Source organism: Vreelandella mediterranea (assembly GCF_970647075.1).
In genome coordinates, this window is sequence record NZ_OZ310198.1 from 2896348 (window position 1) to 2954018 (window position 57671).

General features: G+C 59.5%; 46 protein-coding genes and 1 pseudogene (2 of these 47 only partly in view). 16 read left to right on the forward strand and 31 right to left on the reverse strand.

The genetic code is table 11. The annotated features are described in order from the left end of the window. The 3 genes in view from ACWFVE_RS13260 to ACWFVE_RS13270 are tightly spaced (at most 58 nt apart) and all read right to left on the reverse strand, a layout consistent with a single transcriptional unit that may run on beyond the window. Window positions 1-456 carry the 5' portion of an L-threonylcarbamoyladenylate synthase gene (locus ACWFVE_RS13260; protein ID WP_447529737.1) on the reverse strand. 102 nt of this gene lie to the left of the window's left edge, so 456 of the gene's 558 nt are visible here — the first part of the coding sequence; its start codon is at window positions 454-456; its stop codon lies beyond the left edge, outside the window. 58 nt (window positions 457-514) lie between these two features. Further along, window positions 515-1636, reverse strand: coding sequence for a DNA-processing protein DprA (gene dprA, locus ACWFVE_RS13265; protein WP_447529738.1), 1122 nt, complete (start codon window positions 1634-1636; stop codon window positions 515-517). A gap of 38 nt (window positions 1637-1674) precedes the next feature. Then, window positions 1675-2724, reverse strand: coding sequence for a LysM peptidoglycan-binding domain-containing protein (locus ACWFVE_RS13270; protein WP_447529739.1), 1050 nt, complete (start codon window positions 2722-2724; stop codon window positions 1675-1677). A 242-nt stretch (window positions 2725-2966) separates the two neighbouring features. On the opposite strand from ACWFVE_RS13270, the gene def reads away from it, so the two are divergent. The 8 genes from def to ACWFVE_RS13310 all read left to right on the forward strand — a co-directional run bounded on the left by def (window position 2967) and on the right by ACWFVE_RS13310 (window position 11270). Further along, window positions 2967-3476: a peptide deformylase gene (def, locus tag ACWFVE_RS13275; protein ID WP_447529740.1), complete on the forward strand. Its 510-nt coding sequence runs from the start codon at window positions 2967-2969 to the stop codon at window positions 3474-3476. Between the two features lie 78 nt (window positions 3477-3554). Next, window positions 3555-4550 (forward strand): methionyl-tRNA formyltransferase, encoded by a 996-nt coding sequence (gene fmt, locus ACWFVE_RS13280; protein ID WP_447529741.1) that lies wholly within the window; start codon window positions 3555-3557, stop codon window positions 4548-4550. Next, the gene (gene rsmB / locus ACWFVE_RS13285; RefSeq protein ID WP_447529742.1) at window positions 4547-5878 is read left to right on the forward strand and encodes a 16S rRNA (cytosine(967)-C(5))-methyltransferase RsmB; all 1332 of its coding nucleotides are present in this window, start codon (window positions 4547-4549) and stop codon (window positions 5876-5878) included. Before fmt ends, rsmB begins: the two co-directional genes overlap by 4 nt. 45 nt (window positions 5879-5923) lie before the next feature. Further along, window positions 5924-6130: a dodecin gene (locus tag ACWFVE_RS13290; RefSeq protein WP_447529743.1), complete on the forward strand. Its 207-nt coding sequence runs from the start codon at window positions 5924-5926 to the stop codon at window positions 6128-6130. A 114-nt stretch (window positions 6131-6244) separates the two neighbouring features. Beyond that, the gene (trkA, locus tag ACWFVE_RS13295) at window positions 6245-7618 is read left to right on the forward strand and encodes a Trk system potassium transporter TrkA (protein WP_447529744.1); all 1374 of its coding nucleotides are present in this window, start codon (window positions 6245-6247) and stop codon (window positions 7616-7618) included. 26 nt (window positions 7619-7644) lie between these two features. Then, on the forward strand, window positions 7645-9093 hold the full coding sequence (locus tag ACWFVE_RS13300; protein ID WP_447529745.1) for a TrkH family potassium uptake protein: 1449 nt from the start codon (window positions 7645-7647) through the stop codon (window positions 9091-9093). 33 nt (window positions 9094-9126) lie between these two features. After that, window positions 9127-10377: a TraB/GumN family protein gene (locus tag ACWFVE_RS13305; RefSeq protein ID WP_447529746.1), complete on the forward strand. Its 1251-nt coding sequence runs from the start codon at window positions 9127-9129 to the stop codon at window positions 10375-10377. After that, the gene (locus ACWFVE_RS13310) at window positions 10374-11270 is read left to right on the forward strand and encodes a DMT family transporter (RefSeq protein WP_447529747.1); all 897 of its coding nucleotides are present in this window, start codon (window positions 10374-10376) and stop codon (window positions 11268-11270) included. The genes ACWFVE_RS13305 and ACWFVE_RS13310 overlap by 4 nt, the downstream gene beginning before the upstream one ends. On the opposite strand, the gene ACWFVE_RS13315 is transcribed toward ACWFVE_RS13310, so the two are convergent. The 5 genes from ACWFVE_RS13315 to ACWFVE_RS13335 all read right to left on the reverse strand — a co-directional run bounded on the left by ACWFVE_RS13315 (window position 11267) and on the right by ACWFVE_RS13335 (window position 18251). Further along, window positions 11267-12013, reverse strand: a complete 747-nt coding sequence (locus ACWFVE_RS13315) for a tRNA-uridine aminocarboxypropyltransferase (RefSeq protein ID WP_447529748.1) — start codon at window positions 12011-12013, stop codon at window positions 11267-11269. The genes ACWFVE_RS13310 and ACWFVE_RS13315 overlap by 4 nt on opposite strands. A gap of 125 nt (window positions 12014-12138) precedes the next feature. Beyond that, window positions 12139-12888 (reverse strand): SIR2 family NAD-dependent protein deacylase, encoded by a 750-nt coding sequence (locus ACWFVE_RS13320; protein WP_447529749.1) that lies wholly within the window; start codon window positions 12886-12888, stop codon window positions 12139-12141. A 95-nt stretch (window positions 12889-12983) separates the two neighbouring features. Beyond that, window positions 12984-13841 (reverse strand): ethanolamine ammonia-lyase subunit EutC, encoded by an 858-nt coding sequence (gene eutC, locus ACWFVE_RS13325; protein ID WP_447529750.1) that lies wholly within the window; start codon window positions 13839-13841, stop codon window positions 12984-12986. Next, the gene (locus ACWFVE_RS13330; protein WP_447529751.1) at window positions 13831-15246 is read right to left on the reverse strand and encodes an ethanolamine ammonia-lyase subunit EutB; all 1416 of its coding nucleotides are present in this window, start codon (window positions 15244-15246) and stop codon (window positions 13831-13833) included. The genes eutC and ACWFVE_RS13330 overlap by 11 nt, the downstream gene beginning before the upstream one ends. Window positions 15247-15434: 188 nt before the next feature. Continuing rightward, on the reverse strand, window positions 15435-18251 hold the full coding sequence (locus ACWFVE_RS13335; protein ID WP_447529752.1) for a bifunctional diguanylate cyclase/phosphodiesterase: 2817 nt from the start codon (window positions 18249-18251) through the stop codon (window positions 15435-15437). A gap of 397 nt (window positions 18252-18648) precedes the next feature. On the opposite strand from ACWFVE_RS13335, the gene zigA reads away from it, so the two are divergent. After that, window positions 18649-19875, forward strand: coding sequence for a zinc metallochaperone GTPase ZigA (zigA, locus tag ACWFVE_RS13340; RefSeq protein WP_447529753.1), 1227 nt, complete (start codon window positions 18649-18651; stop codon window positions 19873-19875). A 295-nt stretch (window positions 19876-20170) separates the two neighbouring features. Beyond that, window positions 20171-21286, forward strand: coding sequence for a metallophosphoesterase (locus ACWFVE_RS13345; protein WP_447529754.1), 1116 nt, complete (start codon window positions 20171-20173; stop codon window positions 21284-21286). A gap of 5 nt (window positions 21287-21291) precedes the next feature. On the opposite strand, the gene ACWFVE_RS13350 is transcribed toward ACWFVE_RS13345, so the two are convergent. Together ACWFVE_RS13350 and ACWFVE_RS13355 are read right to left on the reverse strand one after the other, a co-directional pair. Further along, the gene (locus tag ACWFVE_RS13350; RefSeq protein ID WP_447529755.1) at window positions 21292-22473 is read right to left on the reverse strand and encodes a quercetin 2,3-dioxygenase; all 1182 of its coding nucleotides are present in this window, start codon (window positions 22471-22473) and stop codon (window positions 21292-21294) included. A gap of 16 nt (window positions 22474-22489) precedes the next feature. Continuing rightward, complete coding sequence (locus tag ACWFVE_RS13355; RefSeq protein WP_447529756.1) at window positions 22490-24007, reverse strand: carboxylesterase/lipase family protein; 1518 nt, start codon at window positions 24005-24007, stop codon at window positions 22490-22492. Between the two features lie 95 nt (window positions 24008-24102). Here ACWFVE_RS13355 and ACWFVE_RS13360 point away from each other — a divergent pair, with 95 nt between their 5' ends. After that, the gene (locus tag ACWFVE_RS13360; protein ID WP_447529757.1) at window positions 24103-24990 is read left to right on the forward strand and encodes a LysR family transcriptional regulator; all 888 of its coding nucleotides are present in this window, start codon (window positions 24103-24105) and stop codon (window positions 24988-24990) included. Between the two features lie 95 nt (window positions 24991-25085). Here the strand turns inward: ACWFVE_RS13360 and ACWFVE_RS13365 are convergent, their stop codons facing one another. From ACWFVE_RS13365 to ACWFVE_RS13435, 15 genes and pseudogenes are all read right to left on the reverse strand, one after another. Continuing rightward, window positions 25086-25997, reverse strand: a complete 912-nt coding sequence (locus ACWFVE_RS13365) for a hypothetical protein (RefSeq protein ID WP_447529758.1) — start codon at window positions 25995-25997, stop codon at window positions 25086-25088. Window positions 25998-26439: 442 nt separating this feature from the next. Next, window positions 26440-27552, reverse strand: a complete 1113-nt coding sequence (locus tag ACWFVE_RS13370; RefSeq protein WP_447529759.1) for a hypothetical protein — start codon at window positions 27550-27552, stop codon at window positions 26440-26442. A gap of 496 nt (window positions 27553-28048) precedes the next feature. Continuing rightward, a complete protein-coding gene (locus ACWFVE_RS13375) occupies window positions 28049-29044 on the reverse strand; it encodes a tetratricopeptide repeat protein (RefSeq protein WP_447529760.1) in 996 nt (331 codons plus the stop codon). Then, a complete protein-coding gene (locus ACWFVE_RS13380; RefSeq protein ID WP_447529761.1) occupies window positions 29044-30060 on the reverse strand; it encodes a tetratricopeptide repeat protein in 1017 nt (338 codons plus the stop codon). The genes ACWFVE_RS13375 and ACWFVE_RS13380 overlap by 1 nt, the downstream gene beginning before the upstream one ends. Continuing rightward, complete coding sequence (locus tag ACWFVE_RS13385; RefSeq protein ID WP_447529762.1) at window positions 30060-30935, reverse strand: tetratricopeptide repeat protein; 876 nt, start codon at window positions 30933-30935, stop codon at window positions 30060-30062. The genes ACWFVE_RS13380 and ACWFVE_RS13385 overlap by 1 nt, the downstream gene beginning before the upstream one ends. 113 nt (window positions 30936-31048) lie before the next feature. Next, a complete protein-coding gene (locus tag ACWFVE_RS13390) occupies window positions 31049-32071 on the reverse strand; it encodes a tetratricopeptide repeat protein (protein ID WP_447529763.1) in 1023 nt (340 codons plus the stop codon). 7 nt (window positions 32072-32078) lie between these two features. Then, the gene (locus ACWFVE_RS13395; protein WP_447529764.1) at window positions 32079-35399 is read right to left on the reverse strand and encodes a hypothetical protein; all 3321 of its coding nucleotides are present in this window, start codon (window positions 35397-35399) and stop codon (window positions 32079-32081) included. Further along, window positions 35396-36208, reverse strand: coding sequence for a DUF4123 domain-containing protein (locus ACWFVE_RS13400; RefSeq protein WP_447529765.1), 813 nt, complete (start codon window positions 36206-36208; stop codon window positions 35396-35398). The genes ACWFVE_RS13395 and ACWFVE_RS13400 overlap by 4 nt, the downstream gene beginning before the upstream one ends. Beyond that, window positions 36193-37275: pseudogene (locus ACWFVE_RS13405) on the reverse strand (type VI secretion system Vgr family protein); the annotation flags it as partial. The gene ACWFVE_RS13400 and the pseudogene ACWFVE_RS13405, both read right to left, overlap by 16 nt. 58 nt (window positions 37276-37333) lie before the next feature. Further along, the gene (locus ACWFVE_RS13410; protein ID WP_447529766.1) at window positions 37334-38329 is read right to left on the reverse strand and encodes a hypothetical protein; all 996 of its coding nucleotides are present in this window, start codon (window positions 38327-38329) and stop codon (window positions 37334-37336) included. Further along, complete coding sequence (locus tag ACWFVE_RS13415; RefSeq protein ID WP_447529767.1) at window positions 38322-41867, reverse strand: hypothetical protein; 3546 nt, start codon at window positions 41865-41867, stop codon at window positions 38322-38324. Before ACWFVE_RS13415 ends, ACWFVE_RS13410 begins: the two co-directional genes overlap by 8 nt. Further along, the gene (locus tag ACWFVE_RS13420; RefSeq protein ID WP_447529768.1) at window positions 41864-42658 is read right to left on the reverse strand and encodes a DUF4123 domain-containing protein; all 795 of its coding nucleotides are present in this window, start codon (window positions 42656-42658) and stop codon (window positions 41864-41866) included. Before ACWFVE_RS13420 ends, ACWFVE_RS13415 begins: the two co-directional genes overlap by 4 nt. Beyond that, window positions 42634-44733 carry a type VI secretion system Vgr family protein gene (locus ACWFVE_RS13425; protein ID WP_447529769.1) on the reverse strand — a complete coding sequence of 700 codons (2100 nt, stop codon included), beginning with the start codon at window positions 44731-44733 and terminating at the stop codon, window positions 42634-42636. Before ACWFVE_RS13425 ends, ACWFVE_RS13420 begins: the two co-directional genes overlap by 25 nt. 142 nt (window positions 44734-44875) lie before the next feature. Continuing rightward, complete coding sequence (locus tag ACWFVE_RS13430) at window positions 44876-45094, reverse strand: DUF1653 domain-containing protein (protein ID WP_447529770.1); 219 nt, start codon at window positions 45092-45094, stop codon at window positions 44876-44878. Window positions 45095-45118: 24 nt separating this feature from the next. Then, window positions 45119-46075 carry a LysR substrate-binding domain-containing protein gene (locus ACWFVE_RS13435; protein ID WP_447529771.1) on the reverse strand — a complete coding sequence of 319 codons (957 nt, stop codon included), beginning with the start codon at window positions 46073-46075 and terminating at the stop codon, window positions 45119-45121. 141 nt (window positions 46076-46216) lie between these two features. Here ACWFVE_RS13435 and ACWFVE_RS13440 point away from each other — a divergent pair, with 141 nt between their 5' ends. Both ACWFVE_RS13440 and ACWFVE_RS13445 read left to right on the forward strand, forming a co-directional pair. After that, window positions 46217-47398, forward strand: coding sequence for a M20 aminoacylase family protein (locus tag ACWFVE_RS13440; protein ID WP_447529772.1), 1182 nt, complete (start codon window positions 46217-46219; stop codon window positions 47396-47398). A 22-nt stretch (window positions 47399-47420) separates the two neighbouring features. Then, complete coding sequence (locus ACWFVE_RS13445; protein ID WP_447529773.1) at window positions 47421-48941, forward strand: AbgT family transporter; 1521 nt, start codon at window positions 47421-47423, stop codon at window positions 48939-48941. Window positions 48942-49036: 95 nt separating this feature from the next. On the opposite strand, the gene tcdA is transcribed toward ACWFVE_RS13445, so the two are convergent. Continuing rightward, window positions 49037-49846: a tRNA cyclic N6-threonylcarbamoyladenosine(37) synthase TcdA gene (gene tcdA, locus ACWFVE_RS13450; RefSeq protein WP_447529774.1), complete on the reverse strand. Its 810-nt coding sequence runs from the start codon at window positions 49844-49846 to the stop codon at window positions 49037-49039. 41 nt (window positions 49847-49887) lie between these two features. Beyond that, window positions 49888-50664, reverse strand: coding sequence for a pseudouridine synthase (locus tag ACWFVE_RS13455; protein WP_447529775.1), 777 nt, complete (start codon window positions 50662-50664; stop codon window positions 49888-49890). A 162-nt stretch (window positions 50665-50826) separates the two neighbouring features. On the opposite strand from ACWFVE_RS13455, the gene sodC reads away from it, so the two are divergent. The 3 genes from sodC to ACWFVE_RS13470 all read left to right on the forward strand — a co-directional run bounded on the left by sodC (window position 50827) and on the right by ACWFVE_RS13470 (window position 54445). Next, on the forward strand, window positions 50827-51375 hold the full coding sequence (gene sodC, locus ACWFVE_RS13460; RefSeq protein WP_447529776.1) for a superoxide dismutase [Cu-Zn] SodC: 549 nt from the start codon (window positions 50827-50829) through the stop codon (window positions 51373-51375). A 207-nt stretch (window positions 51376-51582) separates the two neighbouring features. Beyond that, window positions 51583-53049 (forward strand): carbon starvation CstA family protein, encoded by a 1467-nt coding sequence (locus ACWFVE_RS13465; RefSeq protein ID WP_447529777.1) that lies wholly within the window; start codon window positions 51583-51585, stop codon window positions 53047-53049. A gap of 559 nt (window positions 53050-53608) precedes the next feature. Next, window positions 53609-54445 (forward strand): manganese catalase family protein, encoded by an 837-nt coding sequence (locus ACWFVE_RS13470; protein WP_447529778.1) that lies wholly within the window; start codon window positions 53609-53611, stop codon window positions 54443-54445. Window positions 54446-54505: 60 nt separating this feature from the next. On the opposite strand, the gene bfr is transcribed toward ACWFVE_RS13470, so the two are convergent. The 4 genes from bfr to lptF all read right to left on the reverse strand — a co-directional run. After that, window positions 54506-54991 carry a bacterioferritin gene (bfr, locus tag ACWFVE_RS13475; RefSeq protein ID WP_447529779.1) on the reverse strand — a complete coding sequence of 162 codons (486 nt, stop codon included), beginning with the start codon at window positions 54989-54991 and terminating at the stop codon, window positions 54506-54508. Between the two features lie 189 nt (window positions 54992-55180). Further along, window positions 55181-55387, reverse strand: coding sequence for a bacterioferritin-associated ferredoxin (locus ACWFVE_RS13480; RefSeq protein ID WP_447529780.1), 207 nt, complete (start codon window positions 55385-55387; stop codon window positions 55181-55183). Window positions 55388-55598: 211 nt separating this feature from the next. After that, window positions 55599-56678 (reverse strand): LPS export ABC transporter permease LptG, encoded by a 1080-nt coding sequence (lptG, locus tag ACWFVE_RS13485; protein ID WP_447529781.1) that lies wholly within the window; start codon window positions 56676-56678, stop codon window positions 55599-55601. Further along, on the reverse strand, window positions 56678-57671 hold the 3' portion of the coding sequence (gene lptF, locus ACWFVE_RS13490; RefSeq protein ID WP_447529782.1) for an LPS export ABC transporter permease LptF. It continues 86 nt past the right edge of the window; the window shows 994 of its 1080 coding nt (coding positions 87-1080); its start codon lies off the right edge, out of view — the gene reads right to left on this strand; it ends in the stop codon at window positions 56678-56680. The genes lptG and lptF overlap by 1 nt, the downstream gene beginning before the upstream one ends.

A 57671-nucleotide genomic window follows, 5' to 3' on the forward strand; every position in this document is an offset into this window, starting at 1 on the left:
CAGCGTCTGCACCTCTTGCTCGGTCATGGCCGGTGGCTCGCCCGCGCGGTTGGCCGAGGTGGACACCAGCGGCCCGCCAAAGGCGTCGCACAGCGCTTTCAAACCAGGATGATTGGTGACGCGCAGCGCCACGCTTTGGTGGGCACCGCGCACCAAAGCGTGGCTGCGCCCGTTGTCCGGCACAAGCCAGGTATTGGGGCCGGGCCAGCTCGCCGCAAGCGGGGCGTGCAGCGCAAGCGGAAGCCCGGCAAGCCAGGGGCCGAACTGCTCGATGCTGGCCGCCACCAAAATGACGCCCTTGGCCGGGTCGCGCTCTTTCATGCGCATCAAGTGGGTGAGCGCCTGCTCGTTGTCCGGGTCGCAGCCAAGCCCCCACACCGCCTCGGTCGGGCACGCGACGACGCCGCCTTCGCGAAGCGCCTGGGTCGCGCGTTGAAGTTCCACCGTCGATGTCATCAAGGCCTCCTTTGAGTATTCGGCGTAGCCAGCCAACGTGGGTTTATCCTACCACGGCCTAGCCAAGGCGCACCCAGCCGCCCGCCTGCTGGGCCACAAGGCCATCGAGCTCCAGCATCAAAAGGCGCTGCTGGCATTCGCCCACGCTTTGCGCGGTATGTTGCACCAGCAGGTCGATGGGGGTCGGGGCCGACGAAAGCGCGGCAAGCAGCGCATCCGGCGGCGGGCTTTCAGCCGAGTGACTCATGGCCGGCAAAGATTCGGTTGGGGGTTGTGCCGGCGTCTGGGCTGCGGGCATGTACGCCGGCGCCCAGTGGCCAAGCTCATCGAGCATATCGTCGACGTGGCGCGCCAGGGTCGCGCCGCTTTTTAAAAGCGCCAGACTGCCCTGGGCCTGGACGTTATGAATCGAGCCCGGCACGGCGAAGAGCTCGCGGCCCTGCTCCAGGGCAAGCCTTGCACTCACCAGGCTACCGCTTTTCTCGGTGGCCTCGACCACCAGCGTGCCCAGCGAAAGCCCGGTGACGATACGATTGCGCCGCGGGAAAAAAGCGGGCCGCGCTTTGGTGCCGGGCGGGTGCTCGGCCAGCACCAAAGCGCCGGGGGTTTGGCTTAGCTGCTCATAAAGCGCGCGGTGGCTCGCCGGATAGATGATATCCACGCCACCGCCCAGCACCGCCACGGTGGCGCCCCCTTCGTCGAGGGCGGCTTGCTGGGCCAGCCCGTCTACGCCCAGCGCCATGCCGCTCACCACGCACCAGCCGCGCCGGGCCAGTTCCCGGGCGAAGTGCCGAGCGTTTCGGGCGCCTTCGCCGGTCGGCTTGCGGGTACCGACCATGGCGATACCCGGCCCTTTGAGCGCGTCGAGATCGCCCAGCGCCCAAAGCACCGGCGGCGGGTCGGGTAGCTCATCGAGTAAAGCAGGCCAGTGGGGATGGCCCGGATGAAGCACGTGGCGCCGCGGCCCACCGGCGAGCCAGTCGAGCGTGGCGTTCACCCGCGCCTGCAGCGGGCTTTTAGATGGATGATCGAGCCAGAGCCTTAGCGCACTTGCCGCCGGGCCCGGCAGCGCGGCAAGCCACCCCTGGGGCCAGCTGGGCTGGCGTTGGGCCAGCGCCTTGATGCGATGGGCGCCCATCCCCGGTAGCGCTTCCACGGCCAGCCATGCGTTCGTATCCATTCCCGCCCCCTTTTGTTAATCCTGACGACCGGTTTTTTTTAATTCGGGCGACTGGGTGAGCGCACCTCGTCGCCTATCGCCAATACGTTGGACGCCTGCATGACCAGCGCATAGCTCATGCGGTTATAGGGCTTGAATACCATGACCAGCCCGCTTTGCGTATTGGGCAGTTGAAAAAGCTCCCCGGTGCGCGGGTCGTTGATGAGCTCGCCCTGCTGGTCCACGCGCAGTACGTGGCCCGGCTGTAGGCCGTCCTCGGTCCCCAGGTCCAGCGCCACGATTTGCAGCCTGCCGATAAAACGCACCCCGCCGGGGGCGGCGATAATGTGCCCGGCCACGTCATTGAGCGGCGCGCGCGGCTGAAAATCCGCCTCGAAGGTATCGTCCAGCGTGAGCAGGATATCGTTGTTGCGCACCTCCTGCTGGGCGCTCAGCACTTTGACGCTTGCGATCTCGCCCTGCTGGCTGGCCCGTTGCGCTTCGCCGATATAGACGAGCTCGCGCCCCAGGGTTTCGCCCTCGCCAGACAAGTAGGGCTCGCCGGGGCGATAAAAACCCATGCGCGTGTCCGCTGGGAGCTCGCCGCGCACGTAAAGCGTGTCGCCGGCGCCGCTGATGAAGCGCTCGTTCTCGCCGCCCACCACGTAGCCAAGCTCGCGAAGCGGCTCATTGGCCTGTTGAACGCGGTGCTGGCGTAAAAATACATCGACCACCTCGCGGGGCAGCGCCGTTACGGCCTCGCGGGGCTCGACCCGGCGCACCTGGGGCGAAAGCTTCACCACTGGGCGCCCGGGCTCGAAATCAAAACAAGGGGCGCCGGCGCAGTCGCCAAGCACGAGGGTATCGCCTGGGTAGATACGATGAGGGTTTCGAATCTGCGGATTGGCCTGCCAAAGCGTGGGCCACTGCCAAGGGGCACGTAGAAAGCGCGCCGAGATATCCCAAAGCGTGTCGCCCTGTACGACGGTGTAGCGCTCGGGAGCGTCGTCGCGGATACGCTCCCAAGCCATTGCGGCACTGGCGGCAAGCGAGCCCCCCAGCAAAAGCGCGACGAAGGCGCTATAACGAAGGGATTTTTTAACGGCCATGGCGATTCCCTGAAAGGGGTGAGAGCGGTAGAAGACACGCCTGCGCGCATGCCCAGAAATACCGCCAGCATGATATAGTGGCCTATAGTAAAACACATAGACGCGCTAACCCAATTGAGGCAGGGGCGCGGGCGACTTTCAAGCGCGGTCATTGACCCGCCGCCGGAACCTGTCGCGGTTTTTAACCTCTATTCTAGCCCCTGTTTTGAAACCACAGATTGAATAACGGTGATAGTAACGCCATGGCTACACGTCCCATTCTCGAATTTCCCGATGAGCGCCTGAGAACCAAGGCGAAACCGGTTGAGACCGTTGATGACAGCGTCCGCCAGCTCGTCGACGATATGCTGGAAACCATGTACGACGCGCGCGGCATCGGGCTTGCCGCCACCCAGGTCGACGTTCACCAGCGCGTGGTGGTGATGGACGTCTCTGAAAACGGTGACGCGCCGCTGGTGTTGATCAACCCGCGCTACGAGCCGATCGGCGAAGAGCAAGAGCCGCTCTCCGAAGGGTGTTTGTCGATCCCCGAGCACTACGCCGAGGTACCGCGTTTTCTCAAGGTCAAACTCAATGCCCAGGATCGCAACGGCGAGGCCTACGAGCTCGAAGCCGATGGCCTGCTCGCCCACTGTATCCAGCACGAGTACGACCACCTTGAAGGGGTACTTTTCGTCGACTACCTCTCGGCGTTGAAGCGCGACCGCATCATGAAAAAGATGCAAAAGCGCCACAAGCTGCAGGACGCCTAAGCGATCAAAAAGCCGCCCACCGGGCGGCTTTTACGCCCCTCTCGCTATTTTCTGAAAAAAGCCCGAACAGGTAGACCCATGCCCCCACTGCGCGTCGTCTTTGCAGGCACCCCGGATTTTGCCGAATCACACCTTGCCGCCCTGCTCGAAAGCGGCCACCAGGTGGTAGGCGTTTATACGCAGCCCGACCGGCCCGCTGGGCGTGGGCGAAAGCTTACCCCTGGCCCGGTCAAGCGTCTGGCCCTCGAGCATGAACTGCCGGTCTATCAGCCGATGAGCCTGAAAGGCCCCGCCGCCCAGGCCGAGCTCGCCGCCCTCGAGGCCGATATCATGGTGGTCGTGGCCTACGGGCTTTTGCTCCCCCAGGCCGTCCTCGACACCCCGCGTCTTGGCTGTATCAACGTTCACGCCTCGCTGCTGCCCCGCTGGCGCGGCGCCGCGCCCATTCAGCGCGCCATCGAAGCCGGCGACGCGGCCTCCGGCGTAACCATCATGCAGATGGATGCAGGCCTGGACACCGGCGCGATGCTCAGTGAAATACGCACGCCGATCACAGAGCACACCACCGGCGGGGCGCTTCACGACCAGCTCGCCGAGGACGGCGCCAGGGCGCTGATCGAAACGCTCAACGCTTTGCGCCAGGCGAGCGCCACGGCCACGCCCCAGCCGCTGGAGGGCGTCACCTACGCGGCCAAGTTGAGCAAGGCGGAAGCCGAGCTCGACTTCACACAAAGCGCCGATGTGCTGGCGCGCAAAATCCGCGCCTTCAACCCCTGGCCGGTCGCCTGGTGCGCGCTGGGCGATGAGCGCCTGCGCCTTTACATGGCCCGCGCCGAAGGCCCGGCCCCGCATTCATCCGCCCCGGGCACGCTGCTGGCCCACGGCGACGATCATCTGCGCATCGCCTGCGGCGAGCACGGCCACCAGGTGCTGTGCGTTAGCCACGTGCAGCTCCCCGGCGCCAAAATGCTGCCGGTCAGCGCACTACTCAACGCCCCACAGCCCCGGCTTGCCCCGGGCAGCCAGCTGGGCACGCCAACGATCGAACAGACGCATCACGGAGAGAACTCATGAGCGCCAAGCGCCCCCAGGAAGGCAGTGGCCAGGAGGTGCGCGCCGCCGCCGCGCGCGCGCTGACGCCAGTCCTCAACGAACAAGGGTCGCTGGCCGGCCTTGACGAGCACAGCGTGATCGCCCGGGACCGGGGCCTTTTGAAAGAGCTCTGCTTTGGCAGTTGCCGCCGCCTGCCGCGCCTTGAAGCGCTGGCCGCGAAACTGCTCAAGCAGCCGTTCAAAAAGCGCGATCAGGATATTCACGCGCTGTTATTGATCGGCATCTACCAGCTTTTGTACATGCGTATTCCCGCCCACGCCGCGGTGGGTGAAACCGCCGGCGCGGCGCGGCTTTTGAAAAAAGAGTGGGCCACCCGGGTATTGAACGGCTGCCTGCGCCGGCTTCAGCGCGAAAGCGAGGCACTGCAAGCCGAGGTGGACCGCGACGAAAGCGTGGCGCTGGAACACCCGCCCTGGCTTTTGAAAGTGCTGCGCGAGGCCTGGCCCGAGCAGTGGCGCGAAGTGGTAGAGGCCAATAACCACCCCGGCCCCATGACCCTGCGCGTCAATCAGCGCCAGCTCGACCGCGAGGCGTACCTTGGCAAGCTGGTCGATCAAGGGCTCGACGCGCACCTGTGCGCCCACGCCCCGGACGGCATCACGCTGGAAACGCCCTGCGACGTCTCGATACTGCCAGGCTTCAAGGAGGGCTGGGTCAGTGTTCAGGACGAGGCGGCCCAGTTGAGTGCGGCACTTCTGGGCCCGGCGCTTGCGCCCCGCCCCGGCGCCCAGGTGCTCGATGCCTGCGCCGCCCCCGGCGGCAAAACCGCCCACCTGCTCGAGCAGTTCGATATCGCGCTGACCGCTATCGACATGGATAACCAGCGCCTGGCCCGGGTCGACGATACGCTCAGCCGGCTCAAGCTCAGCGCCGATTTGCGCCATGCCGACGCCGCCGAGCGCGACTGGTGGAGCGGCACGCACTTCGATGCTATTTTACTCGATGCGCCCTGTTCGGGCACCGGCGTGATTCGCCGCCACCCGGATATCAAAAAGCTGCGCCGTCAAAGCGATATTGGCCAACTGGCCAAGCTCCAGGCCTCGCTTTTGGATAACCTGTGGGGCCTTTTGCGCCCGGGCGGCACGCTTTTGTACGCGACCTGCTCGGTGCTGCCCCAGGAGAACGCCCAACAAATCGAGGCGTTCATCAGCCGCACCCCGGATGCGCGGGCCACCACCCCGTCGGACGTGGCCTGGGGCGAGACGAGCGGCCACGGCCGCCAGCTCTTTTCGCAACAAAGCAGTCACGATGGCTTTTTTTATGCCAGGCTGGAAAAGCGTTTGGCGTAACCAAACGCTCGAAGCCGTTTATTCACCACAAGGATGAAAAATCGTATGAGTAATCATATCTACAAGCACGTAGAAATCACCGGCTCTTCTGAAACCAGCATCGAAGACGCCGTGCAAAACGCCCTCGCCAAGGCGTCCGAGTCGATCGATCATATGCGCTGGCTGGATGTCATCGACACCCGCGGGCATATCGAAAACGGCCGGGTGGCTCATTGGCAGGTGACAGTGAAGGTCGGCTTCACGCTGGATTAATTTCCTCACTGCTTTTCGACGGCGGCTGGTTTACACTGGCCGCCGTCTTTATTTGCGGCGCCCTTTCGCTCTTTTCATCAAAACGCCGGCGCTTTCAATGGAACCGATTCAGCCATGAAAATCATCATTCTTGGCGCCGGCCAGGTCGGCGGGGCGCTGGCCGAACACCTCGCGCGCGAAGAGAACGATATCACCGTGGTCGACACGGACACGGCCAAGCTTCGTGAGCTTCACACCAAGCTCGATATCCGCACCGTGACCGGCGCCGGTTCCTACCCGATCATCCTGCGTCAGGCGGGCTGCGAAGACGCCGACATGCTGATCGCGGTGACCAACTCCGACGAAGTCAACATGATCGCCTGCCAGGTCGCGCACACGCTTTTTCGCACGCCGACCAAGATCGCGCGGGTACGCGCCACGCCCTATCTTACTCGCAAGGGGCTATTCGCCCACGAAGCCATCCCCATCGATGTATTGATCAGCCCCGAACAGGTGGTGACCGACCACGTGCGCCGCTTGATCGAACACCCCGGCGCCCTTCAGGTGCTGGAGTTCGCCGGCGGGCTGGTTCAACTGGTGGCGGTGAAGGCGTTTTACGGTGGCCCGCTGGTGGGCCAGGACCTGGCGTTTTTGGGGCGCCACATGCCCAACGTGGACACCCGTGTCGCGGCCATTTACCGGCGCAACCGGCCGATCATTCCGCGGGGCGATACGATCATCGAAGCCGACGACGAAGTGTTCTTCCTCGCCGCCCGGCGTGATATTCGCGCGGTGATGAGCGAGCTTAGACGGGTCGAGCGCGGTTTTCGCCGAGTGGTCATCGCCGGCGGCGGCAACATCGGCGAGCGCCTGGCCGAGCACCTGGAACACAGCCACCAGGTCAAGATCATCGAGCACAGTCTCGAGCGCTGCACGAACCTTTCCGAGCGCCTCGACCGCACCGTGGTGCTGCACGGCAGCGCCACCAGCAAGCGGCTTTTGGAAGAGGAGAATATCGAGGATTGCGATATCTTCTGCGCGTTGACCAACGACGACGAGGTCAACATCATGTCGTCGCTTTTGGCCAAACGGCTGGGGGCGAAAAAGGTGCTGACGCTGATCAACAACGCCGCCTACGTGGATCTGGTCCAGGGCGGCGAGATCGACATCGCGATCTCGCCCCAGCAGGCGACCATCGGGAGCCTTTTGACCCACGTGCGCCGGGGCGACATCGTCAACGTGCACTCCCTGCGCCGGGGTGCGGCCGAGGCAATCGAAGCGATCGCCCACGGTGACAAGCAGTCTTCCAAAGTGGTCGGCCGGGCGGTGCGCGATATCGGCCTGCCCGAGGGCACCACCATCGGGGCGATGGTGCGCGGCAAGGAAGTCATCATCGCCCACGGTGACGCCGTGGTGGAAAGCGGGGATCACGTGATTTTGTTCGTGATCGACAAGCGCCGGATTCGCGACGTCGAACGGCTTTTTCAAGTCGGCCTTACGTTCTTTTAAACACTGTCCAGGAGCCGTTCGATTCCATGAGCCTGCGGGTCATTCTACGCATTTTAGGGCTGTTGCTGATGCTCTTCAGCCTTACCATGTTGCCGCCCACGCTGATGTCGCTATGGTTTCGCGATGGCGTCTGGTACGCCTTTATTAGCGGCATCGCGATTACCGTGGCCACGGGCCTGCTGCTATATCTGCCCAACCGGCGCGCGCACAAGGAGCTTCGCATTCGCGATGGGTTCATCATCGCGGCGATGTTCTGGACGGTGCTGGCGTTTTTCGGCTCGATCCCGTTGATGCTGTTCGGCGACGCCGCCCTCGATTTCACTGACGCGGTGTTCGAGTCGTTCTCGGGGCTCACCACGACCGGGGCCACGGTGATTACCGGCATCGACTTTTTGCCCGAATCGATTCGCTACTACCGCCAGCAGCTTCAGTGGCTGGGTGGCATGGGGATCGTGGTGCTGGCAGTGGCCATTTTGCCGACGCTGGGCGTGGGCGGCATGGCGCTTTACCGCACCGAGATTCCAGGCCCGCTCAAGGACTCCAAGCTCACCCCCCGCATCACCGAAACCGCCAAGGCGCTCTGGTACATTTACGCCACGCTGACCATGGCGTGCCTGGTGGCCTATATGCTGGCGGGCATGAACTGGTTCGACGCGCTCGGCCACAGCTTTTCGACCGTGGCCATCGGCGGCTTCTCCACCCACGATGCCAGCATCGGCTACTTCAACAACGCCGCCATCGAGTTGATTTGCGTCTCCTTCATGCTGATTTCGGCGTTCAGCTTCAGCCTGCATTTCATCGCCTGGCGGGAGAAGCGCCTGCTGCACTACTTCGAAGACCCGGAAGCGCGCTTTCTGATGCTGTTTCTTGCGGGTCTGGTCACCATCGCGACCTTCACGCTTTGGTTTACCGGCACCTACGACACCCTTCACGGCCTGCGCCATGCGCTTTTTGAAGTGGTCTCGGTAGCCACGACCGCCGGCTTTGCGGTGGCGGATTTTTCCGGCTGGCCCGGGGCGCTGCCCTTCATGCTGTTCGTGGCCGCGTTCATCGGTGGCTGCTCCGGCTCGACCGCTGGCGGCATGAAGGTGATTCGTATCATTTTGATTTTAAAACAGGGCATGCGTGAGGTAATGCGCCTGATCCACCCCAACGCGGTCATCGCGGTCAAGGTGGGCAAGGTGAGCGTGCCCGACAGCATCGCCCAGGCCGTTTGGGGCTTTTTCTCCGCCTACGTGATGCTGTTCTTTTTGATGCTGGTCGGCGTCATGGCGACCGGCGTGGATCAAATCACCGCCTGGTCCACCGTTGGCTCGGCGCTCAACAACCTAGGCCCGGCGCTTGGCGAGGCAAGCGAACACTACGGCGACATGCCGGACCTGGCCAAGTGGATTCTGGTGCTGGCGATGCTTTTAGGCCGCCTCGAGATCTTTACCGTACTGGTTCTGTTCACCCCCGCGTTCTGGCGCCGCTAAGCCGCGAGGCCCCCTTTTTTTAGTGAGACAACCATGATTGATGACGACGCACCCTCCTCCACCGAGCCGGCCCAGGCGCTTCCGGCGACCAGCGGGCCCTTGAACACCGTTGACATAGGCGCGACCCGCTACACCCTGCTGGGCACCGCCCACGTATCGGCCCAAAGCGCCGAGGACGTCACGCGCCTGCTCGATAGCGGCGCCTTCGATGCCGTGGCCATCGAGCTTTGCGAGGCCCGCCACCACAGCATGACCAACCCGGACGCGATGGGCGAGCAAGACCTTTTCCAGGTGTTCAAGCAGGGTAAGGCGGGCATGGTAGCGGCCAGTCTCGCCCTGGGCGCGTTTCAGCAGCGCATCGCCGACCAGTCCGGCATTCAGCCAGGTGCCGAGATGCGCGCGGCGGTCGAGGCGAGCCAGAACCACGGCTTGTCGCTTTTAATGATCGACCGCGACGTGGGCGTGACGCTAAAGCGTATCTACAGCAACGTCCCCTGGTGGCAACGCTTTTCGCTGTTCAGCGGGCTGCTCGGCAGCGTCATGTCCCGCCAGGACGTGTCCAAGGAAGAGATCGAAAAGCTCAAGGAGGGCGACATGCTGGAGGCCACCTTCAGCGAATTCGCCGCCGAGTCGGAAAACCTCTATACCCCTTTGATTCGCGAGCGCGACCGTTACATGGCGCTACGCCTGGCCGAGCAAGCCCCACCCGGGCGCTACAAGAACGTGCTGGTGGTGCTGGGCGCCGGCCACTTGAAAGGCACCACGGAGCACCTGAGCGCGCCGCTGCCCGAGACCCCCAAAACCGAGCGCGAAGCGCTGGAGACCACGCCGCCGCCTTCCAAAATATGGAAGGCGCTGCCCTGGATCATCACTGCCCTGGTGATTACCGGCTTCGCGATCGGCTTTTCGCGCAATACCGAGCTTGGCTGGCAGTTGGTGCTGGAGTGGTTCTTGATCAACGGTATTCTCTCCGGCGGGGCGACCATTATTGCGCTGGCCCACCCGGTCACGGTGATCACTACCTTCTTCGCCGCCCCGCTCACCTCGCTCAACCCAACGATTGGCGCCGGGTTCGTGGCCGCCGGGGTCGAGCTTTACATGCGCAAGCCCAAGGTGCGCGATTTCTCTTCGTTGCGCCACGACGTGACCCAGTTGAAAGGCTGGTGGAAAAACCGCGTTTCGCGCACGCTGCTGGTATTCATTCTGGCAACGCTGGGCTCGGCGGTGGGCACCTGGGTGGCCGGCTTTAGAATCGCCGGTGCGCTGTTTGGCAGCGCCGTGTGAACAACATCGAGCGCGCGCCCTGGCAAGCGGATGCGCTGCTGCTATTGGTCACGATGGTGGCAGCGGCGGGCTGGATATTTTCCAAGGAGGCGCTAGCGGGTATGCCGCCGCTGCTGTTCATCGGCACCCGCTTTTTGCTTGCCGGGCTGGTGCTGCTCGGCTTTGCCTGGCCATCGCTTGCCAGGCTGCCCGCGCGGCGTATACGCCGCGGCCTGTTCGTGGGGGTGCTGTTTAGTGCCGCCATTGGCTTTTGGATTCTTGGGCTCAGCCACTCCGACCATTTGGGCGAAAGCGCCTTTATCAATAGCCTGGGGATTTTGCTGGTGCCGGTGGTCGCGCGGTTGCTGTTCGGTGACCGCCCGCCCCGCTCGACCTGGGTGGCGCTGCCGGTCGCCCTGACGGGCTTTGCGCTGCTCTCGCTCAACGCAGGCTTTCGGGTAGAAGCCAGCCAGCTCTATATGGTGTGCGCTGCGCTGTGCTTTGCGTTTTTGATCAACGTCAACACCCGTGTGGTGCGCCACGTACCGGCGCTGGCGCTCACTACGCTGCAACTGCTCGCGGTAGGGGTGGTGCTAAGCGTTACGTCGCTGCTGGTGGAGCATCAGCCGGTGGTGCTCAGCACCTCGATTTTGGGCTGGTTCATGGCCAGTGCGCTGCTGGCCAGCGCCCTGCGCTTTTTCCTGCAGATTACCGCCCAGGGCATGACCACCCCAAGCCACGCCTCGGTGATACTCATGCTCGAGGCGGTGTGGACCGCGCTACTCGCCGGCTGGTGGTTTGGCGAAACCATGTCCCTGCTGCAGCTTCTGGGGTGCAGCCTGATTTTCGCCGCGCTGCTTATCAACCGCTGGTTTTGGGTGCGCAAGGTGCTGCTGCGCTGGCTGCCTAACTAGCCCTGCGCCTTGCGTGCCAGCAACCGCCGCATGGCTGGGGTCGGCTCGTCGATCTTGCGATAGAAACGGCTCTCCGCGTAGCTTTCGTTGAACACGTCGAAGTAATCGTCCAGCACGCTCGCCGCGTCCTCGTCGCCGGCCTGGCGCAGAAGCTCGGTGGCCACTTCCGCGGTGCACAGGTGCGCGCGGGAGGCGGGCTTTCTTAGCCGGTAGCGGGTTTCGCGCTCGGTATGTAGCGGCAGCACCGGCAGCGCGTCCAGGTAAGGGCTTTTGCGAAACATGCGCCGCGCCTGGCGCCAGGTACCGTCCAGAATGATAAATACCGGTATGCGCGCCTCCCGCTTGGCGCTGTGCACGGCGTCGATACCCACCACGCGTTCGGCGTAGTCCGGGTGGTCATCCGGAAAGATCACGAAAGCCGCGTAGCGCGGATCCTCGAGCAGCGCGATCAACTCCGGGTCCGGCGCGGTGCGGTACCAGGTAAATACCCGGGTTTGCGCCAGCACATCGCCAATCAACCGCCCGGTATTGGTCGGCTTGTAATGCTCGAGGGAATGGGTGATCAGCCATACCTGGGCGTGGCTTTGCGCCACGGCCTTGTAAGGGCACAGGCAGTTGAGCTTGGGCAGGTTACAGCCTTCACAGCGGATCACGAAACTGCCACGCGCCTTGAACTCGCGCCGCGGCGGTTGAGGATGCTCGGCCGGCGCATCCTGTTCACAGGTAGTATCAGAGGCAGACATCCGCGCACCCAGTTAGTCAAAGGGCGCCGAGTATAAAGCAGCGCCCGGCGTGTGACGAGCCAGACCCGCCTGCCGGGGCCAGTGAAAACGGGCGGGGCGCCATAGATCCAGCGCCCGCCCCCGGATCAGGAGAGCTCGAAACTCCTTTGGCGACGCCACTGGTTGACCAGCGCCGGCACACCCTCCCCGGCGGTGGTGTTGATCGCCAGGACACCGGGCGGGGTCAGGGCATCCGCGTCCGGGTCGATCAGTGCGCAAGGGGTTTCCGCGCCGATATAGGACAAAAGCGAGGCGGCGGGCATGACCGCAAGCGAGGTACCCACCACCAGAAAGAAGTCCGCCTGGCTTGCCAGTTCGCAGGCCTGGTCGAAAAGCGGCACGGATTCGCCGAACCAGACCACATCCGGGCGCAGCTGGCTGCCTTTGTCGCACACCTCGCCCAGGGCGATATTACCGGTGACCGGGTAGCGCAGGCGCGCATCGACGGTGGAGCGCGCCTTTAGAATCTCGCCATGAAGATGCAACACATGAGAAGAGCCTGCGCGCTCGTGCAGGTCGTCGATATTTTGAGTAATGATCGAGACGCTGAAGCCATCCTGCTCGAGGGCGGCCAGCGCCTTGTGCGCCGCGTTGGGTTTGGCTTTACGAATCTGCGCGCGGCGCTGGTCGTAGAAAGCCAGTACGCGCTCGGGGTCATCGCGAAAGCCTTCCGGGGTGGCGACCTTTTCGACCGGGTGTTCCTCCCACAGGCCGTCGCTTGCGCGAAACGTCTTGATGCCGCTTTCCACGCTGATGCCAGAGCCGGTAAACACGACCAGGTGCGGCAACGACACCGCCTGCAAGTGGCTGCCGTCTGCGGGCTCGCTTGTCAACATAACCCCCTCCTTTGCCATTCAAAGGGCCGCTCGAACTAAAGTGAAGGCGGCCGGAAATGCTTGTTAGCCTAGGCGATATGCCGGATAAAAAACAGTCAGTCGGCCACTAGAAAGTTACGTGTCGATCCGATGCCCTCGACCACGTCGTCCTCGCTGCGATCCTTGAGCTTCACACCGGAAAGCTTACGCTCGCGCGCCTCCTTCAACAGCAGCAACAGCTTTCGGGAAGCGCTCTTCATATCGAGCCCTGCCGGGCGCACGTTGGAGATACAGTTGCGCCGGTCATCCTTGAGGCCCACTTCCGGCGCCCAGGTCATGTAGAGGCCCAAGCTATCCGGCGAGCTAAGCCCCGGGCGCTCGCCGATCATGACCAGCACGGCATCGGCGTTCAAAAGCGCGCCGACCTCGTCGCCAATGGCGACCCGCCCCTGCTCGACGATGCTAAGCGGCGCGAGCGTCCAATCGAGCGCGTCTTCCTCGAACGCCTGGTAGAGCGCTTGTAAAAACGGCGCGCTGTTTTGCTGCACGGCCAGCGCCGAGAGACCATCGACGATCACCACGGCCAGGTCGGCGCGCTCGGTGGTGGCGTGCTCCTTGAGCCGCCCGTGGGACTCGTCGTCGAGCCGGCGGCCGTAGTCCGGCCGCTGTAGATACGTGGCCCGGTCCTCGGCGTGACTGTGCAGCGCTATCGGGGCGATTTCGAGGGCGAGCGCCTCGGTCAATGTCTCGCTCAGGGCCTCTAGTGCTAGCGGGCAGTGCACCGCGTCCTGAGCCTGGGCGTGGGCCAGCTGGAATTCCAACAGTTTGCTCGTGGGCAGGCTCACCCCGGCCCGGCCCAAACCAATGCGCGCGTCGGTAAAGGCGCGCAGCGTCTGCCAGGGGTTTTCGACGACGACCGGCTCGTGGCGGTGTGGGCTTTCGGTGGGCGTTCCAGACGTTGGTTTAGTGTTCATGGCGGCCCTTCCCGGGTAGATGGCGCAGGCTATTGGCAAAGGCGGCGGGCAGGCCATCGCTCAGCCGGTGGGCGTCGATATCGCTGAAAATCTGCATGCGCGAAAGCCACTGTTCGAACTCCGGCGCGGCCTTGAGGCCGAGCGCCCGGCGGGCGTAGAGCGCATCGTGAAACGAGGTGGTCTGATAGTTGAGCATGATGTCATCCGAGCCTGGAATGCCCATCACGAAATTGCACCCGGCCACGCCCAGAAGCGTGAGCAGGTTGTCCATGTCGTTCTGGTCGGCCTGGGCGTGGTTGGTGTAGCAGACATCGCACCCCATGGGCACGCCTAAAAGCTTGCCGCAGAAATGATCCTCGAGCCCGGCGCGGGTGATCTCTTTACCATCGAAGAGATACTCCGGGCCGATGAAGCCGACCACGGTATTGACCAGCAGCGGGCTGAACTTGCGCGCCACACCGTAGGCGCGCGCTTCGCAGGTTTGTTGATCCAGCCCATGGTGGGCGTCGGCGGAGAGCGAGCTGCCCTGGCCGGTCTCGAAGTACATGACGTTGCGCCCCACCGTGCCACGATTGAGCGACTGCGCCGCGGCTTCTGCCTCGGCAAGCGTTGCCAGATCGAAGCCGAAACTGCGATTGGTAGCTTCGGTGCCGCCGATGGACTGAAAGACCAGGTCCACTGGGGCGTTTTGCTCGATCGCTTCCAGCGTGTTGGTCACGTGGGTCAGCACGCAGGACTGGGTGGGGATCTCGTACTTTCGAATCACCTCGTCCATCAGGCGCATCAGCTTCACGCTTTGGGCGACGTTGTCGGTGGCCGGGTTGATGCCGATCACCGCGTCGCCACTGCCGTATAAAAGCCCGTCCAGAATACTCGCGGCGATACCGGTCACGTCGTCGGTCGGGTGGTTGGGCTGAAGCCGCGTGGAGAGGCGCCCGGGTAGCCCCAGGGTGTTGCGAAACGCGGTACTCACATGGCACTTCTTGGCCACCAGAATCAGGTCCTGGTTGCGCATTAGCTTGCTCACCGCGGCGGCCATTTCCGGGGTGATCCCGGCGCGCACGCGCTCCAGCACCTCGGGGGTGGCCTGGTCCGACAGCAGCCAGTTGCGAAAATCGCCCACGGTCAGATGCTTGATGGGCGCAAAGGCGCTGGCGTCGTGGTCGTCAATGATCAGCCGGGTGATTTCGTCGTTCTCGTAAGCAATCAACGCCTCACTCAAAAACGTGGTGAGCGGAAGCTCCGCCAGGACCATCTGGGCAACCACGCGCTCCTCGGCGCTTTGTGCCATCACACCGGCCAGCCGGTCGCCGGCGCGCGCCGGGGTGGCCTTCGCCATCAGCTCGGCAAGGCTTTTAAAGCGGTAGCAGCGGCTGCCCACTTGGGTGTGGTAGTTCCCGGCCATGGGGTGTCTCCTTCGCACTAGAAGGTCCTCGATACCTGGCACGCAACGACCAGCGGCCAGCATCGGGACCGTTTATTGGCTTTTCCCCACCTTAGCGCTAACCGCCCGCTTCGCCTATCAAGTTTCGGCAAATCCGGCGCCCTTCCCTGCGCCACGCACCACCCGCGGCGAACCGGCGACAGCCCAACTCACGCCTGGCCCCCGAGCCAACGACGGGCGAAATCCTCCGGGGTCAACGGCTGGTCGAAGTAGTAGCCCTGGCCCTGGATACAGCCCATGTCGATAAGCGGCTTGATCTGCGGCGGGCTCTCGATCCCTTCGGCGATCGTCTCCAGACCCAGGGTGTGGGCCATCGCGATAATGGTGGCAACGATCATTCGATCGTTTTCGCTAGTGAGCATGTCGCGGATGAACGAGATGTCGATCTTGATCTTGTCCACGGCGAAGCGTTTCAAATAGGCAAGCGACGAGTAGCCGGTGCCGAAGTCGTCGATGGCCAGGCCCATGCCCTGCTCCTTGAAGTGGCGGGTCATCGCAACGGCCTCTTCGGGGTTGATCATGATGCCGCTTTCGGTCAGCTCCAGACTCAGCGCGGACGGGGCGATCTGGTAGGCGCTGCAGTTTTCGAGCAGCGCATCGGCCAGGTCGCTGTCGTCGAACTGATCCGCCGCTATGTTGATCGCCAACTGCCCGCGAAACGTGAGCCCCTGCGCCTTCCAGTGGGCAAGATGCTGGCAGGCTTTTTCGATCACGCAGCGCCCCAGCGCTATCATCATGCCGCGCTCTTCGGCCAGCGGAATGAAAACACCCGGCGAGATGCTGCCAAGCACGTCATCCTGCCAGCGGCATAGCGCTTCGGCACCGATCAGCTCGCCGGTTTGCATATCCACCTGCGGCTGAAAGTGCAGGCCGAGGGTTTTATCGGCGATCGCGGCGCTCAACCGTTTGGCCATGTCCAGCTTTTCGCGCATGACCTGCTCCATCCAGGGCTGGAAAAGGCGCGTATTAACCGGCTGCCGCTTGGCCTGATACATGGCGGTATCGGCGTACTTCAGAAGGCCCTGAGCGCTCGTCGCCTGCTCCGGAAACAGCGATATGCCCACGCTTGCGCTGAGCTCCGCCGAGTGCTGTTCGACGACGATCGGAACTTCGAGCGCCTTTTGAAGCGATGCGGCCACGTCGTGGGCCGCCTGCTGGCCGGTGTCACGGCAGATGACGACGAACTCGTCGCTGCCCAGCCGCGCCAGGTAATGTTGATCGCCGAGCACCGCCGCGAAACGCTGGGCCACTTCGCTGAGCACCATATCGCCCCCGTGGTGGCCGGCCGTGTCGTTCACTTCTTTAAACTGATCGAGCCCCAATAGCAGCAGCGCCAGCGGCCGAGGCGGCTTGGCCTCAACGTGGCGTGTCAGTTGGCGAATGAAATCGGCGCGGTTGGGTAGCCGCGTGCCTTCATCCCGGTAGGCCAGCTCGCGGATAAGGCTCTCGTCTTGTTGGCGGGAGAGCTCCGAGGCGACCCGGGCGGCAAATATCTGCAGTACCTCTCGGGCAATGTGGGTGTGCGTCAGCGCCTGCTCGTACATGACGCCAACGATACCGATCGGCTTGCCCTGGGCGTCATCCAGGCGGTGGCCGATATAGCCATTCACCCAGTCGAGCGCGCCGTTGGCCTCGCGGGGCATGCGCACCGAAGCGCCTTCCAGCACCATACACTCGCGGTGCTCGATGACATCCTCACACGGAACCCCCGTCAGGTGGTAGCGAAGCTCGGGCTGCTCCTCGCCATTGACGTGAATCGATACCATCGTGGCGATATGGGGGTCCTCTTTGTCCAGCGTGGCGATAAACCCGACCTCTGCCGAGAGCGCGGTCGCCATGTGCACGGTCAGTTGCGACAAAAAGGCCTTGCCGTGGCCGGCGGACACCGCGGTGGCTACGTGGGTCACCGCGTGCTGAATGCTCTGCTCGTTTTGGCGGCGCAGAAAATTGTCCAGCCCGAACGCGATATCGTTGGCCAGGTCGCCGAGGATCTTGAGCTCTTTTTCGGAAATGGCTGCGTCCTGGGCGTGATAACAACTCAACACGCCCAGCGGAACATCGCGAAACATCAGAGGAAGCGCAATAAACGCTTTGACGCCGAGGGCCAGCAGCCCCTCCTTGAGATTCCCGTTGACCCCGCCGGTGTTCGTAAGCTCACTCACCACCAAGGGGCGGCCCTGCTCGAACGCTTTTTGGGTGACGACGTGGCTATAGCGTTTGATCATGAGTTGGCGTGGGCTGCACCAGGCAACCTCCTCGCCATCCCGGTCCGCCATTGTGGTGACGCTCAGCGAATCCGCGCGCCGCGTGGCGTCGGGCCGGCTGATCCAGGCCGCCGCATAGCCACCGGTGCCCACGGCCACATCGCAACAGCCTTGCATCAGGGCGGCCTCGGTTGGGGCATTGAATACCGTCTCGCCGCCTTCACTCAATAGCCGAAGCGCTCGGCGCTGGCGGTCAATATGCACTTTTGCGCTGGCCCCCGCCAATTGACGCGAAAGCTCGACCCCCGCCAAGGAAGCCGCAATACGCAGCGTATCGATGGCAAAATCCGGCAGGGTCAAAGGGGAAGAGTGAATGAGCGCTATGACGCCGAGCCAGTTGGCGTCGGCATCCAGCATGGGCACCCCCAAAAAGCCTTCGGCAGAGAGCGCCGCAAGATGCGGATCATCAGGAAACTGCTCACAGACGCCCTGGCTTACCATGAATTCGCAACGGGGATTGATTTGGGCACACACGGCCCCTTTGATCGAGTACGGTGCTTCACTTATCCACTGCCCGTTCGAGTAAAACGCCAGCGGCGATACGAAGCTCCCATGAGCATCGATACGGGCAATGAACACATGATCGACATCGAGCAACGATGCTAATGAAAACGTAAGGTGTTGAAAAAATTCTTCCCGGTCACTGCTGATTAAACTTCTTGATAACTGCTTTAGAACATCCGGTGCAGAGTCAGGAAACATGATATGAAGCGCCTTCAAATGGATCAGTTAACGGCATTTAAGCCCATGCCTTAAAACAACATTGTTCGCCTGCTCTATTTCGTCAATGTCGCGCCCCCTGAACGGCGGGTCTTGGGTAACAGTGTAACAACTCCACTAATGTATCGGATTCACCGCCGTTCAAATACCGCCCACCGTTGGATCGCCGCTACTCGGGGTTTTGATGTTTGGACGGTAATGCCCTGTGGCCAATGCCCAACTCGGTGCAGGCGCCTTTAGCGTTGAATTACTTCCAGGCGGTCTCAATCAGCGTTACTCGTCAAACCAGGTGTTGGCTACTCCTCTTGAGTACATGAATGTTTTCATCCTTTCTTTATTGTTATAATATTACATAACACAAAATGGGAGACTAACCGTCATGCCTGAATTCAAGCCACTTCCCGTCACCGTACTTTCGGGCTTTTTAGGCGCGGGCAAAACCACCGTGCTCAATCATATTCTGGCCAACCGTGAAGGTTTGCGGGTGGCCGTCATCGTCAACGACATGAGCGAGATCAATATCGACGCGGCGCTGGTGCGCGGTGGGCCCGACACTTCTTCACCGGGGCATGACATCGGTTTGAACCGGACGCAAGAGCGGCTCGTGGAAATGAGTAATGGCTGCATCTGCTGCACGCTGCGTGAAGACCTTCTTTTAGAGGTCGGCCGACTCGCTAAAGCGGGGCACTTCGATTATCTGGTGATCGAATCGACCGGCATTTCCGAGCCGCTTCCGGTCGCCGAAACCTTCACCTTCGAAGATGACGACGGTCAAAGCCTTTCCCAGGTTGCACGCCTGGATACGCTGGTCACCGTGGTCGATGGCGCTAACTTTTTGCATCAGTACCGCGAGGCTCAAAGCCTTGAAGAGGCCGGCGAAAGCCTGGGCGATGGAGACGAACGCAACGTGGCCGACTTACTGGCCGACCAGATCGAGTTTTGCGATGTGCTGTTGGTTAGCAAAACGGACCTGATGAGCGAAAGCGAGCTCGAGACCTTGAAAGCGGTGCTCGCCTCGCTCAACCCGGAGGCCGAGATAGTGCCGATCCGCCAGGGTAAAATAGCGCTCGATAAGGTGCTCAACACCGGCCGATTCGATTTCGAACGCGCCCAGCAAGCCCCGGGTTGGCTAAAAGAGATGCGCGGCGAGCACGTACCGGAAACCGAGGAGTACGGTATTGGCAGCTTCGCCTACCACGCGCGGCGCCCTTTTCACCCGGAGAAGTTTTTTGAGCTGCTACACGCCGACTGGTTCGGCGAGGGGCTGCTGCGCTCGAAAGGCTTCTTCTGGTTGGCGAGCCGCCCGCACTGGGCAGGCCAGTGGAGCCAGGCCGGCGGTATCGCCCACCACGGCGCGGCGGGCATGTTCTGGAAGGCCGTGCCGCAAGAGCGCTGGCCGGACGACCCGGAGTACCGCGCGTTTATCACGGAAAAATGGCAGGAGCCCTTTGGCGATATGCGCCAGGAACTGGTATTTATCGGCCAGAACCTGAATCAGGAGCGCATGCGCGCCGCCCTCGATGCGTGCCTTTTATCGGAAGACGAACGTCTCGCGGGCGTCGAGGCCTGGACTGCATTACCGGACCCTTTCCCTACCTGGGAGTGAAAATCCCCCACCTACCACGGAGAGGCGCACGCCTCTTTGTTCGCTTATAATCACACCACGGCGGGCCTTCCCGGGTACGCTATCCCCTCAAACGCCTGGCGCCTTGGGTTTTGCGGAAGTGACCAACGCCGACATTGCGCGTGATATCGTGGCCGTCTTTCCATTCTGGCGGGTGATGGCCAATGAGCTGGCCTACGGCGCTAACCGGCCAAGGGGCACGGCGCCTGGCGGCTTTTCCAGCTCAGCCTTTCTCCTGGACCGTGCCTTGCGTTCCTTTACCCAACGAGAGCCTTCGATGTTTCATTTTGCCGTTTCGCTGCCCTGTCTGATCGTGATCATTCGCTTCATTGCCCCCCTTGGCTGGCCGCTGTGGGTCAAGCTGGCGTTGAGCGTGTTGCTGCTGGCGGTGTCGCAGCATCACCTGCTGACCCAACTAGCCTTCGGCAGCATGTTTTCACCGGAAGTGCCGCGCGCGGTCGTACTGGCCGTTAATACGCTGTTCGGCGCGATGATTTTTCTGGCGCTGATGCTGCTGGTCACCGACGCCGTTACCGCGCTGCTGGCGCTGGCTAAAGGACACCTGCTCGCTATCCCCGCCGCGCTTCGCTATACGCTGGCCGCCCTTGCCCTTGGCGTTGCCGCGTTCGGCGTTAGCCAAGCGGCAAGGGTGCCGCCGCTCAAGGATGTCGAGATCGCGATCTCCGGGCTGCCCGAGGCCTTCGAGGGTTACCAGATCGCTCACCTGACCGATCTACACATCAGCCGGCTGTTCGAGCGGCCCTGGGTCGAGGAGGTCGTGGCGCAGACCAACGCCCTGGGCGCCGATGTCGTTTTGATTACCGGGGATTTGATCGATGGCGAGCTGGCGGCGCGCCGCGACGATGTCGCCCCGCTCACCGGGCTTTCGGCGCCGGACGGAGTAATCGTAAGCCCGGGGAACCACGAGTACTATTTCGGCGTCGAGCAGTGGCTTTCGCACTATCAGACGCTGGGTATGCAGATACTCGCCAACCAGCACACCGTTATCGAACGCGACGGGGCCGCACTGGTGATAGCGGGGGTGACGGACGCCGCCGCCACCGGGCGCGGCCGTCCGGGACCGGATTTAGCCCAGGCGCTGGAAGGAGCCCCACCGGAGGCGGCGGTGATTTTGCTCGACCACCAGCCGCGCAACGCCGCCAGGGCCGCCGCGCAAGGCGTTGACCTACAGCTCTCAGGGCACACGCACGGCGGCATGATTGTGGGGCTCGATCGGATCGTCGCCCGCGCCAACAACGGCTTCGTATCCGGGCGTTATGAGGTCGATGGCATGACGCTTTATCTGAATAACGGCACCGCGCTGTGGCCGGGTTTCGCCCTGCGTTTGGGCAAACCTTCCGAGCTTACGCGGATTACGCTGCGAGCACGCTGACCATATCAGTGGCCGCCGGCTTCCTTGGCCTGCATCTGCTCTTCGACCACCACCAGATCCAGGCTTTCGAGTTCCTTGATCACCCGGTCAAAGCGTAGCTGGCGCGGCTCGCTGGGGTAAACGTTGGCCTCGTAGCCCGCCTCGCCCAGGGTTTCAAAGAAATTCTGGAAAAGCCCCGGGGTCAAAAAACCCATGAAGCGGTTAAACGGCCTGGTCATCTGGTAGGCGTGAATAGTCCCGGCGGGGATGGAGGCGAAATCTCCGGGCGCCAGGCTAAGCGTGGAATGATTGACGATCATGTCCAGCCCACCATCCACGCAGAAGAAGTTCTCCGTATGCAGGTTATGGTAGTGCCTGGGAATCATGGGCGTTTGCGGCCCCTGGCTCATTACCACGAAGAACTTGCCGCCGGTATTTTGCTGGGTCGCCAGCAGAGCAAAATACTCGGGGCCGCCGGCGAACTTCTGGCCCTCGTCCGCCGCCAGGGTGTAGGCCACGGTCTGCTCAGGCACCGAGGTTCGGGTGATGGGCAACAACGGCCGCTCGGGGAACGGGTCGGGGGCAAAGGTAATATCGCCGGCGTGCTCGGCCGCCGCGATGCGTTCGGGCTGCCAGTCGAGCGGCGCGTTTTCGGGCTGAATATAGAGCGCGGTGGGCTCGCCCAGCGCCTGGAGCACCGCTTGAATTCCCTCACCGGCATACCACACCAGCATTTTGGTACGGTGCGCGCCAAAGCGGAAAGCGTAGTCGACGCCTTCCGGAACGCTGGCAAAATCGCCCTTTTTCATCTGGTAGCGCTCCTCGTCGAGCCAAAGCTCCGCCTCGCCATCCAGCAAATAGAGCGCCACATGGTGCTCGCGGTGATGGTGCACTGGCTGGCCAGCGCCCTTGCCGCCGGTCACCGTGCACATCTCGAACATATTGCCGGAATCCGCCGCGCGGGCGATGACGCTTACGACCGTACCGGCGATCAGGTAGCGCTCGCCCATATCCGCGCGAATGCAGTAGGGGATTTTTTTGCCCGGCAGGCGCTCTTCGGGCACCACTTGCTGAATGCGCGCGGTAATCGTGCGGCCCTTGGCCAGCAGCTCTTCGGGTGTTTCCGGGTGGGGCACTACCTTCTTGTAGACCGCATCAGAAAGCGTCGTATCGGCCGCGAAATCGGGCCAGGGCTGATCGTTTGTCATGAAGTGTCTCACCGTATTAATTGATTTGCAGGCTGTCCAGCGACTCCAAAAAGTCGAGCCGGGCGCTGGCCTGGTCCGCGCCAGTGCGGGTGCCATCGGAGGTAAAGTGCAGCAGGATTTCATTACTGCGCTGGTAGCCTGGCCAGCGCCGCTGGTGGCGCGCTGTTGGTTCACCGGTACGGGCGAAAGCGGCCCAGCGCTTTTGCAGCTCGGCGCTCATGGCTTGAGTGTCGGCATCGCCGGAAAGCGCGTTCCCCAACACGTAATGAACATCGGCGGTGTGAATCGCCCCCAGGGTAGTGTCGCGCTCACTCGGGGGCACATACGTAAAGCTGTAGCGGTACACCGGATTGCCCTGGGCGGCATGGTCGCGGGCCACCCGGCGGGTGCCCTGGGTCACGAACAGGTCCGTCGCAATTTGGGCGGCTTGGGCGTAGCGGCGCTGGCTGGGGTCAGCATCTTGCGCCACGCCGTAGTCATCGGTGTAGGCCGTTGCCTTACGCCACTGCTCCGCGCTCATCATCTCCGGCACGCGCAAGCTAAAGCCGGGCGGGAAAAAGCCCGCCTCATAGTCGTTACTGCCGATAAGCAGTGGCACCGGTACCACTTCGCCTTCGGCAAACGCCTGATAGACACTTTGCTCGACAAGCTTTCCATCGATAAAGGGCATGGTGTCGGTTTTATCCTGAGGCGAGGTGTTCAATACCGCCTCCAGCGGCAGCGAGCGCAGCGCCTCGGCATCGGCATCCGCGACCCCGGCATTGCGTGCAAAGCGTTCGCCAAGCGTCGCCATTTGCTCGCCGCTTAGTTCCGGCATATCGATCGCGCCGGACTGGACGATCGCTTTATGAAAAAGCCCCTGCGCCTGCCGGGCGGCCATAAGATAGAGAATTGAGGCGCCACCGGCGGACTCACCAAACAGCGTGACATTGTCAGGATCGCCGCCCAGCGCCCCGATATGCTGATGTACAAAACGCAGCGCCTGGATTTGATCGAGCAGGCCAAAATTGCCCGATTCCTCGTCGCCAAGCGCCGGGTGGGCAAAAAAGCCCAGCCGCCCCAGGCGGTAGTTGAGCGTCACGACGATCACGCCTTCCCGCGCCAGCGCTTCACCGTTATAAAGCCCAAGCTGGCTACCGCCGATTCTAAACCCACCGCCGTGCAGCCAGACCATGACCGGATAGGCGCGCTCGGCGGCGTCTTCCGGCGCCCAGACGTTGAGATACAGGCAGTCTTCGCTGGTCTGTTCCGGGTCGACGTTTTGATCCGCCATCGCCTGGATATAGGGCTGCGCGCAGCCAGGGCCAAAGCGCCCCAGGTTATGCACTGGCGTCGTGTCGGTCAGCGGCTCGGGCGCGCGCCAGCGACGCGCGCCCACCGGCGGCTGGGCGTAGGGAATCCCCAGGTAGCTCACCACCCCCGAGTGACTCTCGCCGGTGAGTTCGAGGTGCTCAGTCGTCAGCGAAGTAGACGCCGCGGCCATATCGACGGCCGAAGCCGCGAGAAGAATAGAAAACAGTTTTGCAGGGCTCATGGGATTACCTCCGAGCCCAGATTAGCCAATAAATTTTGGATTAAAAAATCAAATTATAGCTAAAATAGATCCAATTTTTAGATACGTTGAGCGCCATGAACCCCAAAACGACGCTGGACCACTGGAACGTGTTCAAAACGGTGATCGAGCAAGGTAGCTTTCAAAAAGCGGCGGAGCACCTGGAGCGCAGCCAGTCCACGGTGAGCTACGCGGTCAATAAACTGCAGGAGCAACTGGGCGCCACGCTGATCGAAATACGCGGGCGCAAGGCGGTGCTGACGCCTATCGGCGAACTGCTGCTCGAAGATGGCAAGGCCATGGTAGAAGGCATGCTGCAAATCGAAGGCCGCGCGCGCTCACTGGCAAAGGGCCATGAAATCAAGGTACGCCTGTGCATCGAAAGCTGCGTGCCGTCGCGCTGGCTACTGGACATTCTGACCCGCTTCAAAACACATTTTCCCGCCACGCTGCTGGATATCGACTACGTGACCCTGCCGACCCTGCTGGGCCGGTTTCAACACCGCGAGTCGGATCTTTACCTGACAAGCCAACGCCCCGCCGGCGCCCTCAGTGACGAGCTTGGCCAACTCCGGCTGGTGTGCGTTGCCCACCCCAGGCACCCGCTGGCCCTGCATTCAAAGCCGATTACCCGCAAGGACCTGGCGCTCTCTCACGTCATCAAATGCGAAAGTAGCGGCGATGCCCATCTCACCGAGCACGTTCCCGACAGTTTCACCTCGGCGGTCATCTGGCGCTTCAACCGCTTCGACGCCGTCATCGAGGCCATCGAGGAAGGGCTGGGCTATGGCTGGGTGCCCGAATACATGGTGGAGGAAGCACTCGGCCGCGGGGCGCTGGTGCCCCTCAACCTGGCCGAAGGCGCCCAGCGCAGTTTGCAGCTACAACTGGTTCACCAAAACCACCACGGCGCCGGGCCGGCCACTCTTTATTTGGCGAGGCTATTGAAAGCTTCCTGGGCTTAGCGCGCACCGATTGCTATTCGATCACTTCTGATGACCCGGCAGCAGCTAGTACGGCCAAGGGACCCACGGCTACTTTTTGTGTCATGACACGATCCTTACTGATGGTAATCCGAAACTGGCTGGGCGTTACTTCTGAAGGGAAACGAAGGGTAGGCCTTTTGGCTGGCCGCGGGCACCGCGACGCCAAAGTGTTGGGCGATATCGCCCATTTCGATGAATTTCTCGCCACGCAAGTAAGCTGCCCGTAATAGCTCGCTTAGCTCGGTGACTTCTTTTGATGGGGTAGCCCACCGGGACTTCGGCAAGGGTTTCGACCACTCGGCCAGCCAGTCATGGGGCACGGCTTTCGGCAGAATGTGTTTCATGCGGTATTCGGTGTACCAGTGGGCAAAGCGGGCGTGTTCCCACAGCCGTTTGCGCCGAAAGCGTCGCCAACGGGCGGGGGCATTGGTGCGTTCGCACTCGGCCTTTTCCCGGGCCACGTAGGCGTCGTACCACTCGACGCCCCACTCACGGGCGGCAGGTGTGATGGCCTCGGTACCTTCTTCCATAAAGCGGCGGATGTACTCCCACTGGGACAGCGCCCCCGGTAGCCCGCCCACGCTGACGATGATGCCCGCCCCCGGTAGCGTATAGCCGGGGCGCTCCGGGTCCGGGGGCAGCAGTGCAAAGTTCCAGCCAAAGCCGGTGATGGCCCCCGGCCCCAGGCTCGGGTTGAAACCACACACCGCAATCACGTCTTCCCAGGGCACCAGTACCGTGCGGCGCTCGCGCTTGCAGAGTCGGCAGATAGTGTCGTAAATCGCCGGATATATAAAGAGAAAGGCCATGGCCCCCATATGCAGTAGCGTTAACCCCACAGGAAAGTTTTCTCGAGCACCGCGTAGCCACTCGCCTATTTCAATGATGCCCATGCCCCCCGGAATGGTGGAAGCGGTCCCAACGATAGAAATCATCCAAAGATTGTAAGGAGCAGGCAGCCAGAAGCGGCCCGGAGGATCAATCACAAAGGCCACTTCACGACGCTGACGATTTAATCGAATAGGTGGCATGCGTTGTAAGACTAAGTTAACCGTGACAATACCAGCGATAAACGTAAAAAGAGTTACGAAATACAGCCCCCCCCCCCATGCGGCTGCAAACTGAGGGTCAGGTGGAAATCCCCCGATACCTACCCATACAACAAGGCAGAAGGCCATTATGGCTACGATACCGACGCTCAGCATATGTCCCGCCGTCATCATGCTATCCGGGCTGGCACCTTGGCGGATATCCATGGTGGCGTCATCGTGGCGCACGTCGATATGCGCCACATCCACGGCGTATTCTCTATTCACCGGTAGCGGCAAGGGGCTTAAGCAGTATTGCTCGCCCCCGGCGCGGCTTTCCCGTTCTCCTGCGCGCATGGGGGGCAGAGCAGAGCGAATATTCGTCTTGAACATAGTGACCTTATGCGGTGATACCCTGACGTCGATAAGCTTCAGCCAACACCATTTCAATTGGCAAGGCCGGGTCTTGCTCGCGAATATGCTTGACCTCTTCGGATAACCTTACCAACTCATCGCTTGGTTTGGCCCAATGTTCTTCGGGCAGTGGTTTTGACCATTCGATCATCTCAGGCGGCAGCAGGTTGGGGCGCGCCTTACTCAAGCGCCGGTTGTCCCACTCGGTCAAATAGCCCGGCAGATTCCAAAGCTGAATAATGTCCATCGCGTACCAGGCGCCCCAGTAGAGCCAGCCGATCTCGCCGCTGGCGCGGCGTTCATTCATTCGCCGGCGCGCCCGGCGCAGGGTATGTACGCCTTCCCAGGGGGGATCGCTTTCTTCGCGCGCGGTTAGCGGGTCCTGTATTTCGGCATGGGTGTTCACCTCATACTCCATGTAGGCACGCACGGCTTCCCACTGGCTGATCGCCAGCGGTTTGGCGAAGGTCATGAACTCGATTTTTAGCCAATGCCCCGTTTCAGGATGCGCGTAGCCCATGCCTACGCCAAACTGTTGCTGTACACCGTATTGAGTAACACCGCGTGCCTCGACTACCCAAGCCATGAGGGACTCCCAGGGCACAATGACTGTTTCTTTTGTTTCTTCTACTACAAAGCAGACTTCGCGTCGCTGGCGGTGAAAGCGCACGGGTGGTGTATTGCGTATGCTTTTAAGCGCTGTCCAGTGGCCTGAATACATTATTAAAAAAACTGCTCCTCCTCCCGCTAAACCTACCCAAAATCCATATGTATAGTTACTCCAGATAAAATCAAATGAAGCGTCAGGTAGCAGCAGCCAAAAAATAGTTGGGAAAACTAACGAAGATAATAAAAATAGCCCAAAAGTCGTCCCGGTCAGCAGCTGCCAACCAAAAGCATCCATGTATCCACCGCCTACATCCAGGCACGTCTCATTAAGGCTACTAATCGAACCATTTAAATCCAGTGCCTGATGACCAGTGGGCAACGGTTTGGGGGAAAGATAGGTAATAAGCCCCCCCGGGGGGGATTGGGTCTCTCCTGCCTGATGAGGTTGATGAGTATCTGGCTGTGGCAGATCCGGTGCCTTTAAACTCATTGTTTATATCCTAATGGCTTTAATTACATATATGTCGTTTATGGCTCTATCCGCTGCCAGCTTCCCGATTCGTCCCGGCGTATAAAAGTTGAAGGCGTGTAACGCTTGTCGCTGCCTATCCCGCCGCGCGGGTCAATATAGATATAGGCTTCACTTGCCTGATAGTTGCCTTCTCCATCCAGCTGGTCCAAGTGTTTGGACTCGAAGTGTCATGGTCAGTCAGCGTAAAGCGCGCGCCGGGCGTGAGCTCCGGCAAATCGCTTTGGGCACTGGCTGTGATGTTCTTGTCCCCTCAGGCAGAAAGAGGCGCTTCCTTGGCATAAACCTCGGCGAAGATGGCCGTAATTGGCCGGTTCGGCTGCCGAGCATGACGCTTTTTGACCTCGTTTGAGAGGCGCGTGAGTTCCTGGCTGGGCTTGGCCCATTGAGCTTCGGGCACGGGCTGCGACCATTCATCAAGACTGGCCGGATAGAGAGGGATGAAGCAGCGCTGCCATTAATAACCAAATTTAGCGGGAAAATAGGAAAGCGGTGGTTCGTGGTTAAGCCACTGGGCTTTAATCTCATCGGCTTCTTTACGCTGACTCTCCGTCAGAGGAGTCTCAATATCGTTCACCAAGGTCAGATACGTATCTCTTTGAATCTCTTCTGTCATTGCTTCTATAATACCGACTCCAGCGACTATATTAGCTTCCTCAGGACAGATTGCATCGTGCTCTGGTTCCAAGTAACACCAACCGACTCCTAAGCGTGCATCAATGACGCCAGCTTCAGATGCCTTTACCATCCATTCATAAGACTCATCTTCCAGCCCGAGTTGGGCAAGATTTGCAGATAAGTTTCTCATCGCAGGCGCATAACCCAGCTCGGCCGCACGGCGGAACCAAACCCCGGCCGCTTCCAAGCGCTCTTTCCCACTGGTATAACTTTCATAATTATCATCTTCGCTGCGGATTTTTCGCCCTAACCAATCCTGCGCATCGGTATTGCCTGCTTCGGCCGCTTCCAGCAGCCAGTGATTGGCGGCCTCCCTGTCCTCTACGGCGTAGATGGAGTAGAGCGCCATCATGGCGGCCGAGTCGCCGCCTTCGGCCTTGGGCAGGGTCGCATCGAGGGCCGCGTCTCGCCAGTCGTCGCCGTCCTCGGGGCAGACGTTGCCCAGCTTACAAGCGCCGCCTGAATTGAGGCGAAGCATGGCATAGGGCTCGCCGTGCTGGGCGGCCTGGTAGTACCAGTCCATGGCTGCATTGGACAAGCCGCGGCTAAGCAGCCTGTTTGCTTCGCCGAGGTAATACATCGCCTCGACATCTCCTGCTTCGGCGGCAATCTCAAGTGGAGGCTGCATGATTTCCCACTGGTGGATGCCCCAGAGCCGCATGCCTTCGTCCTTGGCAGCCTGGGTGTCTTCATCGAGTGAGTAAACAGGTGCTGCCGCCGTGAGAACGACGGCGGCAGTGAGGCAGTATAAAGTGCGGTAAAGACAGCCTTTCATTAAAAGCCAAATTTATCGGGGAAATAGGAAAGCGGTGCTAAATTCAACCACTCATCTTTCATGGCCTCGCCTTCTTCACGCTTTTCAGGGGTAACAATCTGGCGATATCTGTACCAAGCGGTAGAAGAGTAAGTATTGGGTACTTCCTCATTGATAGCGAGGGCAATGGCCCACCCTTCTGCCGGGTTGGGCGGCGGCGCGCCGTTACATAACTCGTTTTCTTCATTGTTGGGCACAATATTGCACGCAACTAACCACATGCGGCCATTCATATGACCCGCATCAGAGGCTTTTTCCATCCATTCCCACGCCTCATCGTAACGCTCCAGGTTCGCCAATATCCCTGCCAGGTTACTCATGGAAGGCGGGTAGCCCAGCTCGGCCGCCCGACGAAACAAAACCTCAGCCGCTTCCCGGCGCTCCGTATCGTTGGTGTACCTGGTGCCACTTTCACCATCGCGGATTCTTTTCCCCAACCAATCCTGCGCATCGGTATTGTCTGCTTCGGCCGCTTCCAGCAGCCAGTGATTGGCGGCGTTCATATCTTCCAACGTGGCATAGTTGGAATAAATGGAATAGAGCGCCAGCATGGCATCGGTGTCGCCATCTTCGGCTTTAGGTAAGGTCTCTTCGAGCGCAGCATCGCGCCAGTCGTCGCCGTTATCGGGGCAGACGTCGCCCAGCTTACAAGCGCCGCCTGAATGGAGGCGCAGCATAGCGTAGGGCTCGCCGTGCTGGGCGGCCTCGTAGTACCAGTCCTTGGCATCATTCGTTAACCCCATATGGCGTAAGCGGTACACCTCGCCCAGGTAGTACATCGCCTCGACATCCCCAGCTTCAGCAGCCGTTTTCAGGTACGGCTCGCTTTTCGAGCGTTGATAGGCGTTATAAAGCCGCATGCCTTCGTCCTTGGCAGCCTGGGCAGCATCATCGAGCGAATAGGCAGGCATCGACGCCGTTAGGGCAACAGCGATGGTAGCGAGACTGCATAGCGCTCGATAAAGCGGCTTTTTCATTAATAACCATACTTGGGCGGAAAATAGGAGAGTGGCGGCTCGTGATTAAGCCATTGAGCTTTTACGTCATTGGCTTCTTCTCTCTCTTCATTAGTGAGGGGTTCTGCCACATTATCCAACAAATACTCTGCCTCAGACTTATTAACTTCTTCTACCATAGCTTCAAGAACACCTACGCCTATCGCTATATTCTTTTCATTCAAGCAAATCACATCGAACTCAGGCTCAAGATAACACCAGGCAATCCCCATCCTTGCATCGACTACTCCCGTATCAGATGACCTTATCATCCATTCATAAGCCTCTTCCTCACGCCCTAATTGAACTAATACAGATGATAAATTGTTCATGGAAGGCCCATATCCCAATTCCGAAGCGCGACGAAACCAAACTTCAGCGGCTGTCCGACGATCGGTATCATTTTTGTATCTATCCTGGTCACCGAGGGTTCTTCGCCCTAACCAGTCTTGGGCATAGGCGTTGTCTGCTTCGGCCGCTTCCAGCAGCCAGCGATTGGCCGTGTCGCTATCGACTAACTTGGCGTAGATGGAGTAGAGCGCTACCATGGCGTCGGTATCGCCTTCCTCGGCCTTGGGCAAGGTCTCTTCTAGAGCCGCCTCGCGCCAGTCGTCGCCCTCACCGGGGCAAACGCCGCCCAACTTGCAGGCGCCACCGGAGTCGAGACGCAGCATGGCATAGGGCTCGCCGTGCAGGGCGGCCTCGTAGTACCAGTCCTTGGCATCATTCGTTAATCCCATATGCCGTAAGCGATACACCTCGCCCAGGTAGTACATTGCCTCGACATCCCCCGCTTCTGCTGCCGTTTTCAGGTACGACTCGCTTTTCGAGCGTTGATAAGCGTTATAAAGCCGCATGCCTTCGTCCTTGGCGGCCTGGGTGTCTTCATCGAGTGAGTAAACAGGTGCTGCCGCCGTGAGAACGACGGCGGCAGTGAGGCAGTATAAAGTACGGTAAAGACAGCCCCTCATTAAAAGCCAAACTTATCGGGGAAATAGGAAAGCGGTGCTAAATTCAACCACTCCTCTTTCATGGCCTCGCCTTCTTCACGCTCTTCAGGGGTGACATGCTGACGAAATATATACCAAGTAGTAGACGAGAAAGTATTGGGTACCTCCTCATCGATAGAGAGAGCAATGGCCCACCCTTTTGCTGGATCAGGAGAGGGGGCGCCATCACATAGCTTCCTTCCTTCAGTATTCGGCATAATATTGCAATCAGCTAACCACTGCCGGCCATTGATAAGCCCCCCATCAGAGGCTTTTTCCATCCATTCCCAAGCCTCATTGTAACGCTCCAGATTCGCCAATATCCCTGCCAGGTTGCTCATGGAAGGTGGGTAGCCCAGCTCGGCCGCCCGACGAAACCAAACCTCAGCCGCTTCCAGGCGCTCCGTATCGTTGGTGTACCTGGTGCCACTTTCACCATCTCGAATTCTTCGCCCTAACCAGTCTTGAGCATAGACGTTGTCTGCTTCGGCCGCTTCCAGCAGCCAGTGATTGGCGGCCTCTCTGTCCTCTACGGCATAGATGGAGTAGAGCGCCATCATGGCCTCCGGGTCGCCGTCTTCGGCCTTGGGCAGGGTCGCATCGAGGGCCGCGTCTCGCCAGTCGTTGCCGTCCTCGGGGCAAACGCCACCCAGTTTGCAGGCGCCCCCTGAGTCGAGGCGCAGCATGGCATAGGGCTCACCGTGCTGGGCAGCCTGGTAGTACCAGTCCATGGCTGCATTGGATAAGCCGCGGCTAAGCAGCCGGCTGGCTTCACCGAGGTAGTACATCGCCTCGACATCGCCTGCTTCTGCAGCAATTTCCAGTGGCGGCTGCATCGTTTCCCACTGGTGGATGCCCCAGAGCCGCATGCCTTCATCCTTGGCAGCCTGGGTATCTTCATCAAGCGCCATTACCTTGACGCTGGATATCAGTACGCATATCAACAAAGTGAGCGTCGCTAACGGTTTCAACGTCAATTTTTGCATTTTTATCTCTTCATCCATGTCAGCATCATGATGTTTGGCTACAGTCTACGGAACCGAGGCGCGCCATATTAACGCTAAAGCTTTCTTTGGCGTATCTTACTGAGTTACTTTGCTCGCCAGGGTTTTTATCCATAAAGTTCTGCAAGCGTTCGCGCCCTATCTGATAAGGCGTTTTTTCTTCGCGGCCAAAGTACCCGCTCGCAATAGTGTTTTTATATCCTTCTCGCGGCTCTGATAGCACCGTTAGCTGACTGCTATTATTCAATTTCCCCCCAACAGTCATGCGGGCCACGGCTTTAGTAAACAGGTATTGCGCCGGTTGCTCGGGCGTCGATGTCTGCATATCAAAGCGGCAACTACCGTACTGCCCGGTGGTCACGCCATCCACAAGCCACTCCAGGCATTTCGAGATGGCGATCTGCTGAACATCCTGTGCTTGTTGCGCCGTTTTGATCTCACGGTCGGCCTTGAATGATCGCGGCGTATTCGTGAGTACATATAGTAAAGCGCCGAATGCCTTAGGAGTTAATGCCTGAACCCAACCAGACAATGTTTCTTGCCGAGGGTCGTTAACCAACGCATACGCTATCGGCCCGGCATTCTGTCCGCCGGTTAGCTCGGTAAATAAGTTATCGACCTGCTCCAGCCCCCGCGCGGCCAGTAATCCACCGCTCAATAGCAGTGTGGCATACAAGTAACTCAGCTTGCCCAGCGTGCTTTCGGCCTCCGGGGTAATCCACGTTGGCGTTTCGTACTGGTTATCCTTGTAGGCGCGATACAGCATCGCCAGCCATAAATCGAGATAGGCGGGGTCCAGTTCGAAACGGATCTTGCTGCCCATGCCCGTCAGGGCAACCAGCTTGGCAGATATGCGCAGTACAAATTTGCCGCCCTCCCTACCCAGCTTGAAGTCGGCATTGGCGCCCGCCCCGGCGCTGCCTTCGATTTCGAAGTTGGCTTTCGCCAGGCTGCGCCAGTCATCCAGTGAACGCTCGCGCTGCCCGCCCATTCCCAGCTCGTTCAGCGCTTGCCAGTGGGGCAATAGGTCTTTCAATTCCCTAGGGGGTTTCCAATCCAGAGATTGCGATATCTCGCCGCCGGCCTTGACACCGGCAAACGCCCCTATACCGGCGATGTTCGCCTCCTGGCTGCGCAGGTCCATCCCGATCAGCTTCAGGCCCTGGTCATCCAGCTCAACGCCGATTTTGTTGGACAAGGCGATGTTGGCACCGGCAAATCCCTTCATCACGATTTCAATGGACATCCCATAACAGCCCAACGAGCGGGTTTTCTCTTCGCCTTCGTGCTGGCCCAATGCAACCTCGATCGGTTTGGCCTCGCTACGCTTGGGTAGTTCGATACGTTTAAAGGCAAGCTCCCCCTTGGCAAGGTTATAGGTTCCCTTGGATTCCAGCGACCACTGGTAGGAAGCACTGGGTTTTAACCCGCCCTTCCCCGCAGAAGCACGACCATTTTCATACCCACTGCCCTCGGAACCTCTCCCGCTGGGGCCTCCCTCGCTTCCGGGTGCCGGCTGGTTGTAAAGCGCGCGTTCGTCAGTGCTGTTGGCACTGGCACCGAGGCTCCCACTACCACCATTATAATCGTTACTCCAGCCCCCCTCATTGACCGAAATATTTTGCAGCTCAACACGATGCTCGGGCCCCTCCCCGCCTTCATCGGCTTCGTTGAGTTCATACTTCGCCATGCCCACCAGTCGGAGCATCTGCGCCTGGGCGCTGGCATCGAACAGCCGCAGCTTCTCGCGGCTGGGGCCGATAAAGAGGATCTTCTTGAGCGCTTCTCCCCAGCGCTCTTTCGCGCTCTCGTCGGCGAGCGAATCGACCTCGACACATTGCTCGTCGAGATACTGGAAGAAGGCCTCGGGATCGAAGTAGCCAAGCGGGTCTTCGTGCCAATCACTGCGGTGGGCGATTCGGTAACAGCCGTTATTACCAAGCCATTGACTGAGGGCGGTTTCCGGCGCTTCCCACAGCCGCGCGGGCAAAATTTCATCAGCCGTTAGCGCGGCCCTGATCTGATCCCCCTCGGCACTGCTCGCCTCAAGGAGGATCTGCCACAGGCTCAAATGGCTTAACGACTTCTCACCCAGCGCAGAGCTGAACTCGCGCAATGGGAAGTCCCCCCGTACCAGCACATCCATGGCTCTTTTGGTGTAACCCAGCGAAGGGCGAGTGTCCTCCAGGTCGGTGTTCCAGATCAGCACGCGAAGCGGCTTGGTGTTGGCCACCGAAGTTTGAGCCCGTTCATGGATCTCATCGAGGCGCCTCATCAACGATTTGTAGGTCTCGCGCTCGTTTTCGAACAGGAAAGTGGGGAGTCTAGTATCACTGGCGGTGGCACTCTTCCAGGCAGACAATTTATCGCTGACCTCTTCATGCAGCGTGTGCAGTTCGGCCAATAGGCTACAGTACTCCCCGAAAGCGCCCGCCCCTTCGCCGATTTTTTGATAGCTAGCGCTGGCGCTCATATCGGCTAACGCCCACTCGGGCGTGGCAATACCCAGGGTTGCCAGCGCCAGGATACTGTCGTGATATGCCCTGACAGATGGCTCCAACCTGATGACGTAATTCTCTAACTGGTCTTTTAGGGCAGGATTACACGATGAATTGTGTGGCACATCAGACTCGCAATCCTCCAGCATCGAGCGATACTCGGCCAAGGCCTCGCTAAGCGGTTTTTTCCATTGTGACTCGTCATAGGATGGAAATTGCTCTTTCATATTGCGCCGGCATGTTCTGTAGGTTTCCAGCTCTCGCTCAATTGCGTCTTCCCAACCGCCATAAAAGTGATCGCCCGACAGGAGGTAGCCTTGCTCCCTTGCGATTTCCTTTCCTCTGGATTCAAGATCCGCCATTTCTTCTTCCAAAGAAGAGATCCTGGCAACCCAGCTACGCATGTCGTTGGTTAGCCGGATGCGGTCAGCCGGTGCATAATCCGCCGCATCCGGCTTTTCAGCTTCAAGCGCTTCTCGCTGATCGCGCAATTCACGATGCTTCTGTTGGCCCTCCTGGGGAAGAAAACTCACCGGGTCAGCAGGCATCATGCTATCCAGAATGCCGAATTCCCTTAGCTGCTCGAGGCGCGCTTGCACGTCTTCTTGTTGCATCGCACTCTGCAACTCTTCGGCGGCGCCCATCAGGATATCCGAGACGTCATGGGTCAATAGCCAGAATGACCGGGTGCCGGGAATGTAGATGATATCGGCCCATTGCTGGTCCTGTTCCAGGCACATATGGGTTTGTGATAGCGCGATCTGACGTTCTTGTGCGGCGGAAGGGGGTGCATCCGGGGCAAAACCACCCAAAGCCTGAAAGTTGCTCATGCCACGTTCTCCAAAGCGTTTGTCTTCTTGCGGGCCGGGGCGTCCATGGCCAGGGTCGCCTGCTCCTGCGGGGTCAGCGGGGCTTCCCGCTGGATGAGCGGCAGCAAGCGCAGCAGGTGACTGCCGCGAGTAATGCGGGCGCTGTTGAGGGCAGCCAGTCGTGCAAGCCAGTGGTCAGGCAACGCCTCCATGGGCGTGCCAGTGGCAGCGCTTAACCACCAGGCGCGGCTGCTCTCCTTGAGGGCCTGCTCCGTTACCCTGTCCAGACGAATCAAGGGTGGATCGCCCGCCAATTCTTCAGGCGCCGGCCACTTTCGCCAACTTCCTTCAGGCGTGGGGATGTAGAGCGCGCTGAACGGGGCAACAAGATGACGCCAGGTGACTGGATCAGCGCTGGCCAGCAGGGCGGTCCAGGCGGCGGGTTTTTGCAGGTTGATGAGCGACTGTCCGCCATGCGGGTCCGATAGAACAAAGAGTGTTCCGAGGTGGTCGGCCATGCTTTTCAGTGTGGCGCCAGGTTTGGCCGTCGCTATCCATCCCAGTTGTCGATGACAAAACGCTTCAGCTTCCAGCGCCGCCGGGCTGCCAGGCACTACTTCTACCAGCCACGGGCTCGCTTCAATCAGCGGTGCCAGCGGCGTGCCGGCAAATAGCGTCATGAACTCGTTACGACCCGGTTGATTCAACCAGGCGGCACATCGCGCCGGATCACGGCGCTGATCGAGTATCAGCCACCACGTTTTTTCGCTTGTCGCGGGCCGCTTACATGGCTGGCTGCGCGCGGGAATCTCTTTTAGCCAGCTAGACATGGGCAGTCCTCACGCGTGCACTGGGTGTTGTGTATTTTGCCGCACAGCGGCATGAGCGCGGCATCGCTCATTTGGTAATCGTTCAACCTGGGTAACGACCCGGCTGGCAGCGATACGGGGGAAATCGCTTCGTGCGCCTCCGCTACCGCCCGCCCGGGCAATAGCGGGTCTTCCACAGCCTGCCCGGCCCCATTACCCGGGCTGCCCCCCGCATTCACCTTCACTGTCGGCCCGACGATGGTAATGCCACCGCCATCCAGCTTGATGAAGCTGCCGCCCGCGTTGAGGGTGATCTCGCTGCCCGCTTCCAGCACGACCTTGTGACCGGCCTTGATGTGGAGCTCGCGGCCGCTTTCGCTGAGCCAGGCCTGGCCGGCGTTGAGGTGCAGGCTGCCCTGCACGGTGAAGTGCTGATCGCCTTCGCCATGTTCGAAGCGGTCGCCATGCACCGTGTGATGATCATCGTGATCGACCTCGCTGATACGGTCGTTTTTGACGTTCAGGAAGCTGTCGTTTTCGATCTCCTCGGTCCGGTCGTTGAGCGTTAAAAGCTCCAGGTCCTTCTGGGCGTGGACCCAGATCTGCTCTTCCCCCGCCTCGTCCTCGAAGCGCAGCTCGTTGAAGCCTTCGGCCTTGTGGCTTTGCGTGCGCAGCACCGTGCGGGTCTTGTTCGCCGGTAAATCGTAGGGCGGCTGGTTGACCGCGTGATAGGTCCGCCCGGTGACCAGCGGCTGGTCCGGGTCGCCTTCCAGAAACGAAACGATGACCTCGTGGCCGATGCGTGGAATGGCGATACCGCCGTAACCGCCGCCGGCCCAGCCCTGGGAGACACGCACCCAGCAACTGGCGGTGTCATCCGGCTCGGCGTAGCGGTCCCAGGGGAACTGGACCTTGACCCGGCCGTGCTCGTCGCAGTGAATCTCTTCGCCTTCCGGGCCGACCACGAAAGCCACCTGGGGGCCGTCGACGCTTGGCTTGGGGTTGGGCGTGGCGCGCCAGGCGGCGTCACCGGGCATCAGCGTGACCTGGTTGACGTAGCGGGTCATGCCGCCGGTGTCACGAAGGCCTGAAGCAAGTTCGGGCAGAGCACACTTTTTAGTGTCTGCCCTATTGTGCGCAATTGCCTTAGCGCAAACGAATGTTCTTCTGGTACTTATCTTCCTGAATTTTCTCTACCTCGGCTTCGCTCATATCTCGCCAGTAACGCGGGTTGCGACCTTTGCGCTGGTCAGCGGCTGCCGTGGTAGGGTCTTTGTGACGGTGTATTTCCAGAGCGGGGACATCTGGTAGCGGCTGGGAAATATCCATATAGCGTTGGATAAACTGCCATGCGGCCACCAACTCACCGGGCATATTGGTAGGCGGAAACTGAGCATCCAGTTTCTGACGAAGCCCCGTTTCAGGGTGGTAGAGCATCAGCGAATAAGTAGGGCTACCTTGGGTATCCGGCGCGCTTTCAAGATAGGCATCAAACTCGTAAAAAGGTGCCGACACCCGCTCCTCCCAGGCTTTTTTGGGGTTATACACCGTAAATAGGCCCGTTTGGCGATTGAGCTGCCAGAGAGGAGCCTTGCGCATATGGTATAAAAATCGGGGGAATTTTTGCTCAAGAAGCCTACCCCCTTTCCAAACAACTAGCGACACTAAAGTTGTATAAAAGAAGATAACACCTACGGCCATTATCTGATTTAAAACATCATCCCAACCCCACCCCCCAAATAAAAATTTTAAAAAAAACACTAATAAAAAAAAACAGTACGATGCAGGAAAAAAAAACGCTCCTCCTTTACCAAAAGCCATACACACAACAAAAACTTGTGAAATAAAACTGAAATTTGGTGGCATGATGGATTCATGATTATAGATAACACGCATTACTTTAAACAAGTTATCACCATTCTTGAAACGCCGAGCTTTCTCCTTCACCCAGTTCTCCGATGCTTTAGCGCTAGCGCCGTTATACTCGTCACTGGGGGCATTATCCTGCGTGCGTTTATACCATTTCCAAGGCGTCCCTATTATTTTCTCACGGTCGGTATTGTCATGCTCCCACTCTATGCGTTTTTTGGGGATATAAGCAGTTTCAGTATATACGTCATGGTCATCTATAGGATTAGACATATATCGACTCCGTTTTCCAATAATCTTTATTCAGAGACTCTCTATTAAATACATTATCCAAACCCCTCGGCATTTCATCCAATGGTTCAGGGGCCGGATAGAACTCGTCAACCTCAAACGGCACATGCACGCTTTTACGAAACTGGATACTCACCTCCAGCCCATAACGGATGAAAACAAGACCACTCAGATGATTCTCTGGAGTATGTATATAATAATTGATTTTATTAGCGGATAACTGGGTCAGCGTGGGGATAACATTTACGGGGCGCGTATTACTCCCGAGATCCGCATCACTCACTTGAGATTCGAACAGGCCTATTACTGCCACATCCTGCAATTCAATCCCCATGCCTGGCAGGGCGCTTTGCACCTCAATCACAGTGTTGACACTACTTGCCTGAAGCTGCCTCTGCCAAAGTTCGCCCATTAAAATTGATGATGGGTTGGGCCTGTTATGAGTCATGGCTACATCCGCACGTAAAGCAGCTTGCTCTTGCGGGGTAAGGCGGCGCGCGCTGATGGAAATGTCGGCCAGCAAGCTTTGAAGCCGATAGTAAGCCTCTTCAGGCTCTAGCAACCAAGGGGCCGCCTCACGTTGCGCGCCAAAGGGGCCGTTCTTGAGCCACTGTACAAAGGGGCCGTCGGTTAGCAGGGTACCTATGACGGCACCACTTACCAGCAAGGCCAGCCCAACCCAGCCCACCGGGCCGGAAAAAGCAAGCACAGTCATCACGGCGCCTGCCGTGGCAAAACCAAAGGCAATCGCAGCGTCGTTATCTCCATACTGATAACGCTCCGTCGCCTCCACCAGCATTGCAGTTACGGAAAGCACGCCCGCCCCTTTAGAAGCTAGCCAATTGACTCGGATCAACTTAGGAAATAGTGCGGTGATAAAATTAGTTTGACCACTTCGCCAAAGCACTTTTTGGCTAAATTTGCTTACTCCCGCAATAGCTTGAGGTGCTTGATGGCGTCTGGCAATATAGTCACTTAAATTCAGGGTAGCCAAGCCAAGATCTAGCTGTGCATTAACTAGACTCAACCCATCTTTAAACCCCATTTCAGAATCTAAAGAAAAAGAAGCATGACTCAAGTTAAACCCTTGAAAAATCAGCAATATGTAAGGCAATTTAACCCTACTAATGGCCCGTTCAGCAAACCCTATCCGCCGCCGCCCGGTTCTTATATACTCTGCCGCCTTTGAGTCCGCCGGAGCAAAGACAAATCGCATCTCGCGCGCCTCACCAACGTCTTTTAATGACTCAATTCTTGCTTTATTCGTTCCTCCAAGCAGCGTTCCATCAGAAGTCCGGTAAATTTGACCATAAAATCTTTTATGGTTGTTGCGCCCTATATAATCGCGTTCAGCATCATCCAGACCAAATTTTAACCCGCTTTGAACATCTTCAACACCTACGACGACATAGCCATTCAGGTCCTTGTTGCCCAAGGCATCCAAGGTTAAATCCCCTAACTGAGTATAAAGCGCTCCCCGCGCCGCATTGAAAGCCGGCATATACATACGGGCATTCATGCTAATCATTTCACTTTTATCTGCTACCTGAGAAAGTGCCTGTTTACCGCTCTCTGCGATACGGCCAAACACATTATCCATGGCGCCTGACCAGCGGTTTAGCTCGCCGATGGCATCAAAGCGCGCGGATGCGGCAAGCAGCGACACTTCTACGGTTTGACTATCCTCCAGCGCTTCCTCTCCCAGCCCATTCAGATCCGACAGCGCCTTGGGACGAAACTTTCCCGTGCCATCATTGGTTTCGTCTTCGGGCAGGACGAACGGCTTTTCAACGGGGTGGGCCTCAGTCTCAGGAAAGCACATGGCATGGAGAAGCTGCGAACTGCCTTCTTCCATGATACTTACTACCGTCTGCGGGGCATTGTCTCTGTTTGGCGTCTGAAATAGAGTCGTCATCGACTCTTCATATAACGTATCGACTCGCTTACGGTCCATGCTGAGCAGCGTCAGGCATTGCTCGGAAAAGCTAAAACCACTTAAATAATCCACTCCCTCCAGGCTGAAGTAATCGACCAACGCTTGTTGATAGGTAGCGTTACCTATTAAAGAGGCCAACCGTGACTGATGGAACTCCCAGCACCGGTGGGCAATATCCCGCGCCAAGGTGGCAACGCATGTATGAAACAATCCTCCTAAATAGCTAAGCTCTTCTTCAGAAGCAAAGTCGTGATTCGGATTACTCTCCCCGCCGATATTTTCCGGTATAACACGTTTCTGGATAAGGAGTGCGCTACGGTAGTGTGGGTGAACTGCACAACGTTCTAACAGTGAAGCAAGGTAGCCCTGGGCAAACTGCATTTGGCTCATGGCATGGCGAAGCTCAAACAGAGGATCATCGATTACCAGCCCCGGAATACTGCGCTCACGGGCGTCGGCTAAAACATCTGTTCCTGAAGGTAGTCCCTCCCAGGCTTCAGCATTGGCCGTGTCGCCTTCTACGGTTTCAGAGCCGTCTGGGGCCCGTTCGCCACGGTATTGTTGATTGACCACTTCGACTGCGCTTGCGCGCAGCCCTACATCGTAACGCAGCGGCGAGTTTTCACGGTTGATGCCCCAGGCGTTATTTACTGCGTCGGAGCCGCCTTCCGCCAGGCTTTGCTGCTCGCTTAACGCCTCCTGATACACCGCCGACACATCATTGCCCGCCAAATCGTTTACCCATAGCGGCGGGTGAGCAATTTGGTACTCCAGGCAAGGAGTTCTTGCCCGCTGCTCGGGTAATACTTCCGGCAAGAGTAGTCGTCCTCTCGAGACACGTTCTTCGGGTCGATGCAATGAGACTGACTGGAAGCGTTGATTCAGTGCGTCAGCGTCTTCCTCCAGCCGGTTTAATCGTGCCGCCGACCACTGGACATCAGAAAACGCCACCTTGACGGCACTGCTGAGCCACCCCATCGCTTGGCGAGCAGGTAGCCAGATTTCCTTTAGTTCCTGCCCGGTTGCCGGTCGCTGGTTCTCTTCCGTAAATATGCCGCTTCCATCGCGATACTGGGCCAGGTTGACGTCCCGAAATAGCCATTCGTCATCATCCGTAATGGCCACCTCGATTTCCCGCCATAAAGAACTTCTATAGCTAATATAAAGGAAACCACTGCGGCAGGGCATTGCATGATGAGCGTCGTCGATAAGTGACTCCCAGAAGGCAAGGGGGACAACCGGCTGAACAACATAATGCTGGTAAGCTGTGGTGTACTCGCTCTCCTGCCAGGGAGTTTCATTCACGCCATTGAAAAGTGGCACTCGTATAGGACCACCCTCGCTGCTGTTGATTTCCAACCAGACATTACGCGTAGGTTCATCCTCCCACTCCCAACTATGAATTCGACTGAGTGGGTCGGGCAGGTCTTCCTCTTCTACCGCTTCGGTCAGCGCAGAGATTTCTTGCTCATCCTGCTCATCATAAAAAACAAAGCGGTGAGCATCGGGATGATTGGTGCCCAAGACTTGAATATAGAGTTTGGGCTCTTCACATGCCTTGTGACGACTTAATTCCTGGCTCATGAGTAGCTCCTTGCTGAACCGCTAGCGGTTTTATCCCGCCGATTATCATAGGTTAAATCCATAGCCAGCAATTGATTGGCTAATTCACTTTCAAGAAATCTTTTTCTAACCGCTAGATCATCGAATGACTCATGAGGCTTGCGATATTGCTGGAATACACTGGTAATTCTTATATAGCGCTCCAGTGCTTGTTCCTGTGACTTAGTCAGCGAAAGGGAGCCCTCAGGTAAGTTTTCCTGGACCACCGTCTTTGTATTGCGTGTTACCGCTTGCCAAGGAAGTTTATCTCCAAGTGGCATATTAAGCTCAGCCCCTTGCCATACCCACCTATCGAGTGGGCCGAACCACTGATCACTGACTTCCGACATGTTCGAAAAGAGCAAAGCGGCAACATCAGGATGATAAAAGCGCATCATTCCTTTGCGGTTGCCATAAAACTTAACACTTAAACACTTTCGCAAATGGTCAAGCACTTTTTGGCGAGGCTCACTGCTTCTGACCATCACACCAGGCGCGATAGCGGTTCTTGCATCAGAGGCAAACGCCTCGAGGATTTGCCGAGAATCCTGGTTGACGGGAAGCACGATAGGGCTTCTTTTGAGAAAGCCGGAGTAGCGCGTCTTAAGAAACAGAAGTTCATAGTCAATTATTCCGAAACGACTATATAACGACGCAAGCGTGTTGCCTGTCTCTTCCAATATTAGCCAATACGTGCTTTGGTCGGAGCTACTCAGTAACTCTTTGAGTGAAAGAGCACTAATAATATTCATGGCGCTGCCTTGTTCTTGCATGGGCAATCCGAGAGCGGACAGGAGTTGTCCTTTTGAAGCTGGCACAGCTCGACTAACGGTATGCCATCCGCCATCGCCTGATCCAAGCGTTTACCAAAAATGGGACCTATGGTGACGTCTGTATGCTCCTCCTCCCTGGTATGACCGGGCAGTAATGGTGGCTGCGCCGCCTGCCCGGTCCCATTACCCGGACTGCCCCCCGCATTCACCTTCACTGTCGGCCCGACGATGGTAATGCCACCGCCATCCAGCTTGATGAAGCTGCCGCCCGCGTTGAGGGTGATCTCGCTGCCCGCTTCCAGCACGACCTTGTGACCGGCCTTGATGTGGAGTTCGCGGCCGCTTTCGCTGAGCCAGGCCTGGCCGGCGTTGAGGTGCAGGCTGCCCTGCACGGTGAAGTGCTGATCGCCTTCGCCATGTTCGAAGCGGTCGCCGTGCACCGTGTGATGATCATTGTGATCGACCTCGCTGATACGGTCGTTTTTGACGTTCAGGAAGCTGTCGTTTTCGATCTCCTCGGTGCGGTCGTTGAGCGTCAGAAGCTCCAGGTCCTTCTGGGCGTGGACCCAGATCTGTTCCTCGCCCGCCTCGTCCTCGAAGCGCAGTTCGTTGAAGCCTTCGGCCTTGTGGCTTTGCGTGCGCAGCACCGTGCGGGTCTTGTTCGCCGGTAAATCGTAGGGCGGCTGGTTGACCGCGTGGTACGTGCGCCCGGTGACCAGCGGCTGGTCCGGGTCACCTTCCAGAAACGAAACGATCACCTCGTGGCCGATGCGTGGCAGTGCAATGCTGCCGTAACCGCCGCCGGCCCAGCCCTGGGAGACGCGCACCCAGCAGCTGGCGGTGTCATCCGGCTCGGCGTAGCGGTCCCAGGGGAACTGGACCTTGACCCGACCGTGCTCATCGCAGTGAATCTCTTCGCCTTCCGGGCCGACCACAAACGCCACCTGGGGGCCATCGACGCTTGGCTTGGGGTTGGGCGTGGCGCGCCAGGCGGCGTCGCCTGGCATTAGCGTGACCTGGTTGACGTAGCGGGTCATGCCGCCGGTGTCGCTGGCGCTGATGCTGTCCTCTTCCAGCGCCTGGGGCTGCTCGCCGGCGTGGTGCACCGCGACCACCTGCCAGTCCCGGTTGAGGCTTTCGGTGTCGTGGTCGGTCAGCGTGAAGCGCGCGCCGGGGGCGAACTCGGGCAAATCGCTTTGGGCGCTGGCCGTGGTGGCGTTGCGGCGCAGGTGCTCCAGGCGGATGCGAGTGAAGGGCTTGCCGGAGGCGTCTTCCTTGTAGCGGCCGGGGTAGTCAAAGTGCTCGTAGTCGGTCTGCTGGCCGTGCTCGGCGACGTCATCGCCCATGTGATCGTGAAGCTGGGCGTAGGCCGGGTTCTTGAAGCTGTAGTCCTTGAGCTGGGCGCTGGCGGCGGCGACCCGGGCGGTGTGGCTCAGCTTGCGCACGTGGCGGGTGGGGGGCGTGCCGCCGGCGCGGCTGTGGTAGGTGCGCTCGCCCAGGTTCGTCAGCACCTGCGGGTCATCGGAGAACACCAGCCGGTGGGCGCCGCCCTCGCTGTCCTCGAACTCGTGGAAATAGAACAGGCCCTCCTCGGCGGCGAGGCGCTCGATGAAGGTGAGATCCGTCTCGCGGTACTGCACGCAGTATTCGCGCTCGAGGGGTTCGCGACTGACGGCGAACGCCACGTCCGTAATACCGCGCTCGTCCAGCAGGGTGTTGATGATGGTGAGCGGGTCGACCTTCTGGAAGATGCGCGAGTTCTGGCGCAGCGAGGTGCGCCAGAGCGCCGGGCGCAGTGTCAGCGAGTAGAAGGTGCGCCGGTGGCCACGATCCCCCCGGCCGAACTCGCTGATGATGCCGTGGACCCGGCGCAGCGGCTCGCCGTCCTGCCAGACGGTCAGCGTGGCTTCGCGGTCAAGAAGCTCGGAAGCGTCCAGGTCGCCTTCGCGGCTGGCGACGTTCAGCGTCAGCTCGAAGGGCTCGGAGAGCGCCTCGCGGTGGGTGAAGTCGATGACCGCGACGCCATCCACGCCCGCAAGCGTGAGAGTGAATTGAAGCCCTTTTCCTTTTGCCATTACGCTGCTCCTTGCCTCTTAACCCGTCACTAGAGAATGACGAGAATAACGACCTGGGCGACAAGCGCAAACGTATCCGCTACAAGGAGCGAATCACTTACACAAATGTAAGAAATCGCTTACATAATCGAAGTAAACTTGACTAAAAAGCCTTCTCCAGAGCGAAGCGCGGTTGGTCGCGTCCTTCGATCGAGACGTGCTCATTGAACATCTCGAGCGGACGCACCCAGAGGCCGTACTCACCGTACAGTGCGCGATAAACGACCAGCTCTTCTTCGCTTTCGCTATGCCGAGCGGTGCCAAGCACCTCGTAAAGTGCGCCTTTATAGTGGCGGTAAATGCCGGGAACGGGGGCTTGCATAGAAACTCCTTACAGTGGGGTAATTTATTCGGCATGAAGCTGCCAGGCTTGGCGGCGGGCACCCAGCAGGGCAAGGCTTTGCCGCATCTGCTCTTCGACCAGCTGCTTTAGCGCACGGTTGACGTGGTTCACTTCTCCCTCAACGTTTTTTTCCAACGGCATGATGATTTGGAAGTCGTAATCGATGGAAAAACTGATTGGCCGCGTTTCGACACCGTGACGCTTCGCATCGAAGGCGGATACGCTGTTGAGGATGGCCAGACCCGTGCCGTTGGCGACCAGCCGTGTCGCCATCTCGCCGAGCGAAACGCTCCACATCTTACGAAGCGTGATGCCGTTAGCGTCAAGCTCTTGGGTAATCATGCGCTGACTCTGCTCGCCGGGTTCGCCGCAGATCAGCGCTTCATCCTGCAAGTCTTCGATATCGATCACTGCCTTGGCCGTTAGCGGGTGATCGCTTGGGATCACGCAAATGCCCGGCAGCTTATAGCGATAGCTTTGATAGCGGGGGTCGGCGCGGGGGTCGGTGGTGATGCCGAAATCGAAGCGCTGGGCCACCATGTCTTCGGGGATTTGATAGGAGCGAAACGAGTAGAGGCTGATTTCCAGTTCGGGAAACATCTCGGCCAGCTGTGTGGAGGCGCCGGGAAACACCGCCATGGCAAACGATGGCATGCTCACGACCCGTAGCTGGCCGGCCGGCCGTTCCTTGAGGCGGTCCGCAAACTGGCGCAGATGGCTAAGCCCCAGGTAGACCCGCTCTACTTCGTCATAAAACAGCGTGCCCCGGCGCGTGGGCAGCAGCCGGTTGTGGTGGCGCTCGAACAGCGCAAAGCCCAGCCGCTCTTCCAGCTGTTTGATCATACGGCTGATCGCAGGCTGGGAAACGAGCATTTTTTGCGCCGCGTCGGTCGCGCTACGGGTTTTGACGATCCACATGAAGGCTTCGATTTGCGCATCGGTAAAGCCGCGGTGAGCCATAACATTTACTCATAGCCTGATATCTATAAGTCACTGTAACCGCCTAGACACGCCAATATAAAGTGATTAATAGCTAAAAAAGCGATAGATGGGGTGCTCAAAAGAACGCCCTCATTACAAAATGGCAATCAGGAAACGCTAATGATCGACGCTATTGTAGAGAACAACGCTGAATTTACCGCCTGGCGCCGGGATATTCACCAGCACCCCGAGCTTGGCTTTGAAGAGCAACGCACCGCCCAACTGGTAGCCGACAAGCTCAACGCCTGGGGGTTCGACGAGGTGCATACCGGCATTGGCGGCACCGGCGTGGTGGGCGTACTGCGCGGCAACACGCCTTCATCCCGCGCCATCGGTTTGCGCGGTGATATGGACGCGCTGGCGATGACCGAAGCCAACACCTTCGAGTACGCCTCGAAAACCCCCGGCAAAATGCACGGCTGCGGTCACGATGGCCACACCACCATGCTGCTGGCGGCGGCCTGGTATCTTGCTCAGCACCGCGACTTTGCGGGCACCGTACACTTTATTTTTCAGCCCGCGGAAGAGGGGCTTGCCGGTGCCAAGGTCATGATCGACGACGGACTTTTTACGCGCTTCCCCTGCGAGCGAGTCTATGGGCTACACAATATGCCCGGCGTGCCGCTGGGCGAGCTGTGGCTACGCGATGGTGCCCTGATGGCCGGTTCTGACCGCTTCACCATCGAGATTCAGGGCAAAGGCGGCCATGCGGCGATGCCCGAGCATACCGTCGACCCGATGCCGGTGATCAGCGCGATCATCAGCGGCGCCCAAACCATCGTGAGCCGCAATACGTCACCGCTGGAGTCGGCGGTACTTTCCTTTACCGACCTGCATGCCGGCAGCGGGACATTCAACGTGATCCCCGGCAGCGCCAGCATGATGGGCTGCTTGCGCACCTTCGACGAGAAAGTCCGCCAGCACGCGTTGGCGCGTCTTAAAACGCTGGTCGAAAGTAGCGCCAGTGCCTTTGGCGCCACGGCGACGCTGACCGTTCGCCCGGGCAGCTACCCGGCCACCGTCAACGATAGCCAGGCCTACGCGCTGGCCGCCGAGGTCGCCCAGGAGGTCGTCGGCGCGGAAAAAGTGAACGCCAACTGCCAGCCGCTTTCTGGCAGCGAAGACTTTTCGTTCATGCTCAATGCCGTGTCGGGCTGCTACCTGCTGCTGGGCAACGGGTTGGAGGGCGAAACCGGCGGGGTCAGCGTTCATAACGTAAGCTACGACTTTAACGACACCATCATTCCAACCGGCGCCTCCTTCTTCGTTCACATGGTGCAGCGCGAGCTCGCCGCCCAGTAAACGCGTCGTTTGGAGAATCATTATGCAACAGCACAATACCGGCCACGCGGGGCGTGGCGGGGTGATGGATCGTATTGCGCGCATGGCGGATGCGCTGCCCCACCCCTTCATCATGTTTTTTGGCCTGTTCGTCATCGCCCTGGTGCTCTCGGCACTGATGAGCGTATGGGTCGAGCCGGTCGTCCACCCAGCCACCGAGGAGCTGATTCAAGTACGCTCCCTGCTTGGCTGGGAGGGGTTGCGCTTCATGCTGACCAACGCGATCACCAACTTTACGAGCTTTCGCCCGCTGGGGTTGGTATTGGTCATGATCCTGGCGCTGGGTATGATTCAAAAAACCGGGCTGGCCGATGCGGCGATCAAGCGTATGCTCAGCGGCGTGTCGCCGCGCTTTATAACGCCGGCGGTGATCATCACCTCGATTATCGGCAATCTCGTGTCCGACGCGGCGGTGTTTTTGATTCCGCCGTTGGCGGCCATCATGTTCAAGACCGCCGGGCGCAACCCCATCGCCGGCATCATTGTTTCCTTCGTCTCGGTGTTTGCCGGGTTTAGCGCCAATTTCTTCATTGCCGGTACGGACCTTTTGCTTTCAGGCATCTCGACCGAAGTGGTTCAGAGCGTCCGGCCCGGTTATGAAGTCAGCGTCGTGTCGAACTGGTTTTTCATGTGTGCGTCGGTACCGCTAATCACGCTGATCATCACCGTCATGAATAACCGCTACGTCGAGCCCATGCTCGAGCGCTTTCGACCCGAGCATGAGGTGGAAGACCAGGCCCATACCGCGCCGCTAAGCGGCCTTGAACGCCGGGCGCTGCGCTATACGGGGCTTACGGCGCTGGCCTACGTAGCGGCGATTTTACTGCTGGTGCTGCCCGCAAGCTCGGGGCTGCGTAACCCGGATGGGGGGCTTTTGCCCTCGCCTTTCATGAATGGTCTGGTGCCGCTCATCATGCTGTTTTTCATTCTTTGCGGGGTGGTTTACGGCGTGATGGTAGGCACGATCAAGCGGCCAAGCGATGTGCCCAAACTGATGGAAGAGGCCATGCGGGACATGTGCGGGTTCATCGTCATCGTCTTTATGGTGGCCCAGTTCATCGCTATCTTTAACTGGTCGAACCTGGCGATCGTCACCGCGGTCAACGGCGCCGACTGGCTAACCCAGATCAACATGCCGGCGCTGGTAGTGGTGGCGGGCTTTATCCTGTTGGCCGCGCTGGTCAACCTGTTCTTCTATAGCGGCTCGGCGCAGTGGGCGCTGCTGGCGCCCATTTTCCTGCCCATGCTCATGCTACTGGGGCTGGAACCGGAGGCCATTCAAGCGGCGTACCGTATCGCCGACTCGTCCACCAACCCGATTTCGCCCATCAACCCTTATTTGCCGCTCATTCTGGCGGTTATCCACCTTTATAACCGCTCGTTCACGCTGGGCAACCTGCTCACCTCGGCCATGCCCTTCTCGCTGGCGGTGCTCGCCGGGTGGTCGCTGCTCTACTTTGTCTGGTATGCCCTTGGGCTCCCCTTCGGGATCTATAGCGGATAAGTCGCGAGCGCTCCTTTTTAAGCGCGCTCGATCGCCCACGCGGATGAACGTCTCGCCGCGCTACCCTTTGCGGGTGGCGCGGTGTTTTTTTGCCTTTAAACGCCGGCTGGCCGGGGCTCGGACGCCGCTTTTTTCGCCAGGCGCTCCAGCACTTTGGAAGCCGCCACGAAGCCAAAGGTGCCGGTGACGAAGGTGGCGGCGCCAAAGCCGGAGGCGCAGTCCAGCCGGGTGGCATCCCCGCTGCCGGGCTTTTGTAGGCACACTTCGCCGTCCGCGCTTGGGTAGACCAGCTGTTCGTCGGAGTAGACGCACTCGACCGAAAAGCGCCGCTTGGGGTTGCGCGAGAAGTGGTAGTCCCGACGCAGGCGCGAGCGCACTTTGGAAAGGAGCGGGTCGTGCTCGGTGCGGGTGAGATCCGCTACCTGAATGCGCGTGGGGTCGGTTTGACCGCCGGCCGCTCCCGTCACGGTAATGGGGATCTTGCGCCGCTTGCACCAGGCGATCAGCGCGGCCTTGGCGATCACGCTGTCGATGGCGTCAACCACGTGGTCGGCATCATCAGGAATGCGATCAAACAGGTTCGTCGGGGTCACAAACGCGGTATCGGCGATGATGTCGATGTCGGGGTTGATCAAGCGACAGCGCTCAGCCAGCACCGCGACCTTGGGCTGGCCGATGGTGCCATCGAGGGCGTGAAGCTGGCGGTTGACGTTGGAGACGCAGACGTCGTCCAGGTCGATCAGCGTGAGCTTGCCAACTCCTGAGCGCGCCAGCGCCTCGACCGTCCAGCTGCCCACCCCGCCCACGCCGACCACCACCACGTGGGCGTGACGAAAGGCAGTGGCTGCGCGCTGGCCGTAAAGGCGGCGAATGCCGCCAAAGCGGAAGTCATAGTCGGTCGACATGGCAAACTCTCTATCAATGTTCGGTTAGAGCAAATATTGGGTTAACGTGCCGGGGTCGCGTCGGTATCCGGTGTTAGCGCCTCAAGACGGACGCCATCCAGCGGCAGGTGCCCGGCCCAACCCAACTGCTCGAAAAGCGCGGTCATCACCGGGTCCAGCGCGCAGCCGATGCTCAAGCGGTCCGACTGGAACGGGTGGTCGAACGCCAGGTGGCTGGCCGCCAGCAATAGCCGTGGGGCGTCAAGCTGCTCGGCGAAAAAGCGATTGTGTACGCTTTTACCGTGTTTGGCATCGCCAATGATGGGGTAGCCGCGGCGGGACAGGTGGCGGCGTATTTGATGGCGCCGCCCGGTCAGCGGGCGCGCCTCGACCAGCGAGTAGCGCGCCACCGGGTAGCGGTCGACCTGCACCGGCAGTTCCACACTGTCCAGCCGTGTGATATCGGTGCGCGCGGCCAGGGCGGGCATTTCCGCCTTGGGGCGGGTGCCGTCCTCTTCGCGCAGCGGGTAGTCGAGGGTCTCGGCGTCCGGCGCCTTGCCGCGCACCACCGCCAGGTAGCGTTTTTCCACCACGCGCTCGTTGAACGCCTGACTTAGCTTGCTCGCGGCCTCGGAAGAGAGCGCCATGACCATCACCCCGGAGGTCGGCCGGTCCAGCCGATGAACCGGATAGACCCGCTGGCCCAGCTGGTCGCGCAGCATTTGTAGCAGGAAGGTGGTTTCTCCCCGGGCGAGTTTGGAGCGGTGCACCAAAAGCCCGGCGGGCTTGTGCAGCGCCACCAGGTGCTCGTCCTGATAAAGAATGCGTAACGCCGCCATGGCCTTCCCCGCAAAAAAAGTGGCGCTATTGTCGCGGCTTCGCCGGCGGTTGTCACCCGGCCAGGATAATAACCCTCGGCCACGTTGGCGCCACCGGCGCCAAGCAGCTACCTTGTAAAGGCACCCTTCGGGGCTTCCATGGAACAGGAAAGGAGAAACCACATGCGTTTAGCAACCCCTCTTACCGGTATTGCAGCGGCCCTTCTACTAGCAGGCGCTGCCCATGCCCAAACCAGCGACTCGCTGGAAGTAAACATGCACGAAGTCACCGCCGACGGCGTAGAAGAAGCGCTGGGCACCGTGACTATCGAAGAAAGCTCGGAGTTCGGCGGCGTGCTGCTGACGCCCTCCATTACCGACCTGGAGCCCGGCATTTACGGCTTCCACCTGCACCAGAACCCGAGCTGCGAACCCGCCGAGGATGACGACGGCGAGATGACCGCCGCCCAGGCCGCCGGTGGTCACTACGACCCGGAAGAAACCGATACCCACCAGGGCCCCTACGGCGAAGGCCACCTGGGCGACCTTCCGGTCCTCACGGTGAACGAAGACGGCGAAGCGAACCTTCCGGTACTCGCGCCGCGCTTGAGCATGGACGACATGACCGACCGCGCCTTGATCATTCATGAAGGTGGCGACACCTACGAAGACGAGCCGCATCTGGGCGGCGGCGGTGCCCGCATGCTGTGTGGCGTTACCCCCACGTCCTAATCTTCGCACTCGTGTGAATCGAAAACGGGCAGCCCATGGCTGCCCGTTTTGCGTTATAAAGCCCCGTGGCCCGGCAAGGGAAACTAAAGTCGTAGAGCGAATCCCGCCGCGAACAGATACATTCGCAGGCTTGGGCAGGCCAGCCGTGCCTAACGCCTGCTGCCCCGCCCGTTCCCCCTTGCCACCGACCACCACCGGGTGCCCCCAATGATCACCTTCATCGCCTCGATACTGCTGCTAATAATAGGGTACTTTACCTACGGCAAGTTCGTTGACCGCGTGTTCGTCGCCGACCGAAAGCGTCCGACACCGGCTTTTAGCATGCGCGACAACATCGACTACGTGCCGATGAACACCACGCGTAACTCACTCATTCAGCTTCTTAACATCGCGGGTGTGGGGCCTATTTTCGGGCCGATTCTGGGCGCGCTTTACGGCCCCGTGGCTTTTGTGTGGATCGTGATCGGCTGCATTTTTGCCGGTGCGGTGCACGACTACCTGACCGGCATGATCTCGATTCGTAACCACGGCGCCCACCTGCCGCAACTGGCGGGCAAGTTTTTGGGCAAGGCGATGAAACACGTGGTCAACGGCTTTGCGCTGCTGCTGCTGTTACTGGTGGGCACGGTATTCGTGACCTCCCCCGCGACGCTTTTGGCGAACATGACCTCGCTTTCGCTGGTGGGCATTACGCTGGCGATTTTTGCCTACTACCTGATCGCCACGCTGTTGCCGATCGATAAAGTGATCGGCCGGGTATACCCCTACTTTGGCGCGCTGTTGCTCTTTAGCGCCGCGGGTATTGGCATTGGCTTGATCGTGACCGGCGCGCCGATTCCGGAGCTCTCGTTTGCCAACATGCACCCGGAAGGCGCCCCGATCTTCCCGCTGCTGTTTTTAACGATCTCCTGCGGCGCGCTTTCCGGCTTTCACGCCACGCAAACGCCGATCATTTCACGCACCACGGAGAACGAATCCAACGGGCGCCGTATCTTCTACGGCATGATGATTACCGAAGGCGTGATCGCGATGATCTGGGCCGCCGCCGCCATGAGCCTATTCTACGGCGACCAGACGCTGTCTGACGTACTCGCCGCCGGTGGCCCTGCCGCCGTGGTGAGCGAAGTCTCGACCACGATGCTGGGCGCCGTGGGCGGTACGCTGGCCATTCTGGGCGTTATCGTGCTGCCGATCACCTCCGGTGACACCGCGTTTCGCAGTGCGCGCATGATCATTGCCGACTACCTAAAAATCGCCCAGAAGCCGATCGCCAAGCGCATCATGATCGCCCTGCCGCTGTTCGTGATTTCCTACGCGCTGACCCACATGGACTTCACCCTGCTATGGCGCTACTTCTCCTGGGCCAACCAGACCACCGCGGTGATCGCCCTGTGGGTGGGCACCATGTATCTGGTGTTGTCACGCAAGCCCTACCTGATCACGGCGATTCCTGCGGTCTTCATGACCATGGCGACCTTTACCTACCTGGCCTTCGCGCCGATCGGGTTCGGCCTTCCGCTGCAGATGAGCTACGTAGTGGCCGCACTTGGCACGCTGGTGTGCATCGCGCTGTTCATGAAGCGCGTACGCCGCCTGAGCCGGGCGACCTTCTCCGTGGACGAGCCGGTCGCGGCGTTCGAAGGATCTGACGCCTTCGCAGCACAGAACCGCTAACCTCCTCTCCCAGCGTTAGATCCAGCTCCAGCCCGCTCGACGGTTAATACCGCCGGGCGGTTTTTTTAAAAGTACTTTTAAAGAATACTTTTAAAAAGTACTTTTAGTGTCGTGCTCTCATCGCCAAGCCAGACTTCACGACATCGTCTAAAGCATCAGAAGTAATTAACCTGTATTAACTTCTTAACATAAAAACAGCCAACTTAATTTAGACTAAAAGAGCAGCGCATTGATAGTTATAGACAATATTGAAACCAACTAACATTAATTAAATACACCTAAACGCATAACATAAATCAAACTAAATATATTATAAACATTTGATTTAAATTAAAAATAAACTACTCAAACAATAATGGCGATTAATACTCGAATATCTCTTCTTATGTGCCAGGCTGAGAAAGGCAGGAAGCACTACATTTTGACGAAACGTAAAAGCCAGTTACTCCGCACTGCTTGTTCAATAGTAAACGTTCATTTTTATTGAACATTTACTGAACAAAGAGTCGCCGGAGTAATGACCAAGGAACCCCTTGGCAAACGACTAAGGAGAGTAATCATGTTTCATCATTCATCCAAACTTCAGTACCCGGTCAAGGTCGACAAGCCCAACCCCCAGTTCGCCATGCTGCTACAACAGGCGATTGGTGGTATCGAGGGCGAAATTCGCGTGGCCATGCAGTATTTCTTCCAGGCGATGGGCGCCCGCGGCGATGACCGTATTCGTGACATGCTGATGTCGACCGCCACCGAAGAGCTATCGCACATCGAGATGCTGGGCCATGCCGTTGCGCTCAATCTGGAAGGCGCGCCGGTTTCCTATCAGGAAGAAACCGCCAAGGACCCGGTGATGAACGCCATCCTGGGCGGCGCAAACCCGCGCCACCTGCTGTCATCGGGCCTTTCGGCCATGCCGGTCAACGCCAACGGCGTGCCTTTTGATATGAGCCACGTGTACGCCACCGGCAATATCGGCGCGGACATGATGGCCAACGTGGCGGCGGAATCCGGCGGACGCGTTCTGGCCACGCGTCTTTATAACTGGACCGACGATCACGGCATGAAGGACTTCCTGTCGTTTTTGATCGCCCGGGATACCTATCACCAGCAGCAGTGGCTGGCCATCATCGAGGAGCTGGGTGGAATGGAAGCGCAGTTACCGATTCCCAACTCGACGCCGGAAGAGCACGAGGCGACCGAGCACTCCTACTACTACCTGAACACCCTGCTCGATAAGGACGCACCGAAAGGCCGCTGGGGCGAAGGACCTTCGCTTGACGGGCGCAGCCAGTACTCGATCAAGAATACGCCGGAGCCGCTGGGCCAAGAGCCAAGCCTGGGGGGCGCCAAACCCAACTCCGGGGCGCAAACCGAGCAGGTCGACCCGTCCAAATAAAGGGTCGCCCATAAAAAAACCCCGAACCTGGTTCGGGGTTTTTTTGGGCTAAACGAAGGTTTATTCGTTTTCGCCGGCCATTTGCATCTGGCGCAGCATGTAGTTCTGGACACCGACTTTATCGATCAAGCTGAGCTCGGTTTCGATGTGGTCGATGTGCTCTTCTTCATCGGCCAGCAAATCGCGCAGCATGTCGCGGGTCACGTAATCTTTCACGCTTTCGCAGTAGGTGATGGCTTCGATGTAGTCGTTACGGCCGTCGTGTTCGATCTTGAGATCGCACTCGAGCATTTCCTTGACGTTTTCACCGATATGCAGCTTGCCCAGGTCCTGCAGGTTGGGCAGCCCTTCCAAAAACAGGATGCGCTCGATGATCTTGTCAGCGTGCTGCATCTCTTCGATGGATTCGTCGTATTCCCACTTGGCCAGCGCCTTCAGGCCCCAGTCCTTGTACATTTTGGCGTGCAAAAAGTACTGGTTGATCGCAACGAGTTCGTTACCCAGTGCGATATTGAGATGTTGAATAACCTTGGGATCGCCTTTCATATATCACCTTCTTTGTGCGTGCGCTCTTTTTGTCGTAAAAGGTTTTTCGGACAATCAAGCAGTTACGTCATTAAAGGAGCAGCGGCCCACAAGGCATACTCCCGGATGACTGAGAGTATAAAGGAGCAAGCTAAAAATTCAAACAAATCAGTTGTTTGCTAAAAGCAACTTAAACAATAGTGATTCGCGTCATACGGCGTAAGCGAGACCCATATCGGCTTGCTGGCGCTCGTCGTAAATCGCTTCACGGGTAATGGATTTGGCAAGGCAGGCACACTTGCCGCACTGGGTCGCGCAGCCGGTGGCTTCGCGCACGTCGCGAAAGCTACGCGCGCCGTCGCTCACCTGCTGGCGAATTTGATGGTCGGTCACACCCTTGCACATGCACACGTACATGACATCACCTCATAAAATGCATAAACCGAATGTAAATGATTCGCATACATCTTATCAAGTAAAAATCAGTCGCTTTTGTTAAGCGTTTTTAGTTACCTCGCGTTTTATAAAACCAATACAGTACGTTAGCGCCCAGGCCCAGGATTGAAAAAATCGCACAAAAAAAGCCGGGCCACTTTTGGGTACCCGGCTTTTCGAATCTTTTAAGCGGTTAGCCGTTTCGGTGCAGGAAGTAGCCCCCAACGACGGCACACGCCAACGTAGGCACCAGCACCGCCCATACCGGCGAGAAACCAAAGATACTGGAAGCCGGCGCCAGCAGATCCTGCACGTACTTGAAAACGAGCCCGGTGACGACCCCGTAGAAAACCCGGGTGCCGGCGGCTACGGTGCGCAGCGGCCCGAAAACGAACGAGGCGGCAATGAGGACCAGCGAGGCCATGGTCAGCGGCATCAACACCTTCTGCCAGAAGTAGAGCAAGGGCTGCTCGGCGTTAAGCCCCTGGCTTTGCAGGAAGTTGGCGTAGGCCCACAGCTCGCTGGGCGCCTGGCTTTCGATATCGCGTAAAAGCCGCTCCAACTGGGTGGGGGTTAGCGCGGTTTCCCACATCGCCTGGGGCACGTACTCGGACTCGGTGTGGTCGTCATAAATGCGCGTGGTGTTCACGGCCTCCAACTGCCAAACGCCCTCTTCCCAGTAAGCGCGCTCAGCACGGGTCGCTTCGACCAGGCGGCGCTCTTCGAAACGGTAGCGCGTCAAATCGAGCACCACGTTGTCGGCGCGAATGGCGCCAAAACGGTAGACGCTGTCACCCTCGAACTGCCAGCCGCTGCGGCTTGTGAGCATGGTACCTTCCCCCTGGCGCTGCTCCAGCCGCCAGGCTTCGGCGAACTGCTCGGTTCGGGGGCTGACGAACTCCGCCACCAGCAGCACTACCGCTACCACTAACAGCACCGGCTTCATCACGCCCCAGACGATACGCGCAAGCGAGCGCCCGGCCGCGCGCATCACGGTCAGCTCGTTGCTGGAGGCCATGGTGCCCAGGCCGATCAGTGCGCCGATCAGCACCGCCACCGGGGCGTATTGATAAAACCGCCAGGGCAGGCGCATGCCAAGATACAAAAGCACGTCCAGCGCCGAGTAATTCCCCTGGGTGTCGCCCAGGTCGCCAATGTAGGCCAGGGTTATATCCAGGCCCAGCAGCACGATCTGTACGATGACGATAGCGCCCAGTATGTTGCGGGCGATGTAGCGGTCCAAACGATCCGCCGGCGTTAAAATACTGAGCATTAGCGCATTCCTTTACGTTGCGAGCGCCAGATCAGCAGACACCCGAGCCCCAAAAAGAGCCCATGCACCGGCCACACCCCTACCGTGGTGGCGAGAGTACCGCTGCCGATGGCATCCACGGCGGCCAGCAGCAGGCTTAAATAGGCGACGTACAAAAATACCGCCGGCAAGAGCTTGGCGAACCGCCCTTGGCGCGGGTTGACCTGGGAGAGCGGCTGGGCCAGCAGCGCCAGCACGAACACCATCAGCGGAAGCCCCGCCCGCCACTGAAACTGCGCCTGGGCGCGCGGCCCGGGCTCGCGCCATAGATCCGCCGTGGTGGCGTATTCCAGTGAATCGAGTTCCTGGCGTTCGCGGCTGAGCCCCAACCGCAGCGTGTAGCGATCGAACACCAGCCGCTCGGCGGCCTGGCGCCCGGGGGTGACGCCGTAGCGTTCGCCCTCTTCCAGCACCAGAAAGCGGCTGCCGGTCTCCATTCGGGTCTCCTGGTGGCCCGCGCGCGCCCGGGTGATGTAGCTGTGCGGGCTGTCGCTATCCGGGTTGGCCTGCTCGTGCACCAGCACTTCCTGCATTTCGGTGCCGTCGCTGTTGAAATCGCTGATATACGCCGTGCGCCCGCCGCCAAAGGACTGAAAGCGCCCGGGGGCGAGCACCGAGACATCCAAACGGCTGCGCTGCTCCTCGATGGTGGCGTCGGTCAACAGCGCGCCGGCCGGGGTGAGCCACAGGCTGCAAAGCCCCACCAGCACGGCCACGACCGAGGCCGGCAGCAGCGTTACCCGCAAAAGGCGCGTGGGGCTCATGCCGCAGGCGACCATCACGGTGATTTCGCTATTCATATAGAGCTGGCCGTAGGCGAGCAGAATGCCGAGAAAAAACGCCAACGGCAGAATCAGCTCCATGAACCCGGGCAGGTGATAAAACATCAAACTGCCCAGAATGGTGACGGGAAAATCGCCCTCGGCGGCATCGGCGAAGTAGCGAATGAAGCGG

Bases quoted from the DNA above. Each gene is read 5' to 3' on its own strand.
- eutC (WP_447529750.1), bottom strand. From the start codon at position 13,841: ATGAACACTAAACCAACGTCTGGAACGCCCACCGAAAGCCCACACCGC.
- def (WP_447529740.1), top strand. From the start codon at position 2,967: ATGGCTACACGTCCCATTCTCGAATTTCCCGATGAGCGCCTGAGAACC.
- ACWFVE_RS13270 (WP_447529739.1), bottom strand. From the start codon at position 2,724: ATGGCCGTTAAAAAATCCCTTCGTTATAGCGCCTTCGTCGCGCTTTTG.
- zigA (WP_447529753.1), top strand. From the start codon at position 18,649: ATGCCTGAATTCAAGCCACTTCCCGTCACCGTACTTTCGGGCTTTTTA.
- ACWFVE_RS13395 (WP_447529764.1), bottom strand. From the start codon at position 35,399: ATGAGCAACTTTCAGGCTTTGGGTGGTTTTGCCCCGGATGCACCCCCT.
- ACWFVE_RS13415 (WP_447529767.1), bottom strand. From the start codon at position 41,867: ATGAGCCAGGAATTAAGTCGTCACAAGGCATGTGAAGAGCCCAAACTC.
- ACWFVE_RS13385 (WP_447529762.1), bottom strand. From the start codon at position 30,935: ATGCGGCTTTATAACGCTTATCAACGCTCGAAAAGCGAGTCGTACCTG.
- ACWFVE_RS13480 (WP_447529780.1), bottom strand. From the start codon at position 55,387: ATGTACGTGTGCATGTGCAAGGGTGTGACCGACCATCAAATTCGCCAG.
- ACWFVE_RS13440 (WP_447529772.1), top strand. From the start codon at position 46,217: ATGATCGACGCTATTGTAGAGAACAACGCTGAATTTACCGCCTGGCGC.
- ACWFVE_RS13410 (WP_447529766.1), bottom strand. From the start codon at position 38,329: ATGTCTAATCCTATAGATGACCATGACGTATATACTGAAACTGCTTAT.
- ACWFVE_RS13290 (WP_447529743.1), top strand. From the start codon at position 5,924: ATGAGTAATCATATCTACAAGCACGTAGAAATCACCGGCTCTTCTGAA.
- ACWFVE_RS13350 (WP_447529755.1), bottom strand. From the start codon at position 22,473: ATGACAAACGATCAGCCCTGGCCCGATTTCGCGGCCGATACGACGCTT.
- ACWFVE_RS13305 (WP_447529746.1), top strand. From the start codon at position 9,127: ATGATTGATGACGACGCACCCTCCTCCACCGAGCCGGCCCAGGCGCTT.
- ACWFVE_RS13420 (WP_447529768.1), bottom strand. From the start codon at position 42,658: ATGCAAGAACAAGGCAGCGCCATGAATATTATTAGTGCTCTTTCACTC.
- ACWFVE_RS13445 (WP_447529773.1), top strand. From the start codon at position 47,421: ATGCAACAGCACAATACCGGCCACGCGGGGCGTGGCGGGGTGATGGAT.
- ACWFVE_RS13435 (WP_447529771.1), bottom strand. From the start codon at position 46,075: ATGGCTCACCGCGGCTTTACCGATGCGCAAATCGAAGCCTTCATGTGG.
- ACWFVE_RS13355 (WP_447529756.1), bottom strand. From the start codon at position 24,007: ATGAGCCCTGCAAAACTGTTTTCTATTCTTCTCGCGGCTTCGGCCGTC.
- lptG (WP_447529781.1), bottom strand. From the start codon at position 56,678: ATGCTCAGTATTTTAACGCCGGCGGATCGTTTGGACCGCTACATCGCC.
- ACWFVE_RS13330 (WP_447529751.1), bottom strand. From the start codon at position 15,246: ATGGCCGGGAACTACCACACCCAAGTGGGCAGCCGCTGCTACCGCTTT.
- ACWFVE_RS13360 (WP_447529757.1), top strand. From the start codon at position 24,103: ATGAACCCCAAAACGACGCTGGACCACTGGAACGTGTTCAAAACGGTG.
- ACWFVE_RS13425 (WP_447529769.1), bottom strand. From the start codon at position 44,733: ATGGCAAAAGGAAAAGGGCTTCAATTCACTCTCACGCTTGCGGGCGTG.
- bfr (WP_447529779.1), bottom strand. From the start codon at position 54,991: ATGAAAGGCGATCCCAAGGTTATTCAACATCTCAATATCGCACTGGGT.
- ACWFVE_RS13345 (WP_447529754.1), top strand. From the start codon at position 20,171: ATGTTTCATTTTGCCGTTTCGCTGCCCTGTCTGATCGTGATCATTCGC.
- fmt (WP_447529741.1), top strand. From the start codon at position 3,555: ATGCCCCCACTGCGCGTCGTCTTTGCAGGCACCCCGGATTTTGCCGAA.
- sodC (WP_447529776.1), top strand. From the start codon at position 50,827: ATGCGTTTAGCAACCCCTCTTACCGGTATTGCAGCGGCCCTTCTACTA.
- dprA (WP_447529738.1), bottom strand. From the start codon at position 1,636: ATGGATACGAACGCATGGCTGGCCGTGGAAGCGCTACCGGGGATGGGC.
- ACWFVE_RS13300 (WP_447529745.1), top strand. From the start codon at position 7,645: ATGAGCCTGCGGGTCATTCTACGCATTTTAGGGCTGTTGCTGATGCTC.
- tcdA (WP_447529774.1), bottom strand. From the start codon at position 49,846: ATGTCGACCGACTATGACTTCCGCTTTGGCGGCATTCGCCGCCTTTAC.
- rsmB (WP_447529742.1), top strand. From the start codon at position 4,547: ATGAGCGCCAAGCGCCCCCAGGAAGGCAGTGGCCAGGAGGTGCGCGCC.
- ACWFVE_RS13430 (WP_447529770.1), bottom strand. From the start codon at position 45,094: ATGCAAGCCCCCGTTCCCGGCATTTACCGCCACTATAAAGGCGCACTT.
- ACWFVE_RS13400 (WP_447529765.1), bottom strand. From the start codon at position 36,208: ATGTCTAGCTGGCTAAAAGAGATTCCCGCGCGCAGCCAGCCATGTAAG.
- ACWFVE_RS13380 (WP_447529761.1), bottom strand. From the start codon at position 30,060: ATGAAAAAGCCGCTTTATCGAGCGCTATGCAGTCTCGCTACCATCGCT.
- ACWFVE_RS13335 (WP_447529752.1), bottom strand. From the start codon at position 18,251: ATGTTTCCTGACTCTGCACCGGATGTTCTAAAGCAGTTATCAAGAAGT.
- ACWFVE_RS13370 (WP_447529759.1), bottom strand. From the start codon at position 27,552: ATGAGTTTAAAGGCACCGGATCTGCCACAGCCAGATACTCATCAACCT.
- trkA (WP_447529744.1), top strand. From the start codon at position 6,245: ATGAAAATCATCATTCTTGGCGCCGGCCAGGTCGGCGGGGCGCTGGCC.
- ACWFVE_RS13470 (WP_447529778.1), top strand. From the start codon at position 53,609: ATGTTTCATCATTCATCCAAACTTCAGTACCCGGTCAAGGTCGACAAG.
- ACWFVE_RS13315 (WP_447529748.1), bottom strand. From the start codon at position 12,013: ATGTCTGCCTCTGATACTACCTGTGAACAGGATGCGCCGGCCGAGCAT.
- ACWFVE_RS13390 (WP_447529763.1), bottom strand. From the start codon at position 32,071: ATGGATGAAGAGATAAAAATGCAAAAATTGACGTTGAAACCGTTAGCG.
- ACWFVE_RS13320 (WP_447529749.1), bottom strand. From the start codon at position 12,888: ATGTTGACAAGCGAGCCCGCAGACGGCAGCCACTTGCAGGCGGTGTCG.
- ACWFVE_RS13455 (WP_447529775.1), bottom strand. From the start codon at position 50,664: ATGGCGGCGTTACGCATTCTTTATCAGGACGAGCACCTGGTGGCGCTG.
- ACWFVE_RS13465 (WP_447529777.1), top strand. From the start codon at position 51,583: ATGATCACCTTCATCGCCTCGATACTGCTGCTAATAATAGGGTACTTT.
- ACWFVE_RS13375 (WP_447529760.1), bottom strand. From the start codon at position 29,044: ATGAAAGGCTGTCTTTACCGCACTTTATACTGCCTCACTGCCGCCGTC.